At 69.1% G+C, this 54,199-nt stretch carries 60 protein-coding genes and 4 pseudogenes (2 of these 64 only partly in view); 36 read left to right on the top strand and 28 right to left on the bottom strand.

The window, feature by feature from the left end; genetic code table 11:
• The 3 genes in view from AC4BDD_RS00300 to AC4BDD_RS00310 are tightly spaced (each overlapping or abutting the next) and all read left to right on the top strand, a layout consistent with a single transcriptional unit that may run on beyond the window.
• On the top strand, positions 1-151 hold the 3' portion of the coding sequence (locus AC4BDD_RS00300; RefSeq protein WP_490688900.1) for a hypothetical protein. Its footprint begins 20 nt before the window's first position; 151 of the gene's 171 nt are visible here — the last part of the coding sequence; its start codon lies beyond the left edge, outside the window; it ends in the stop codon at positions 149-151.
• Positions 148-804: a Fic family protein gene (locus AC4BDD_RS00305; RefSeq protein WP_490688901.1), complete on the top strand. Its 657-nt coding sequence runs from the start codon at positions 148-150 to the stop codon at positions 802-804. The genes AC4BDD_RS00300 and AC4BDD_RS00305 overlap by 4 nt, the downstream gene beginning before the upstream one ends.
• On the top strand, positions 801-1,196 hold the full coding sequence (locus AC4BDD_RS00310) for a DUF5958 family protein (protein ID WP_490688902.1): 396 nt from the start codon (positions 801-803) through the stop codon (positions 1,194-1,196). The genes AC4BDD_RS00305 and AC4BDD_RS00310 overlap by 4 nt, the downstream gene beginning before the upstream one ends.
• 58 nt (positions 1,197-1,254) lie before the next feature.
• Here the strand turns inward: AC4BDD_RS00310 and AC4BDD_RS00315 are convergent, their stop codons facing one another.
• From AC4BDD_RS00315 to AC4BDD_RS00325, 3 genes are all read right to left on the bottom strand, one after another.
• Positions 1,255-1,995, bottom strand: coding sequence for a DUF4253 domain-containing protein (locus AC4BDD_RS00315; protein ID WP_490688903.1), 741 nt, complete (start codon positions 1,993-1,995; stop codon positions 1,255-1,257).
• Between the two features lie 275 nt (positions 1,996-2,270).
• A complete protein-coding gene (locus AC4BDD_RS00320; protein ID WP_490688904.1) occupies positions 2,271-2,675 on the bottom strand; it encodes a transposase in 405 nt (134 codons plus the stop codon).
• Positions 2,676-2,723: 48 nt separating this feature from the next.
• Positions 2,724-3,473, bottom strand: coding sequence for a helix-turn-helix domain-containing protein (locus AC4BDD_RS00325; RefSeq protein ID WP_490688905.1), 750 nt, complete (start codon positions 3,471-3,473; stop codon positions 2,724-2,726).
• Between the two features lie 184 nt (positions 3,474-3,657).
• Here AC4BDD_RS00325 and AC4BDD_RS00330 point away from each other — a divergent pair, with 184 nt between their 5' ends.
• Positions 3,658-4,908: an amidase gene (locus AC4BDD_RS00330; protein ID WP_490691994.1), complete on the top strand. Its 1,251-nt coding sequence runs from the start codon at positions 3,658-3,660 to the stop codon at positions 4,906-4,908.
• 61 nt (positions 4,909-4,969) lie between these two features.
• Positions 4,970-5,296, top strand: a pseudogene (locus tag AC4BDD_RS00335) (IS982 family transposase); the annotation flags it as partial.
• Between the two features lie 904 nt (positions 5,297-6,200).
• Here AC4BDD_RS00335 and AC4BDD_RS00340 read toward each other — a convergent pair.
• The 8 genes from AC4BDD_RS00340 to AC4BDD_RS00375 all read right to left on the bottom strand — a co-directional run bounded on the left by AC4BDD_RS00340 (position 6,201) and on the right by AC4BDD_RS00375 (position 12,862).
• Positions 6,201-6,734 carry a hypothetical protein gene (locus AC4BDD_RS00340; RefSeq protein WP_490688906.1) on the bottom strand — a complete coding sequence of 178 codons (534 nt, stop codon included), beginning with the start codon at positions 6,732-6,734 and terminating at the stop codon, positions 6,201-6,203.
• Entirely contained in the window at positions 6,731-7,045 is a 315-nt protein-coding gene (locus AC4BDD_RS00345) for a hypothetical protein (protein ID WP_490688907.1), read from the bottom strand. Before AC4BDD_RS00345 ends, AC4BDD_RS00340 begins: the two co-directional genes overlap by 4 nt.
• A 32-nt stretch (positions 7,046-7,077) precedes the next feature.
• On the bottom strand, positions 7,078-7,290 hold the full coding sequence (locus tag AC4BDD_RS00350) for a hypothetical protein (RefSeq protein ID WP_490688908.1): 213 nt from the start codon (positions 7,288-7,290) through the stop codon (positions 7,078-7,080).
• A gap of 100 nt (positions 7,291-7,390) precedes the next feature.
• Positions 7,391-7,585 carry a hypothetical protein gene (locus AC4BDD_RS00355; RefSeq protein ID WP_490688909.1) on the bottom strand — a complete coding sequence of 65 codons (195 nt, stop codon included), beginning with the start codon at positions 7,583-7,585 and terminating at the stop codon, positions 7,391-7,393.
• 189 nt (positions 7,586-7,774) lie between these two features.
• Positions 7,775-8,377: a hypothetical protein gene (locus tag AC4BDD_RS00360; RefSeq protein ID WP_490691995.1), complete on the bottom strand. Its 603-nt coding sequence runs from the start codon at positions 8,375-8,377 to the stop codon at positions 7,775-7,777.
• A 418-nt stretch (positions 8,378-8,795) separates the two neighbouring features.
• Positions 8,796-9,206, bottom strand: coding sequence for a hypothetical protein (locus AC4BDD_RS00365; RefSeq protein ID WP_490688910.1), 411 nt, complete (start codon positions 9,204-9,206; stop codon positions 8,796-8,798).
• Between the two features lie 1,049 nt (positions 9,207-10,255).
• Entirely contained in the window at positions 10,256-11,017 is a 762-nt protein-coding gene (locus AC4BDD_RS00370; protein WP_490688911.1) for an SMI1/KNR4 family protein, read from the bottom strand.
• Between the two features lie 768 nt (positions 11,018-11,785).
• Positions 11,786-12,862 (bottom strand): pentapeptide repeat-containing protein, encoded by a 1,077-nt coding sequence (locus AC4BDD_RS00375; RefSeq protein WP_490688912.1) that lies wholly within the window; start codon positions 12,860-12,862, stop codon positions 11,786-11,788.
• 625 nt (positions 12,863-13,487) lie between these two features.
• On the opposite strand from AC4BDD_RS00375, the gene AC4BDD_RS00380 reads away from it, so the two are divergent.
• The 3 genes from AC4BDD_RS00380 (at position 13,488) to AC4BDD_RS00390 (ending at position 15,442) form a co-directional block, all read left to right on the top strand.
• Complete coding sequence (locus AC4BDD_RS00380; protein WP_490688913.1) at positions 13,488-13,700, top strand: hypothetical protein; 213 nt, start codon at positions 13,488-13,490, stop codon at positions 13,698-13,700.
• 75 nt (positions 13,701-13,775) lie between these two features.
• Positions 13,776-14,372 (top strand): hypothetical protein, encoded by a 597-nt coding sequence (locus tag AC4BDD_RS00385; protein WP_490688914.1) that lies wholly within the window; start codon positions 13,776-13,778, stop codon positions 14,370-14,372.
• A gap of 197 nt (positions 14,373-14,569) precedes the next feature.
• A complete protein-coding gene (locus tag AC4BDD_RS00390) occupies positions 14,570-15,442 on the top strand; it encodes a hypothetical protein (protein ID WP_490688915.1) in 873 nt (290 codons plus the stop codon).
• Between the two features lie 353 nt (positions 15,443-15,795).
• On the opposite strand, the pseudogene AC4BDD_RS00395 reads toward AC4BDD_RS00390, so the two are convergent.
• Together AC4BDD_RS00395 and AC4BDD_RS00400 are read right to left on the bottom strand one after the other, a co-directional pair.
• Positions 15,796-16,008, bottom strand: a pseudogene (locus AC4BDD_RS00395) (MobF family relaxase); the annotation flags it as partial.
• A 98-nt stretch (positions 16,009-16,106) separates the two neighbouring features.
• Positions 16,107-16,991, bottom strand: coding sequence for an alpha/beta fold hydrolase (locus tag AC4BDD_RS00400; protein WP_490688916.1), 885 nt, complete (start codon positions 16,989-16,991; stop codon positions 16,107-16,109).
• A 54-nt stretch (positions 16,992-17,045) separates the two neighbouring features.
• Here AC4BDD_RS00400 and AC4BDD_RS00405 point away from each other — a divergent pair, with 54 nt between their 5' ends.
• Positions 17,046-17,435, top strand: coding sequence for a helix-turn-helix domain-containing protein (locus AC4BDD_RS00405; RefSeq protein ID WP_490688917.1), 390 nt, complete (start codon positions 17,046-17,048; stop codon positions 17,433-17,435).
• A 5-nt stretch (positions 17,436-17,440) separates the two neighbouring features.
• Here AC4BDD_RS00405 and AC4BDD_RS00410 read toward each other — a convergent pair whose 3' ends face one another.
• Both AC4BDD_RS00410 and mobF read right to left on the bottom strand, forming a co-directional pair.
• Positions 17,441-17,851, bottom strand: coding sequence for a hypothetical protein (locus AC4BDD_RS00410; RefSeq protein WP_490688918.1), 411 nt, complete (start codon positions 17,849-17,851; stop codon positions 17,441-17,443).
• 235 nt (positions 17,852-18,086) lie between these two features.
• A pseudogene (gene mobF, locus AC4BDD_RS00415) lies at positions 18,087-19,031 on the bottom strand (MobF family relaxase); the annotation flags it as partial.
• 83 nt (positions 19,032-19,114) lie between these two features.
• Here mobF and AC4BDD_RS00420 point away from each other — a divergent pair.
• From AC4BDD_RS00420 to AC4BDD_RS00440, 5 genes are all read left to right on the top strand, one after another.
• Complete coding sequence (locus tag AC4BDD_RS00420) at positions 19,115-19,312, top strand: hypothetical protein (protein ID WP_490688919.1); 198 nt, start codon at positions 19,115-19,117, stop codon at positions 19,310-19,312.
• Between the two features lie 217 nt (positions 19,313-19,529).
• Positions 19,530-19,676 (top strand): hypothetical protein, encoded by a 147-nt coding sequence (locus AC4BDD_RS00425; protein ID WP_490688920.1) that lies wholly within the window; start codon positions 19,530-19,532, stop codon positions 19,674-19,676.
• A complete protein-coding gene (locus tag AC4BDD_RS00430; protein WP_490688921.1) occupies positions 19,673-19,825 on the top strand; it encodes a hypothetical protein in 153 nt (50 codons plus the stop codon). Before AC4BDD_RS00425 ends, AC4BDD_RS00430 begins: the two co-directional genes overlap by 4 nt.
• Positions 19,826-20,199: 374 nt before the next feature.
• On the top strand, positions 20,200-20,652 hold the full coding sequence (locus AC4BDD_RS00435) for a lamin tail domain-containing protein (RefSeq protein WP_490688922.1): 453 nt from the start codon (positions 20,200-20,202) through the stop codon (positions 20,650-20,652).
• A gap of 231 nt (positions 20,653-20,883) precedes the next feature.
• The gene (locus AC4BDD_RS00440; protein ID WP_490688923.1) at positions 20,884-21,045 is read left to right on the top strand and encodes a hypothetical protein; all 162 of its coding nucleotides are present in this window, start codon (positions 20,884-20,886) and stop codon (positions 21,043-21,045) included.
• Here the strand turns inward: AC4BDD_RS00440 and AC4BDD_RS00445 are convergent.
• Positions 21,042-22,190, bottom strand: a complete 1,149-nt coding sequence (locus tag AC4BDD_RS00445) for a serine hydrolase domain-containing protein (protein WP_490688924.1) — start codon at positions 22,188-22,190, stop codon at positions 21,042-21,044. The genes AC4BDD_RS00440 and AC4BDD_RS00445 overlap by 4 nt on opposite strands.
• 462 nt (positions 22,191-22,652) lie before the next feature.
• Here AC4BDD_RS00445 and AC4BDD_RS00450 point away from each other — a divergent pair, with 462 nt between their 5' ends.
• From AC4BDD_RS00450 to AC4BDD_RS00460, 3 genes are all read left to right on the top strand, one after another.
• Positions 22,653-23,456, top strand: coding sequence for an 8-oxoguanine DNA glycosylase OGG fold protein (locus AC4BDD_RS00450; protein ID WP_490688925.1), 804 nt, complete (start codon positions 22,653-22,655; stop codon positions 23,454-23,456).
• A gap of 1,200 nt (positions 23,457-24,656) precedes the next feature.
• Positions 24,657-25,421: a hypothetical protein gene (locus tag AC4BDD_RS00455; protein ID WP_490688926.1), complete on the top strand. Its 765-nt coding sequence runs from the start codon at positions 24,657-24,659 to the stop codon at positions 25,419-25,421.
• Between the two features lie 273 nt (positions 25,422-25,694).
• Positions 25,695-26,024 carry a putative quinol monooxygenase gene (locus tag AC4BDD_RS00460; protein ID WP_490688927.1) on the top strand — a complete coding sequence of 110 codons (330 nt, stop codon included), beginning with the start codon at positions 25,695-25,697 and terminating at the stop codon, positions 26,022-26,024.
• Here AC4BDD_RS00460 and AC4BDD_RS00465 read toward each other — a convergent pair.
• The 4 genes from AC4BDD_RS00465 to AC4BDD_RS00480 form a co-directional block, all read right to left on the bottom strand.
• Entirely contained in the window at positions 25,976-26,323 is a 348-nt protein-coding gene (locus AC4BDD_RS00465; protein WP_490688928.1) for a hypothetical protein, read from the bottom strand. The two genes, AC4BDD_RS00460 and AC4BDD_RS00465, sit on opposite strands and share 49 nt — an antisense overlap.
• An 83-nt stretch (positions 26,324-26,406) precedes the next feature.
• Positions 26,407-26,529 (bottom strand): hypothetical protein, encoded by a 123-nt coding sequence (locus tag AC4BDD_RS00470; RefSeq protein WP_490688929.1) that lies wholly within the window; start codon positions 26,527-26,529, stop codon positions 26,407-26,409.
• 323 nt (positions 26,530-26,852) lie between these two features.
• A complete protein-coding gene (locus AC4BDD_RS00475; protein ID WP_490688930.1) occupies positions 26,853-27,713 on the bottom strand; it encodes an ABC transporter permease in 861 nt (286 codons plus the stop codon).
• Positions 27,710-28,618: an ABC transporter ATP-binding protein gene (locus AC4BDD_RS00480; RefSeq protein ID WP_490688931.1), complete on the bottom strand. Its 909-nt coding sequence runs from the start codon at positions 28,616-28,618 to the stop codon at positions 27,710-27,712. The genes AC4BDD_RS00475 and AC4BDD_RS00480 overlap by 4 nt, the downstream gene beginning before the upstream one ends.
• Positions 28,619-28,751: 133 nt before the next feature.
• Between AC4BDD_RS00480 and AC4BDD_RS00485 the strand changes: the two genes are divergently transcribed.
• From AC4BDD_RS00485 to AC4BDD_RS00510, 6 genes and pseudogenes are all read left to right on the top strand, one after another.
• Positions 28,752-30,047, top strand: a complete 1,296-nt coding sequence (locus AC4BDD_RS00485) for a sensor histidine kinase (RefSeq protein ID WP_490688932.1) — start codon at positions 28,752-28,754, stop codon at positions 30,045-30,047.
• Positions 30,044-30,700 (top strand): response regulator, encoded by a 657-nt coding sequence (locus tag AC4BDD_RS00490; RefSeq protein WP_490688933.1) that lies wholly within the window; start codon positions 30,044-30,046, stop codon positions 30,698-30,700. Before AC4BDD_RS00485 ends, AC4BDD_RS00490 begins: the two co-directional genes overlap by 4 nt.
• Positions 30,701-31,142: 442 nt before the next feature.
• Positions 31,143-31,874, top strand: coding sequence for an HAD family hydrolase (locus AC4BDD_RS00495; RefSeq protein WP_490688934.1), 732 nt, complete (start codon positions 31,143-31,145; stop codon positions 31,872-31,874).
• Positions 31,871-32,347: a GNAT family N-acetyltransferase gene (locus tag AC4BDD_RS00500; RefSeq protein ID WP_490688935.1), complete on the top strand. Its 477-nt coding sequence runs from the start codon at positions 31,871-31,873 to the stop codon at positions 32,345-32,347. Before AC4BDD_RS00495 ends, AC4BDD_RS00500 begins: the two co-directional genes overlap by 4 nt.
• Before the next feature lie 160 nt (positions 32,348-32,507).
• A pseudogene (locus tag AC4BDD_RS00505) lies at positions 32,508-32,648 on the top strand (transposase family protein); the annotation flags it as partial.
• Between the two features lie 308 nt (positions 32,649-32,956).
• On the top strand, positions 32,957-33,205 hold the full coding sequence (locus tag AC4BDD_RS00510; protein ID WP_490692012.1) for a hypothetical protein: 249 nt from the start codon (positions 32,957-32,959) through the stop codon (positions 33,203-33,205).
• 363 nt (positions 33,206-33,568) lie between these two features.
• Here AC4BDD_RS00510 and AC4BDD_RS00515 read toward each other — a convergent pair whose 3' ends face one another.
• From AC4BDD_RS00515 to AC4BDD_RS00525, 3 genes are all read right to left on the bottom strand, one after another.
• Positions 33,569-34,780, bottom strand: a complete 1,212-nt coding sequence (locus tag AC4BDD_RS00515; protein WP_490688936.1) for an MFS transporter — start codon at positions 34,778-34,780, stop codon at positions 33,569-33,571.
• 96 nt (positions 34,781-34,876) lie between these two features.
• Complete coding sequence (locus AC4BDD_RS00520; protein ID WP_490688937.1) at positions 34,877-35,833, bottom strand: EamA family transporter; 957 nt, start codon at positions 35,831-35,833, stop codon at positions 34,877-34,879.
• 54 nt (positions 35,834-35,887) lie between these two features.
• Positions 35,888-36,526, bottom strand: a complete 639-nt coding sequence (locus AC4BDD_RS00525; protein WP_490688938.1) for a mycothiol-dependent nitroreductase Rv2466c family protein — start codon at positions 36,524-36,526, stop codon at positions 35,888-35,890.
• Between the two features lie 266 nt (positions 36,527-36,792).
• On the opposite strand from AC4BDD_RS00525, the gene AC4BDD_RS00530 reads away from it, so the two are divergent.
• On the top strand, positions 36,793-37,668 hold the full coding sequence (locus AC4BDD_RS00530) for a LysR family transcriptional regulator (protein ID WP_490688939.1): 876 nt from the start codon (positions 36,793-36,795) through the stop codon (positions 37,666-37,668).
• A gap of 234 nt (positions 37,669-37,902) precedes the next feature.
• On the opposite strand, the gene AC4BDD_RS00535 is transcribed toward AC4BDD_RS00530, so the two are convergent.
• Complete coding sequence (locus AC4BDD_RS00535; RefSeq protein WP_490688940.1) at positions 37,903-38,796, bottom strand: LysR family transcriptional regulator; 894 nt, start codon at positions 38,794-38,796, stop codon at positions 37,903-37,905.
• A gap of 147 nt (positions 38,797-38,943) precedes the next feature.
• On the opposite strand from AC4BDD_RS00535, the gene AC4BDD_RS00540 reads away from it, so the two are divergent.
• The 7 genes from AC4BDD_RS00540 (at position 38,944) to AC4BDD_RS00570 (ending at position 45,951) form a co-directional block, all read left to right on the top strand.
• Positions 38,944-39,585 (top strand): hemerythrin domain-containing protein, encoded by a 642-nt coding sequence (locus AC4BDD_RS00540; RefSeq protein ID WP_490688941.1) that lies wholly within the window; start codon positions 38,944-38,946, stop codon positions 39,583-39,585.
• A gap of 70 nt (positions 39,586-39,655) precedes the next feature.
• Entirely contained in the window at positions 39,656-40,657 is a 1,002-nt protein-coding gene (locus tag AC4BDD_RS00545; protein WP_490688942.1) for a GNAT family N-acetyltransferase, read from the top strand.
• A gap of 54 nt (positions 40,658-40,711) precedes the next feature.
• Entirely contained in the window at positions 40,712-41,494 is a 783-nt protein-coding gene (locus AC4BDD_RS00550) for a VOC family protein (RefSeq protein WP_490688943.1), read from the top strand.
• A 119-nt stretch (positions 41,495-41,613) separates the two neighbouring features.
• Complete coding sequence (locus tag AC4BDD_RS00555; RefSeq protein WP_490688944.1) at positions 41,614-42,825, top strand: glycosyltransferase; 1,212 nt, start codon at positions 41,614-41,616, stop codon at positions 42,823-42,825.
• Positions 42,822-43,559, top strand: a complete 738-nt coding sequence (locus tag AC4BDD_RS00560) for an SAM-dependent methyltransferase (protein WP_490688945.1) — start codon at positions 42,822-42,824, stop codon at positions 43,557-43,559. The genes AC4BDD_RS00555 and AC4BDD_RS00560 overlap by 4 nt, the downstream gene beginning before the upstream one ends.
• Before the next feature lie 101 nt (positions 43,560-43,660).
• Positions 43,661-44,530, top strand: a complete 870-nt coding sequence (locus tag AC4BDD_RS00565; RefSeq protein WP_490688946.1) for an alpha/beta fold hydrolase — start codon at positions 43,661-43,663, stop codon at positions 44,528-44,530.
• Positions 44,531-44,724: 194 nt separating this feature from the next.
• Positions 44,725-45,951, top strand: a complete 1,227-nt coding sequence (locus AC4BDD_RS00570; protein WP_490688947.1) for a glycosyltransferase — start codon at positions 44,725-44,727, stop codon at positions 45,949-45,951.
• A 1,158-nt stretch (positions 45,952-47,109) separates the two neighbouring features.
• Here the strand turns inward: AC4BDD_RS00570 and AC4BDD_RS00575 are convergent.
• The gene (locus tag AC4BDD_RS00575) at positions 47,110-48,093 is read right to left on the bottom strand and encodes a phosphotransferase family protein (RefSeq protein WP_490688948.1); all 984 of its coding nucleotides are present in this window, start codon (positions 48,091-48,093) and stop codon (positions 47,110-47,112) included.
• Positions 48,094-48,318: 225 nt separating this feature from the next.
• Complete coding sequence (locus AC4BDD_RS00580) at positions 48,319-48,825, bottom strand: cupin domain-containing protein (RefSeq protein ID WP_490688949.1); 507 nt, start codon at positions 48,823-48,825, stop codon at positions 48,319-48,321.
• A 116-nt stretch (positions 48,826-48,941) separates the two neighbouring features.
• On the opposite strand from AC4BDD_RS00580, the gene AC4BDD_RS00585 reads away from it, so the two are divergent.
• Both AC4BDD_RS00585 and AC4BDD_RS00590 read left to right on the top strand, forming a co-directional pair.
• Positions 48,942-49,928: a LysR family transcriptional regulator gene (locus tag AC4BDD_RS00585; RefSeq protein WP_490688950.1), complete on the top strand. Its 987-nt coding sequence runs from the start codon at positions 48,942-48,944 to the stop codon at positions 49,926-49,928.
• A gap of 169 nt (positions 49,929-50,097) precedes the next feature.
• Complete coding sequence (locus AC4BDD_RS00590) at positions 50,098-50,541, top strand: lamin tail domain-containing protein (protein ID WP_490688951.1); 444 nt, start codon at positions 50,098-50,100, stop codon at positions 50,539-50,541.
• A gap of 20 nt (positions 50,542-50,561) precedes the next feature.
• On the opposite strand, the gene AC4BDD_RS00595 is transcribed toward AC4BDD_RS00590, so the two are convergent.
• Both AC4BDD_RS00595 and AC4BDD_RS00600 read right to left on the bottom strand, forming a co-directional pair.
• Positions 50,562-50,972, bottom strand: a complete 411-nt coding sequence (locus AC4BDD_RS00595) for a PPOX class F420-dependent oxidoreductase (protein ID WP_490688952.1) — start codon at positions 50,970-50,972, stop codon at positions 50,562-50,564.
• A gap of 368 nt (positions 50,973-51,340) precedes the next feature.
• Positions 51,341-51,820 carry a VOC family protein gene (locus AC4BDD_RS00600; RefSeq protein WP_490688953.1) on the bottom strand — a complete coding sequence of 160 codons (480 nt, stop codon included), beginning with the start codon at positions 51,818-51,820 and terminating at the stop codon, positions 51,341-51,343.
• A gap of 265 nt (positions 51,821-52,085) precedes the next feature.
• On the opposite strand from AC4BDD_RS00600, the gene AC4BDD_RS00605 reads away from it, so the two are divergent.
• The 3 genes from AC4BDD_RS00605 to AC4BDD_RS00615 form a co-directional block, all read left to right on the top strand.
• Positions 52,086-52,349: a hypothetical protein gene (locus tag AC4BDD_RS00605; protein WP_490688954.1), complete on the top strand. Its 264-nt coding sequence runs from the start codon at positions 52,086-52,088 to the stop codon at positions 52,347-52,349.
• A gap of 181 nt (positions 52,350-52,530) precedes the next feature.
• Complete coding sequence (locus AC4BDD_RS00610; RefSeq protein ID WP_490688955.1) at positions 52,531-53,451, top strand: NAD-dependent epimerase/dehydratase family protein; 921 nt, start codon at positions 52,531-52,533, stop codon at positions 53,449-53,451.
• A gap of 152 nt (positions 53,452-53,603) precedes the next feature.
• Positions 53,604-54,199: the 5' portion of a class I SAM-dependent DNA methyltransferase gene (locus AC4BDD_RS00615; protein WP_490688956.1), read on the top strand. 178 nt of this gene lie beyond the right edge of the window; 596 of the gene's 774 nt are visible here — the first part of the coding sequence; its start codon is at positions 53,604-53,606; the stop codon falls past the right edge of the window.

The following is a 54,199-nucleotide window of genomic DNA, read 5'->3' on the forward strand; positions in this document are numbered from 1 at the left end:
TCTCGCCTACAACGGCATCGACGAGGGCCAGGCCGAGGAGATCGTCAAGAACGCGGTCGGCGGCCGGTTCGGCAGTTGGATCGCACCTGACGTTCCGGTGGTCGACGGAGTGAGTTCGCGGTTCGCCAGAGGCGTGGGTGGCATCAGATGACTTCCGGGACCGGCCAACCGAAGGACAGCCTTGCCGACTGGCTGCTCATCCGGCCGGAGATCTCCTGGCCGTCCTGGCGCAACGCACGCCTCGTCTCGGAGGCGCCGGCCCGCGACGGCTTCCGGTATTTCTTCATGGCAACGCGAGGCGGACGTGACAGCGAGGGAACCGCACGGGTCCTGAACGCCCTTGAGGTGGCCCTCGCCGACGCTGAGCAGGGCAGGCCGCTGACCTTCGCCCTCATGGCGAAGTGGCAGCGGGCTGTGCTGGGCCACGACCTGGTCGGTTTCCGCACGATGCCGGCCTTCGCGAAGGGCGGACGGGAGCGCTACGGTCTTGCACCCGATACGCAGGCGCTGTTCGAGCGCTGTCTGTCCGATCGCTCTCAACCTGATCTGCCCCTCCCGTCACGTGCTGCCCGGACCTACCTCGACATCCTCTTCTTCCATCCGTTCGAGGACGGCAACGCCCGTGCGGCCATGCTGGCGTTGGCCTACGTCCTGGCCCGCGAAGGCGTCCTCCTCGACCAGGTTCACCCACTGCAGACCACCCGCTGGGCCGACGACGCAGAAGGCGCGGCCGATCTGGCGGTGCTCCTCGGAATCCTGATCACCGCTGCGGAGCGACGTCCGTCCCACGGGAGGCAGTCATGAACGAACGCGACGTCCTGCTCAACAAGCTCGCGCAGGGGCTGCGCCCGATGTCCCAGGGCATCAAATGGTTCGACAGCCTCGGCCAGGAAGAGCAGTCCGAGGTGCTGCTGTTCCTGCGCCACCACTGCGTTCAGGCGCGCGCCGTCGCCGAGGATGCGCCGGAGAGCATCCGCCGTGCTGGGCTACGCCCGACGCATACGCCCGCATTGTTGCTCTCACGAGGCCGGATCGACGAGCAACTGGGAAAGATCGCCGGTCTCGCGCCTCTCGACGAGCGCCGCAAGGCGTTCCGGCTGCTGATCGCGGTGCTCGCGATCGCCGACGGACGGCGCCGCGAGCGCTTCTGCTCCGACGGCTGCAGTCACTGGTGGCACAGACTGTCCGTTGCCTGACAACCCAGCACCGCACTCTGAAGGCCACTTCCCAGTCGAACGTCTTCCGGGTAGCGGATCAGTCCCACCAGAAGTCCCAGTGGTGGGCACCGGTGATCCGCTCAGCGTATGCGGTCAGTGTGTGCGGCCTACTGCCCTGCCAGATGTTGTCCGGGCAGAAGGCGAAGTGCTCGGCCGCGACCAGGAGAGCCTCATGCTCGTCCACGGGAGGCGAGGCGATGCTGAGGTGCAGCGTGGAGAAGCCGACCGCTACGACACGAGCACCGAACCGGTGCTCCCAATCCCGGACGACCACGGAGAACGTCGCGGTGTCATTGTCGTAGTTGCAGGGGCCGGCCCAGCCCGCGACCGTCAGCGCCTCGGCACCGGATGCCGCAGCGACCAGCCCCAGGCGCGTCTGGGGGCGTTCAGCAAGGAACGCCTGCGCGAACTCGGCGGCCAGTTGATCGGGGTTCGTTGTCGTCTCCCGACTGGACGCGAGACCGGGCCAGGTCTGTCCGAAGGGAGCCGTGACGGCGAGGCGCCTGTCTGCGTCGAGCATGTCGTCTTCGTCGACCGCCGTGTAGGTATCCCACCACCGTGTGAGGAGGCCGGCAGAATCGTGGCTCGCCGGGGAGGACATCTGCTCGGGAAAGACCTCTCCGGATCCCCACGGGCGGACTTCGCCGTCGTTCGGATCCAGCGAGTCGAGCAGCAGCGGCCACAGGCCGGAACGTGTGTGTTCGGCGTGCATTCGCGTCCACAGCTCGATCGTGGCCGGTCCCGAGCCACAGGGGTTGTACGTCTCCGTCGCCTTCATCGGACGTGACCATCCGACCGGGCGGGAGGCGACTCTCAGCGGAATCGCCGAGCAATTCGATCAAGTGTCCCACGTTCATGGCGGGCACCCTAACCGGGTGCGCTGACAAGGGTCGCCTGCTCAGCAGCGGCGGGCATCTAGTGCTCTGACCGGGAAGATTCACCGGTCCGCGGAGGGCTCGGCACGGAAACTCGCGTGTCGTCTTCCACTTGGCCGGTTGCCCTAGCGGACAGTTCGTTCACGACCGGCGGTCTCCAGGGCGGTGGGCCATCGGCTCACCAGGCAGGGCGGATCGGTCCCGGCGGTGCCAGGAGTGTCAGGTCGGCGACGAGTTCGCTGAAGCGCGCCTGGCCCAGTACTTCTCGCCACGGTGCGACGGCAGCCCGGGCTGCCTGGTCGGCAGCGCGCGTAGCGGCCCAGCCGGTCTCGGTCAGCACCAGAAGGCGGGCGCGGGCATCGTGCGGGTGTGGATGCCGCTCCACGTACTTACTGGATGTGTGGGTCTGCATGGTGTGGCTGGGATGGTTGGAGTTGGCGATGGTGAACTGCCGCAGCGGTCCGAAGTGGGCCTCGATGGGGTTCGCCCACGAGGCGTGGGTCGGGGTGAAGCACAACTCGACCTTGTTCTTCTTCGCCCAGCGGCGGATGTCGGCGCCCTTGTGAGCGGACAGGTTGTCCATGATCACGTAGATCGGGGCGCCGTCAGGCCGGGGCGGCGCGGATGGACTTCAGCGCGGCCAGCGTGTTGGCGGCGCCCTTCTTGCGCTTGTTGACGCCCATAGCCGGTCGTCGCCCACCGAGTAGCAGCCGTGGAAGTACCGCACGCCGTGGGTGCGGTGGTAGGTGGCGGGCAGCCGGTCGGGGCGTTTGCGCGCGGCCCAGCCCGAGCCTGCGGTGGGGCGGATGCCGAGCGGGCCGAACTCGTCGAAGGCGAAGACCCGGTCCGGAAAGCGGTCGAGGACTTCCTCGATCCGGTCCAGCTTCGCCTCGCGTTCGGGATCCGGGGATTCCTTCCAGGTCTTGGTGCGCTGGAAGGTGACGCCGCGGCGGGCGAGAAGGCCGCGTAACGCCTCGCGGCCGATGAGGATCATCCGGCCGTGGACTTTGCGCAGGTAGGCGACGAGCTTGCGCAGCGACCAGCGGGTGAAGGGCTGGCCGAGCTTGATGGGGCGGGTGGTAGCCGTCTGGATGACGAAGTCCTCGTCGTCAGGGGTGAGCAGGCGGGGACGGCCTCCCGCCCACTGCGGGTCCAGACAGGCCAGGCCGATCTCGTTGAACCGATGAATCACATCGCGCACGGTGTCCTCATCGGCCTGCACCAGCTGGGCGATCACCGGCACACGATTCCCGCCGGCCGAGGCCAGCAGCATCATCGCGCGCCGATAGCGCACCGAACTGGTGCTGCCCCGGCGCACGATCTGCTGCAGCTTCCGCCCTTCCTGGTCGGTCAGTCTGCGCACACGGACGGTCTCGGCCACCGCGCCTCCAGCGGTCGGATCGGACGTCACCCCACATCCAACCGTCACGACCGCCAACCCGGCGAACCTATGCGGTCACAGCACTAGACGAGTTATTCCAGTCATGTTCGATGGTCATAGGCGATGGCAGAGCGGCGGGAGGGCTGCGGCAGCTTGGGTCTCTACAGGGAGGGCAGGTATGGGCATGGGGATCGCTGACGAGCTCTGCGAACGCATCGAGGCCGGAGAGGTAGTCCTTCGTGCCTTTGTTACGGAAGCGGAGACGGATTCTGCCCGGCGAAGGAGAATTCGGGCAGAGGAACGAGTCGTACGAGAGCGATGGGACTCCCCTGGTCGGCGGCCCCCGCTCTTCTGCGTCCCCGTCGCGGTCAAGGACATCATCCGGGTCCAAGGGCTGCCCACCCTGGCCGGTTCCCGGCTGCCCGCTGATGTGTTCGCGGGAGCACAGGCCTCAGTCGTCGACAGGTTGCGGAGCGCCGGAGCGATTGTCGCGGGGAAGACCGTCACGGCGGAGTTCGCCATGAGCGCGCCCGGCCCCACGCGCAATCCGCACGATCCCGAGCACACCCCGGGCGGTTCGAGCAGTGGCTCCGCGGCTGCCGTGGCGGCCGGGATCGTGCCGCTCGCCCTCGGTACCCAGACCGTGGGCTCCGTCGTCCGGCCCGCCGCCTACTGCGGTGTCGTCGGGTTCAAGCCCACCTTCGGGCGGATACCCATCGACGGGGTCGTGCCCAACGTCCCCTCTCTCGACACCCTCGGGGTGCTCGCCGACAGCCTACCGATGGCAGAGGCCGCGGCCGGCGTGCTATGTGACGGGTGGTCAGCCCCTAAAGCCGTCACGGCACCCATCCTCGGCGTGCCCGACGGGCCCTACCTCCAACAGGCCGATGCCGACGGGCTCACCGCATTCGAGAAACAGGTGCGCGTCCTCATCGCCGCCGGGTTCACCGTCCACCGCGTGCCACTGCTCGACAACTTCGACGAGGTCATGCGCGGGCTCCGAGCCGTCAACCGGTACGAGGCCGCCGGCAGCCACGCCGAGTGGTTCCCCCGGTACGGACACCTTTACCAGCCGCAGTCCGTCGCCACCATCCAACAGGGGCTCGCCATTACGCGGGAGGAATACGCGAAGGGGCTCAAGCAGCAGGCCGAGCTCCGGGCGCGGCTCGCCGACAGCACCTATGCCGCCGGCGTCGACCTGTGGATCGCCCCCTCCGCCACCGAACCCGCACCCCACGGCCTCGACAGCACCGGCAGCCCCGTGATGTGCGCGCCCTGGAGCTACGCCGGATGGCCCGCCCTCTCCGTGCCCGCCGGCCGCAACCCTCAAGGGCTGCCGTTCGGACTGCAGTGCGTCAGTCCCGCGCATTCTGATGAGCACCTCATCAAGTGGGCGGAGCCCATCGCCGCCGCACTGACGGGCCGCCTCAGCTGAAGACCCAGGGTGTCTGAACCGCTCCTGGCGAGACACTTCGAGCCGCCGGGGTGTCTGCAGCATGTGGGAAGCTGTTCAAGGTCGTTGCGTGAACGACGAGCTGAGCACTCTGATCATCGCACTGTACGTGACCATCGACGACCAGGTGGTGGTGGAGCGATGCGCGGGCAGGCCAACGCGGTTGACCGATGCCGAGCTGGTCACGCTCGCGGTGCTGCAGGCGCTGCTGGGCTTTCACTCGGAGTCGAGGTGGCTGCGGTACGCGCACGCGCACCTGTCCGCGCCGTTCCCGTACATACCGAAGCAGCCTGGCTGGAACAAGCGACTACGGGCCGCGTTGCCGCTGGTCAAGAAGGCGATACGCACGCTCGCCGTCGATACGGACTTCTCGCGGGAACCGCAGCTGGAGGACGTCCTGGTCGGCGGCGAGCGGCAGGGCTGGCAGCCCGGTCGGCGGCATCGCTCGCTGCATATCCCGCACGAACTCCTCCGTCCAGCCGGACTCATCCCTCCTCGTCGGCGTCGACGAGCGCCTGGAGCGGGATGAGGTCCTCCGTGGGCTGTGCCGGTGCCGGTTCTGAGGTCGTCTGCAAGGCCAGGTGGTCGGGGTCCACTCCGTTCGCGACCGCCATGTCCGCATAGCTGGAGTACAGCTCGACTGTCGGGGAGCTCGGACGGGGCGATGTCATCGCGGTCGATCAGGTCCTGGATCTGCTGGTTGCCGGAGGCGCCGCTCAGCAGCCACCCTGCGCAGATGTGAGGTTTTGCCGGAGTGGATGAGTGGCAGCCGAACGTACGGGTGGAGCCGGGCTGGCTGGGCGCTGAGGATGAAGGCCTGGGTGGGGAACTGCCCGGGCGGGGCGTCGCGGCGCCATGGGCACGGCTCGTCGCCGCCGCACGGGCGCCGCGCCGCGCTCGGGGTGCCGTCGTAGGTCACGGTGGTGAAGCCCCACACGTCATCAGCGGGCCTTTGGTGGAGCACTGTGGCCCGGTTAGGTCGCTCCGCTACGGTTTCCGGGATCGGCGGGGATGCCGGAGGCGGCAGGCGCAGGTCCTCGCCGGCTGTGAGTAAGCCTTTCAGGTGTGTCAGCAGTTCCTCGACGGTGGTGCCCCGCGCCGCCGCGAGTTCGGTCAGCCGGGTGCGGACACGGCGGTCGTGGTCGGTGTCCACGCTGTCCGCGCTGTCCGCGCTGTCCGCGCTGTCCGCGCTGTCCGCGCTGTCCGCGCTGTCCGCAAGACTGTCGTCGGCCGGCTTGGCCGGGTGGAGGTCGTCGCTCATGTCGTGCCTTCTCTCATGGTGCGGGCTGGGCGATGGCGTGGGGCGGCAGACCGTCGCGCAGGATGGTGAGGTTGGGCCCCATGGAGAGATCGCGGCCGAAGGTGCTGACCGCGTCGCGGCCGCGGCCCTGACCGCGTCGGAAGTCGCCGGTCAGCGGGACTCCCCAGTAGAGCGCGGCCTGCCCGTCCTCCAGGGCGGGATCAGCCACCACACCGTCGGCGGTCAGACACCAGGCATGGTCGACCGCCGGGCACTCCACCAGTCCAGGGACCCAGGCGTAGCCCTCCACATACGTCCAGCCCGGCTCCCGGTCGGCCCACTCGTGGGCGGCGGCGAAGCAGTCGCCGGGGCGAGGGTGGCCGCCGTACGGCCAGGGGGCGGGTGGGTAGAGGCGGCCATGCCGCAGCACCAGGTCGGCAAAGCTGGAGAAGGCCCACGGCTCGGGCGGCTCCCGGCAGCCCGGCGGCAGGCGGTCCAGCCGCAGCTGCCGATAGCACTTAAGCCACCGGCGCAAGCCGGCCAACGCCTCAGCGTGGGCGACCGTCACCGTTCAGCGCTCCGCTCAGCGGCGTTGAGGGAGACGGCTTCGGCCGTGCAGACCTCGACCACCGGGCCGGTGAGCCGCCCCGCGCGCCAGGACGGGCGCAGGCCGGCATCCAGCAGGTCAGCGCGCGTGGCCAGGACTCGCAGCGTCCCGGCGATACAGCCCTCCCCGGCGGCGTCCGGGGTGACCACGGTGAGCGTGCCGGAGCGGTCGGCTACGAGGACGGAGCGCTCGCCGAGCGTGGTGAGTGCGCGCAGGTGGTCCGGGCTGATCTCGGCCGGCGCCCAATCCGGCGGGGGCTGTGTCGCGGACATCCGTCCCCTTCCTTGCTGTCCGGCCCGCCGCCTCACTGCCCGGTGATGCGGATGGCGTCCAGGATCTTGTCGGCGATTTCGTCAGCCATCGCGGTGCCGGTAGCGCCTGGCATGAGAGCGGCGAACATCTGCCGCGCGGTCGCCCGAGCCCGCTCGGTCGCCTCGGCACTCCAGGCGTCCAACGCTTCGCCCACGCGCTCGAGGGCCAGCTTCGTGTAGGCGTCGAGCACTTCGTTCTCGATCACCTCGGTGACGCGCTGCCGGAGGGTGCCGGCGCTACCGGGGACATACTCCTCCGTCAGGCCTGGTCCCGGCCGCAACAGCTATGCGGGTCGCCGGCGTGGGTCAGACGTCCTCGATCACCGTCTCCGCCAGGACCGTCTCGCGCTTGAGCCGGTGCAGGACTCCGTCGGCGGCGAGCTCGCGGCACCATTGAAGGTGCCCAAGTGCCTCCTTACTGTCGGCGAAGCCGCTACCGACATCACGCCACAGCCCCTCACCCGCGGGCTCGGCGAGACCTGCTTGGACCGTCCATCGCACCGACCGCACTGAACCACCCCCGTCCTTCCGGCTCCCAAGCAACCAGTCGCGGACGGCGCGGCTGTCGCCGGCGCTGAGAAGGAGTCGGCCCCACCTGCACTCACGTGCCCTCCACAGAACGGAATCGGCCGCGTACCCGTATGAGTGCACCACCACGTACTGAGTACATGCACCAGCAAGCGGCTCATGTCATTGCGTCATTGCGCAGGCATGGTGGTGGATAGGGCGGTGGACCTCCAGGATGACTGCGGTACCGGCCACGGTTTTATCCTCGTGCATGGTGATTTGCTGGCCGGGCTGGACGTGCGTCCAGTGCGAGGGAGTGAGGGGCACGATGCGAACCATGGCGCGCCCGCCGGGCTCCAGGATGGGCAGCTTCTCAACCCAGAGCCCAGCGATGCTGACCGCCCGTCCGCCGGTGCGTGAGAGGTGTCCGATGTCCCACATGGGTCGCAGAACACCGGAGTGGATTGGCGTCGTGCGTCGCGCCTCGGCGGCAGGGCGCAGCGTCAGATCCGCCCGGATCACGCCGTTGCGGATCTCGGAGCATCGCCAATTGCACCAAGCCGCGCTCCGTTCCATCCAGAGCTGCTCAGCCGCTTCGGCAAGCTTCTCCCAGAACGCCAGAGGGAGCGAGCGAGAACCCCCGAACTCCTCCAGCAGACCCAGGGCGATCTCCCACTCGTCGTGGACGAGGTAGTCCCAGACGTCTCGCACCGTGATGTCATTCTCGATGGCGATCTCTTCCGGAACCAGTAGGGAAGCTGCTTCGAGCAGCTCGGTGACGTCCATGCGCTCATTGTCGACGACATGGCTCATCAGGCTGCGCTTCCCTGCTCTCGCGCGATAGCAGTGAGCCGGTTCCCCACCCGGTAGCTGAAGTTGTTCGGCCCGGCCTTGCTTGTCAGCCCCTGTGCATAGAGCGCGGCAGGATGGGGCCGGTCCCAAGGCCGCCGGCACCGGAGAACGGCGGCCTCCCTGGTCTGCCCAGGGATGGTTTCGGGCCAACCGGCGTACAGACATCGTCGGAGGCCAAGAGTGCAGCCCGACAGCCCAGCCCACCATCTATCTCATCCGACCTGTTCACAGCTAACTCACCAATGTTGGTGCCGACACCGCTGTACTCCGCGGTGTACTTTCAGGAGTCGCCGAGAGCACCCGGCAGTCGGCGGCGAGCGAGAACGTGTGACCGGTCAGCCCCCCGCCAGGGCTAGAAGGCTTTGTACAGCACCACGAACATCGGTACCGGGCTGAGGAGACTGGCGACGATGCGCGCCGATTGGTACTTCATCTTCCGTGGCAGCGCCCAGCTCACGGCCAGCAGTGGGCAGGAGAGCAGTGTGCACAGGCCAAGGGTGTACTGGAGGTTGTGGAACTGTTCCATCGGTTTGGTCATGCAGCCTGTTTGGGGGCAGGTGTGGGCGTTGAGCCAGTGGAGCCCGAGGAAACAGAGGGCGAGCAGGCCCAGGGTCAGCGTGGTGATCGTCCCGACCATTGGCGCTGTCCGGGCGGCGGGATCCGGTCGTTCCGGGTCCTGCGGTGGGGGCGGCGGGCACGCCGAGTGGTCAGGCACCCCCTGCGGAGAGCCGGAGAGCGAGGAGTGCTGCTGGGGACCGTTCATACCGGCAGTCAAGCTGGGTGAACGACCGGCCGGAATGGATCTCGTACTCAGGTGTACCCGTGCGGGTACTCACTTCGCGCGCCGGACTCGTCCCGGAGTACTCGCCGAGCGGAACCACGCTGAAGTTCGCGCCGGGGCATGAGGATGCCCGCGGCCAGAGCGAGGATCCGCGGGCAACACGATCATGCCCCCTCGACCATCTCCATCCCTGCCGAATCGCCGCTGCCGCTTCCAGCGGGGCGGTCGATGTCAGCAGGGGGTAAAGGCGAGGGCCGGGCGCTGTCGGCCGCGCACCGCGCCCCCTTTCAGGACACGGTGGGGGCGGGTGCGGGGGCGGCTGTGCGGGTCGATGCCTTCGAGCGGGCGCCGTCACACAGCAGGCTCACGACCGGCCCTGGGGAGTCTCCCGTCGCCCCGGGGCCTGGGGGCCTGATCGTCGCAGTCCAGTTGCCCTTGCGGATGCTGATCGTTCCGCCGCTGAGGTCAGGTCCGGGCCTCCAGCCACGCGCACGCGCGCGGGCGAAGCCGGCCCTCAAAACCCTGTCCACCCTCGCCGCCGACATCCACTCGCCTGCCAGTCTCTCCCCGCACTCGAGCACGATCTGCTCCTGTGGCGCCCGCTTCAGCGTGACACCCTCCGCCGCGAACACAGACGTCAGCTCCGCCACCACCGCGTCCGCGGACAAGGTCCCGCCCGTGGATGCGGGCACCGGCGAGTTGGAGGAGCGCGCCGGAAGCCGCTCGCGGTCCTGGCCAGACTGAGAGCAGGCCGAGGCGGTCACAGCCAACACCAGTACCACCAAGCCTGTAGTCCCCCACCGCTGCCGCACGAAACCGCCCGTCCCCTCTATGCCGTTCACAACCGACCAGTCTCGCACCCCACCAGACCAGCCCTCACAACACGCCCGGGCGACCCGGCCGGGTGCGAGACAAGCCAAGCTCTCTGGGCTGGGCGGCGGAGATCGAACCCAACACCCCGGCTGGCTCCGCTCCTGCCGAGGAATTCTTTTGGCTCCTGGACGCCTACCGCGCCGAACCCGGATGAGGAGCTAGAAGGGCAGATCGTCAACCACAGTCGGCTCGGTTCCCTGCCGCCGGCCCCACTGTCCAGGGACTGCGGCGCATCCCGCCACGAGATGCGCGGGAGTCCGCCCTCGGGCGTGCAACCAGCTGTTGGCCACCAGCCCGTCCTGCCGCAGAAGCAGTCCGGGAGCGGAGTACCAGCGGACCGGGGACTCGTCGTCACCCGTCCACCTGGGGTAGTCCGGGAGGGCGACCCGCTCAAAGAGCCCTGCGACCGAGTCCACGACTTCGGGTGGCAGCTCACACGCGTTGTACAGTTGCTGGTCGCTGAACAGGGACTCGGACAGCACCAGCTCCACACACGCCAGCGAAACCCTGTCCATGAATGGCCGCCATCTGTCCCGCGACTGGACGACAACAGGCGGGTCGGCCGCACCCAGATCATCCAGGCGCACGCCCCAGAAGGCACATCCCTGGTTCTCACTCCGGAAGACCAGCACCCCTCCGAGATCGCCGTGCACGAACAGATCCGACGGCGGCAGCATCGGGTCCTGGTGCTCGAACAACTCGCCACGCCCGCCGAAGAGCAGGTACGCCTCACGCAGAGTCGCGGGGAGCGACAAGCCGAGCCGACCCTCGACCTGCTGCAGATCCGCCTCGTTGACACCGTCGACCGCAGTCAGCGGTGTGTACCAGCCGGCAGCGAAGGCCCGGATGAAATCCCATGCCTCCGCTCGGTCCGATATGCCGCCCCGCATTGCCGCAGCCGCATCGAAGTCGCTCACCATGCGGTGACCGTACTCGCCCCGCCGACGAGTACACCCCCACGCTGAAGTTCCTGAGCGAACTGGAGGACCGCGTGTGCCGCAGCCCTCGATGACCCGGCCACCACTCCCCGCCTCTCCGACCGCATCGAAGACTTGGTCGCACACAGCCGGGCACATGAAGCAGACCGTTACGCCGTGCTGTTCGCCGACGACTGAGCTCCTGCGGACCGTCGCTGGTCCGAGACCGACGAGCCCGCAGCGGACGACGGCACGGGGCCGACTTCGCCAGACCCCCCTCTGTGGGAAGTAGTCGGCGCCGCTGAAGCGCCGGAAATAGCCCTTGTCCTGCAGGTCAGCCCCCTTGTCCATCGGTTCTCCCACGCCTGTCCGAGGCAACATGAGAGGCAACATGAGGGGCAACCTTGGTCGCGGTGGAGGACGTGGCCGCTGCCCTTGAGGTCTTGGCCGGCGCCCTGGCCCAGCTCGATCCGGAGTGCACGGAGATCCTCGCGGTCGTGCCGGTCGCGGCGACCACCGTCGTCGAGCGCTCCGAACGGACCGGAGCCCGGAACCGGCTTGAGCGAGGCCGTCGGCGGCAGACTGCGCCCGGGACAAGTACGGCGCTGCGCCAGGCGCTCGCCGCTCACCGCCTAGCCCGGCACCGTGCTCGCCACCCTGACGTCCTGGCCGCACACCAACGGAACGCGTCCGCTTCCGCAGCGAGAAAGGCATCCGCCTGGGCAGACGAACCCTCAGCACAGAGGCCTGACGGACCCATCGATTGGAGCACTAAGCCGAACGCAGGGGCGGGACGTTCCTCGCGATCGCGGCCGCTTGCAGCACAATGCTCGGCTCGGCGCCGGGATCCTCGAGCATGACGACGCCAGCCGCCTGAACGTCGAAGTCCGTCGGCCAGATGGTGACGTCGCTCGCCAGTGCACCTTCCAACTTCGCCCGCGTGAGGTCGGCACCAGTGAGGTCGGTTCCCCGGAGGTCAGCCAGTCTCAGATCCGCGCCGGTGAATTTGGTGCCATGGCCCCGCGCCTTGCGCAGGTTTGCTTCCCGCAGGTCGGCGTCGGAGAAGTCAGCGTCACTGAGGTCGGCCCTGACCATGCGAGCGCCGCGCAGGTCGGCTTCGATGCAGCGGCTCTGGTGGAGAATCGATGTCCCGAGCTCTACGTGCCGCATATTGGCCGCGATCAGTGATGCCTTGGTCAGGTTGACCTGGTAGATACTCGCGGCTTCCAGGCAGGCGCCGTCGAAGTTGATGTGGTGCAGCCACAGTCCGTCGCAGTCGGCCCGGCGCAGGTCGGTGTAGCTGACGTTGAGCCAGTCGGGCTTGCGTTCCTGGCACAGGACCCCAAGGCTGGTGAGCGCCACCTGGGCATCCGGGGCACGGGTCTCGAGTGGGGGCACGGAGTTGATAGAGGCTTCCGCCACCGGGGAGTCCTGCCCTTGCGGAGGCCATGGCAGGTGAGTCCGGAGAAACGCGGCCTTGATCGAGATGACCGCCTCCCGGTCGTGCCCCGAATGGTCCGCGATCCGCCACAGCGCGTAGAGGCCACCGATCCGTACATCCGTCTTCTCGCTGCCGAGCTGGTCGACCGCCCGGCTGAAGCGGTCGGTGATGTGTCCCTCCCGGGTGGCGTTGAGCCCCTCCTGGTTGACCCTCAACTGTCGCCAGGTGGCGTACGCGCCGAAGAGGACAACAGCGCCACCGATCGCCTGCACGAGCGTTGTGCGCACGTTGTTCACAGCCCCGAGCCGTTCAGCGGCCGAGATCCTGGCCCCGCCGAGATCGCGCTCGACCACCAACCCCGGCAGCACCACGACAACTACGGCCAGCGCGGCGAGCACGGCCAGCACCGCCGCCACCGTGAGAAGAGCGGAACTGACCCGACGCCGCCGAGAGGCGCCCGGTATGCGGCGGCCACGAGTAGGTCCCCCCGTATCCATGCACACATGATCGCGTACCTATCGGTCAGAGCACTAGGCGCCGAACTTCCTCCCGGGGTTTTGCTGTTCCGAGGCCTCCCTCCCGCTCCAGTGTGTGAAGGAAGTCCCGACATCGACAGGAGGACCCGGCGGACCTCGCCCCAGCAGTCCTCCGTGCGCCGGGCCCAGTCCCGTTCGGTCTCCGCCCCGCTCGCATCGAAGTCGCCACACCAGAGCAAGGCGGTAGGCCATGCCGGGCGGTGCGGCGGCGTACGGCTTCGGCGTAGGACTGGGAGGCGAAGCCGCGGACCACCAGGACCGGGATGCCGTACTCGGCATGCCAGGAGGTGAACGTCTGCCGGTGGGAAACGTTGAACTGGGAGTTGCCAATTCATCTATTGACCGTTGAACTTGAATGGGATTTCTTCCTTCCATCTCCACCGGTCAAGTCGACGCGCCGCAAGCGTCACAGCGTCACGGCTTTTGGCTGGCCAGCTTCCTCTTTACGTCTCGCGAGCAGCCGTTTTCTCGAGATGCGCTTGTGATGGGATCACAGATGTCAAAGGAAGGCCTGGCCTCCGGCGGGCAGCGCCGCAGCTTCTCCGGATGCTCCATCCCCGGCGTCCCGTCACGTACCGGGCCCAAGGGAGCCAGCGCCTGCATGATCAGCGAGGCGGACCAGGACTACCAAGGCGGCAAGAACAGCGCCTTCTACCGCGCCGAACGCATGCTGGAAGGCGACCCCTACCGAATCCTGATCGGCAACTGACGCCTGCGGATGCGGGCGCTGCAGGTTCGCCCACAGTGCCCGCATCCGCGGCCCGACCCCGATAGGCTCGAACTTGTGACCACACCGTCATCGTCTGCCATGTCCGTCAGCGACAGGATCTTCGGCATCACGGACGCCGCCGACGTCCCCGCGGACACCGCCCACTGGTCGGCCGGCCTGGCAGCCCCCATGGACTGGGGAGCATGGGTGCGCACCGGCATCCACACCGGCCCGGTCAGGATCCGAGCCGAAGTCGCCGACACCGCGCCCCCCATCGAGGAGACCTCGTGGGAGGAGATCGTGGAGATCAGCGTCCGGTCGGTCGAAGGAGACCTGCGCATGACCTCCGGCTACGAGATCGTCCCCGACACCCTCCCGGTGCTCAATCCCCAGGGGCCGGGCTGGTACCGCATCCGGGTCCACGCCCGCGGCCGCTCCCTCAACCCCGACGGAGTCGGCGAAGAGCCGGCCGAGGAATACCTCATCACCGCCTGGCCCCAACCCCCATCGGATCCCGAGGTCATCCGCGGCAGCGCCATGATCGAACAAACCCAGCGCGCCCACGACAAGGACACACCCACCCAGCCCTACGCCCACCCGGAACAACAGCCAACCCGCAAGCCCATGACGGCAGAACGAGCCCGTCTCCTGCGCCGCCTCAAACGCGACTGACCCCGACCGCAGCAGGACGCACGCGGGGCCGGCTCCGGGCAACGCGAGCACGGGATCAAGCAGTGCCCGGAGGACTGAGCGACTACACGAAAGGGCCCTGCCTTGAGGGCCCTTTTCGGCCGGGCGCCGAGCAGGCCCTTGCACCTACATCTCGGATCGAGTAAGAGGGCACCGGCACTGCGGCCGAGCAGGCGGAGATGGTGTCGACCTGGCTGCCGGTGACCAGGCTGGTCGCGCTCGCCGTGTGGCGGGCCGCCCGAGATGCCGGATGCCGCGTCGACGACGTCGAGCTGCACCGGGCCCTGTGGTGGCTCGACGGCCAGTACACACCCGCCCTGTTCAGCGAGCCGCTCCCGCCCTGGACCCACCTGTCCGGCAGCTGGCTGAGGCTGGAAGCGCGTCTGCCGGACCTGGGGCAGCGGGCGCATCAGATCGTCCTCCAGCAGCTGGCCGCGCACGAGAGGGATCTGCTCGCCGAAACCGAGACCCGGGCCCCCGTCCTGCTCGGCGACCGCGTCCGTGCCATCAGGTCCGAGCCCTACCGTGACAGCCACGGCCCCCGGTGGCAGCTTGCCATCGACCACGCCACCAAAGTGATCCAGGAGGCCCACGGTCTGCTGACCGCCAGCCTGTGGCAGCCCAGCCCCCTCGTTCAGCAGGTCGCCGGGCCGCTCCATCCCACACTCGTGTCCTCCCCCGACACTCCGCCCGCGCCTTCCCAAGCCAGTCGGCCCGCCCGGATTCAGCGCCTGGTCCGGCTGACGCACATCGACACCACGATCGGCATCGTCCTGGACCACCACCGTGGCCCAGGCGACGGCGACCTCCAGGGCAGTCCGGTGGCGCCCTTCGGCCAGGCCGTCGCCGCCACCAGCGTGGCCCTGCGGGAGATCCACCGCACCACGCTCGACCTGGAGGAGCTGTGGACCCGGCGGACCGAGGACATGGGCACCTGGGAACGCGAGCACCTGCCGCGAGCGGTACGCGCACACGTGGTTGCTCTCGAAGACCTCGTCGCCGCACTCTCCCGGTTCGCCTTCCACGTCCGCCACCCCGACGAGCCCCACTGAAGATCATCCAGCAGACCGGCAGTCGCCGGTGGCGCGGCCTTGGCCTTCGGCGCTGGCCGGCGGACCTCCGCCTTCGGCGCGCACGCGGTCACCATCGCCTCGCCGGTGCCAGCTGACCCGCACGGGCCGACTCCCTGCTCGCGGTCGAGGTCATGGCGCAGCTGCCGAGCAACGAGGCCCGGCGGGAGGTGATGGCGCTCGTGGAGGTCGCGTGGATCGATCCGGGGCCTGGCCCGATGTGCGTGATCCCGGCTCGGTGGCGGCCTGGCAGGCCAGCGCGTAGGCGGCCCGCTCCCCCAGCGGGTCTGTGCGACCGCATCCTCCAGCCACGCCAGGGTCTTGTCCCGGGCGATGTCCTGGCACAGCTCCAGCACCAAGCGGGTCTCGTCATCCCCGAGCGCCCACGCGACGTGTGCCGTCGGCGGGGGCCGGAACGTCAGGTCCAAGCCCAGCCAGGGTGTCCGTTCCTGGCCGTGTCGGTCCTGGAGGACTGGTTGTGCTCGATGGGCCTGCCCAGCACGGTCTCCCGCCGGGCCTGCGCCGGGCTCTTGCCCTCCGCCAGACACTCCATCTCGGCTGCTACGTGCGCGATCGGACGAGTCTTACACCGTTCGATCAGACGGCGACGACCCTCGGTAGACAGCGGCGCGGTTGGCATGAGTTCTCACCTGTCCATACCCTTGCCGTGGCACGTGACGGATTGGGCGAGCCAGTCGCCGAGAGCGCGAGACACACGCGACGGCGTTTCGACAGGGGCAAGGTGCCCAACCTCGTCCAGCATGATCACGGGTGGACTTCCGGGGAGCAGGTCTTGCAACTGAGCTGCCTGGACGACAGGAATCCAGGGGTCCTGCTCACCCCAGCCGATCGTCACCGCGCAGCTCACCTGCTGCAGGCGTTCCGCGACCGGCCGAGTGTGTTCAGGCCGGAGCGCAGCAATCTGACGATAGAAGGCCGGCTGACCCGACACCCCCAACCACGGCTGACTCAGAGTGTCTACCCAACCGGTTGTCAACTGGTGGCGTGCCGCACCGGCGATGTACTCCTTGACCAGGACCGTGTGGAGCGTGGCTGGGAGTTCCGCGAACACGTCGGCATGGTCGGCGACCAGTCGGAAGAATGGCGATCCCCACGGATCGAGTGTCACGACGTCCCAGAGGAACAGACCCGCGTACTCACTGTCGTGAAGCAGGTGAGACCCGAGTGCCACGGCTCCTCCGATGTCGTGTGCGACGACGTATGGCCTGTTCAGGCGCCAGTACGTGAGCAGCTGAGCGAACCGTGACATCTGGGAGGCAAGATCGATCGGTACTGCCGGATCCTTCGGCGATCTGCCGTAGCCGGGCATGTCCCACAAGAACACCCGATACCTGTTGCTTAGGTACCGTGCAGCCTCCGCCCATACCCGTGACGACCACGGCGTGCCATGGCAGAACACCACATCTCCCAGCGGAGCCCCCTGCTCGGGAGCCAGTACGTATGTTGCGACGCTTGCCCCGTCGACGGTGATGTGGACAGGATCCGGCAGCGGCGATTCCCTCGTATTCATGCCATGAAGCTAGAACCTCAGGTCGACCTGAGGTCAAGCAGGGATAATGGCCCTATGAAGATCGGAGAGGTCGCTCACCGTCTTGGAGTGGCGGTGCATGTACTGAGGCACTGGGACGATGCAGGCGTCGTCGTGCCCGACCGCACACCGTCAGGCCAGCGCGACTACAGCGAGGAGCACCTTCACCGCTTGCGGGTCCTGCGGGCATGCCAGGGCGTCGGCATGAGCCTGCCGGAGATCCGGCAGGTTCTGCACCGAGGTGAACCCGAGAGAACGGGCGCGATCGAGCGGCAACTCCACCGGATCCGGACTCAGCGAGCACAACTCGAGGATGCCGAACGATTCCTCGTGCACGTGATCAACTGCGAGCACGACCTACTCACCAGGTGCGATTCGTGCACGAGATACGCCGCAAGCGTCCCCCTGCGGGAGAGCGAGACGTGACGCCGTCAAGAGCCCGGACGGTCCGCGCGGCGCACCGCGTGAACCCGGGCGGTCAGCGCCCCGGCTGCGAGGCGGGCCCGTTCGTACGGAGAGGCGGTCCGCTTGCGGGTCAGCGGGCGCAGCACGGCTTGGTCCTCGGTGTCGCGCGGGTACAGGACGCGCAGCTCGGCGGTCATCATCCGTCGGCCGGCCGCGCGGGTGTAGTGCTCGACGACCGTCTGCACGATCTGTTCGTCCAGGCCCACCTGGTGGGGGCGGCCGCGCAGGACGTAGGAGAGATGGCGGCGGGCTTCGGCGAGCAGATGGTGGCGCTTGAACGCGCCGCGCATCACGTACACCACGGCGACGACGTCGACGGCCGCCAGCGCTATGTCGACCACCGGCCGCACCCGCGCCCACACCGCTGCGGCCGCCACCCGCGCCCGCCACGCCAGCCGGTAGACGGTGCAGGCGCCGAACGCCCGGATTGCTGAGGCCCGCCATCGCTCGCGCAGCTCGGTCAGCGACCGCAGCTCCGTGCGCTTGGGCGGGCGTGTCTGGTCGGCGGCCTGGCAGGCCAGCGCGTAGGCGGCCCGCTCCCCCGGCGGGGTGACCCTGCTTCTCCTCGTACTTGGCCGTCAGGACGGGCAGCGCGTCCTCGATCTGCTGGCGGCGGGTCGACTGCCAGCCGATGAGCCGCTGGTCGATCCCGGCGATGTCCATGACGGGCCGGCGGCCGGGCGTCACCTCACGCGGCTCCCACGCCCAGCCGAGCCGGGCGGACACCTCCTCCATGAAGTACAGGGTGTAGAGGGTGTCGGCCGCGACGATGTGGGCCAGCAACGAGTCCGCCGACAGGTTGCCCCACGTCCCCTTGTCGTCCAGCCGCCGGGCGCGGATCGACACCACCGCGTGGTCGTGCAGCAGCGGCTTTCCGGCTCGCGATTCGTAGTGCCGGAAGACTGCAGCGATCAGCCCGTCCTTGACTCGGGCGCGGCGCTTGCCGCCGCCTTTCCAGCGGCTCTCCGCGACCGCATCCTCCAGCCACGCCAGCGTCTTGTCCCGGGCGATGTCCTGGCACAGCTCGAGCACCAGGCGGTGCTCGTCGTCCCCGAGCGCCCACGCGATATGGGTCGTCGGCGGGGCCGGAACACCAGGGCCATGGCCAGCCAGGGCGTCCGCTCCTTGGCCTTGTCGCTCTTGGGCGACTGGTTGTGCTCGATGGGCCTGCCAAGCACGGTCGCCCGCCGGGCGCGGACCGGGCTCTTGCCCTGCGCCAAGAGCTCGCGCTCGATCCGGTCGGCGTCCGGGTCCCGGCTCTCCCCCAGGAGCAGTTCGGCCTGCCGCTCGGTCACCACGTCCCCGGCCGTGAGGCCGACCGCGGCCAGTCCCCGACCCTTCCACACACCGGGCGGGACACCGGCTTCGTCCTGGGCGGCGCACAGCGGCGTACCCGGGGGGCGGTGGCCGTCGCCGACCATCACGCCACGGAAGAGGTAGCGTCACCCGTTCCCCAGGCGAACTGGCGACATGCTGATCATCGACCCATGGAACCCCGGCGTTGACCTGCGAAAAAGCGCGATCCGGGGTCCTTCCCGCCGGGCGGGAGGCTATCACCAAGTCTTTACCGGAGCGCCCGCCAGGCGGGCCGCCCGGTCAGCCCGAGACGGTAAGCCGCCGATGTGTGCACAGTCCGCCGCATGACGAATGAACTGATCTGCGCAGACCTCTGCCCGCTGTGCTCGTGCCCGCTCCGGCCAGAGTTCCGCAGCACCCGTCCCTCGGGTCAGCAGGACCACCCGGCCCGCACCTGGTTCTACCGGTACCGCTGCGATCGCTGCGAGGCCGTCCGGCCGCAGCAGTTCTGGGATGTGGTGCGCGCCCTCTACGAGAGCTGACCGTGCCGTGCGATTACTGCGACCCGACCCCGCGCGCCCCACCTACCACTAAAACGCACACCAACCGACTCCACTGTCATCGACCGCACACCAACGCACCACTCCCCCGACAACCCGCCACCACTGAGCACCACGTCACTGACGCCCTTCAACACGAACAGCAATCACCGCCCCCGGCCACCGGTCGGGGGCTTCGTGCTTCCTGGAGGAGTTCACCGTGCCCGCCTACGAAGCCCTTCCCCGCTTCACCGCCGACCTCCACCGCCTCACCCCCGCCCAGCGCCGCCGCTTCCGCCAGGCCGTCGACGCCTTCGTCGACGACCTGCGCGCCGGACGGGGGCGCTTCCGCGCAGCCTCCGCGTGAAGGGCGTCCGCGGCGCGTCCGGCGTCTTCGAGCTGACCTGGGACGGCAACGGTCGGGCGACCTGGCAGTACGGGCCTGAGATAGTCCAGGGCATGCAGCACGTCATCTGGCGTCGCATCGGCACCCACGACGTCCTCACCGGTCCCTGACGCTGTGCCCGGACCGCATCGAGAGCGGAGGGGATGGGCGGTCACCCGCTGGCAGGCTCGGCGCCTGCGCCGAAATGAACCCGCGTCTGTTTGGAGGCTGAACAGCCGGGCACCGCTCAGCCTCCCTTTGGTGCTTGGACCGCTGGGCCGCGCGACCTCAGCTGATCTGACGTCTCGCGGCCGAGCCCCGTGTCCCCGCGGCGGGCAGTTGCCTGGTCAGCGGTTCTTCTCGAAGTTCAGTCGCACTCCCCGTTCGGGGCTTTCGAACTCAATGTCCCAGACCCATAACGCGCCCGACCCGCGGCGATCCGCTCCATAGGGTGATCGGCACGCCGGGGCCATGGGGGGTACCCGGCACATCATCGAGGACATCCATGCTTCGTATCCGTACCGCCGCCTGCGCTGCCGCCATCGCCGCTACCGCCGGCCTGGTGCTCATACCCGCGCAGGCCGAGGCCGCCGGCTCCATCCACCTGTACAAGATCTACTACGACAGCCCCGGCAGCGACACCGGCAGCAACACCTCGCTGAACGCCGAGTACGTGCAAATCAAGAACAGCAAGAGCTACGCGGTCCAGCTCAAGGGCTACACCCTGCGCGACAACACCGGCTACACCTACACCTTCCCCTCCTACCGCATCGGCGCCGGCAAGACGGTGAAGGTCCACACCGGAAAGGGCACCACCAGCGCCGGGCACCTGTACTGGGGCCGCTCCTGGTACGTGTGGAACAACACCAGCGACAAAGCCACCCTCCGCAACAGCAACCGCACCTGGCTCGACTCCTGCTCCTACAACAGCTCCGCCTACGACTACAAAACCTGCTGAACCCGCGGGGACACCGCGCCTCACCGGCCGCAGAAGACTGCAGGGCCCTGCGAAAGCCGGGCCCTGCGGCTCAACCGTCTCCAACACCAAGTCGAGGTGGGACAAGCTCACTACGGCCTGCACCACTTGGGCAGTCGACGGGAATCCCGCTCCTGGTGCGCCACCGCCGCCCGGGCCGCCGCCGAATCCTGTGACGACCATCTGCGCTCTTGAGTCCTGGCCCTCGAGGCCATGGCGCCCCTCAACTGCGGCGCCCGGAAAGCGGCGGCCCAACTCACCGACCAGGCCCGCCCCGCCGCCGGGCACCGGCTCACCAGCGCCGCCTGCACCCATCACAACGGCGACAGTAAACAGGCATGCCGCCGTACGATCGCCGCCAGGCCGGAGTACTAAGAACGCGTCCGGCATAGCTCCTGACCCACGAGTGTGGCCATGGCCTGCTGAGTGTCCTGGCCGCCGTCACGGGTGACGTACACCACGGCGGTCCGGGTCCCGTCTCGGGTGGCGCCGCCCCAGGTGACATAGCCGAGGAGCTCGCCCCGGTGGCCGAAGTAGCTGCCGCCACAGGGCAACGGGATCTCGGCCAGGCCGAGTCCATACCTCACGCCCAGCTCGGGCGCGGGCATGGTGGTCGTCATCTCGTCGAGCTGCGCCGGAGCCAGCAGACGGCCGCCGAGCAGCGCGGCGTAGAACCGGTTCAGGTCGTGCGCGGTGCTGATGATCGAGCCGGAGCCGACGGCCATACTCGAATTGAGCTCCGTGACGTCGATGCCGGTGTCGGTGCCGAACGCGGCGTAGCCCTGGGCGTGCGGGCCCAGGATGGACGGGAAGACGCCGGGAGTACTGGTGTCTCTCAGGTTCAGGGGGCGGATGATCCGGTCCTTCACCTCCCGTGCCCAACTCCGGCCGGTGACCTCGTGGATGATCATGGCGGTGAGAATGTAGTTGGTGTTGGAGTACGACCAGCCAGCGCCCGGGGAGAACTTGGGAGGGTGCCGCATCGCTAGACCCACCAGCTCCTCGAGGGTGTACGTGCGGAACCGCTCGGCCCGGTAGCCGTCCGCGCTGTTCAACGCGGATATCTCCGGCCCGACATCAGCGATGCCGCTGGTGTGCTGCAGCAGCTGCCGCACGGTGATCTGGCCGCCGTCGTTGCCGTTGCCCCGGACCACTCCCGGCAGCCACTGCTCAACGGTGTCCTCCAGGGACATTCGCCCCTCGCCGACGAGTTGCAGCACAACCGTGGCGGTGAAGGTCTTGGTGGCACTGCCAATCCGGAACCTGCCGTCCCGCGGCATCGGCCTGCTTGTGTTCATCGCGGCCGTCCCGGCGTACGCGCTGTCGCGTGCGTCCGGTGACGTCACCTCGGCGTGCACACCGACTGCCCCAGTGTCGTGGATCGCCTCCACCTGCCGTTGGAGCGGATCGGCCGGCCACGGCTTCGCCGCCGCCGTGGGTGCGGTCGATGCAGCGAGGATGACTGTAGCCAGGCTGGTCAGGACGAGCATGCCTCGCCGACGCCTTCTTAACCCATGCATGACAGCCCCTTCTCTGTTCAGGTTGCACGTTTTCAGGGACCGCTCAGGCTGTGGCTCGCGACTGTGTCGCCCCCGGAGCCGGCGGTCGGCAACCATCCCACCAGCAGAGGGGGGATCACCCCATCCGGCTTTCCCCCTGACGTACCGGTGGGCTGTCCTCAGGGCGGTGCCGGGGGCTACCCCCTTAAGGATGCTGAGGATCCCCCCGGCCGGCCCCCGAACAGCAAGATCACGATCTACAGCTGGAGTACTAACCGTCACTCGGCGTGGCCGAACCGCAGAAGCTGAGCCAGAACCGCTTCTCGTGAACAAAGCCAGTACGCGGCGACCCCACCGACCGCCACCATGAACGCGCCGTGTGGGAGTTGCGGAACGTTCTGGCGACCTGAGCACGCACAGAGTGGCTTCGTCCTGCCGCCGGGCCGGTGCAGGATGGCGGAGGACTCTTGGGAGGGGGCGGGGGTGAGACGCCAGGATCTTGCTAATGCGCTGGACGCCGAGCTGATGGAGCGGCTGCTGCCGACTACCGCGGTGCGCGCGATGGGCCGGTGGCTGGCCGGGCCGGGGGCTCGGTATTCAGCCGGCGCCGGCGTTCATGCCGTGGAGTATGTGCCTGCGCACTGGTCGGGCATCGAGCCGTGGCCTGAGCAGCTCTTCGAGCGGTCGCATGCCGAGGCTGCGACAGTCAGCCGCGCCGAGGTAGTGGCGGTTGCGCGAGGGGTAGTGGAAAGTGAGCAGTGGTCAGAAGCTCTCGTCGCCTCGTATGTGTGGGGGCAGGGCAGAACCGGCTACGGCCCGCACCGCCTCAAGGCGATCCTGGCCCAGCCGAACCTCGCTGACGCGCTGGCCTTTGCCGGCGCGGCCCTCCAAGAGGAGGGCGCGGTTGCGGCGTATCGCGTGCTGAACGGAGCGGTGAGAGGGCTGGGACCGGCATTCTTCACCAAGCTCCTCTACTTCCTCGACCTGGCGATGGACGCTCCTGCTACTCCTCGCACGCTCGTCTTGGACCAAAGGGTTGCGCGCGTCGTGCGGGCCCACGCCACGCGGGTCGGGCAGGAGATCGGACTGGCATCAGCGTCGGACGTGGCGGCCTGGACATGGTCGGACGGCCGCTGGACACCACATCGCTACGGGGTCTACCTGCACTGGATCCACGCCGCTACCGGGCAGCTTGTCTCCTCCGGGATCGGGTGGCCCAAGTCAAGCCCGGATCTGCTGGAACTCGCCTTGTTCGACGGCGCATGGGACCCGGCAACGGACACCTGAGGTAATGCCGACTTCCGCTGTGTGCTGGCATGGCCCTCCCTGCGAGCCGGGATCGTCTGACCGCCGCGGTGATCAACGCCCGCCGCTTCATGAAGAGGCACGCGACCTCCGGCCTGGTGCGGAGCCGCCCGGCTGCGAGGTGAGCGGGAGCGTGCCGAGGGACCAGGCCCCGTTCAGCGTCTTGGAGACAGTGCTGGCTGCCGGCGACGTGGAGGCCGTCACGCCATATGAGGATCCCGGGGCCTTGGGGGCGCGCGGCCGCTGGCCCGGCGTGTTCGCCTCGTCCCGCGTCCCCAGTCGGCTGTCGACAGCGTCCGGGGCGCACCGCCCGGGTGCCCCCAGCCCTCGGTCACCTTCACGATTACCCGAGCGGGCTCTACTCCCCACGCGGGACATCGTCGGTCCGCGCACCCGATGCGCGATGGACTCCACCGTGCGCACTCATCTCGGCCAGCCCCGGCGCGGGCGCACGGTGTGTCACGGCCTCGGCCGACCGACGGGGAACTGCCGGGAGCGGCGCCGGACCGGTGGCGGCTTCGGCAACGCGTACGGCGCCGCGCGCAGCCGGACCGCGTCGGTGAGCTGCTTCAGGCGCCTGCGTTGCTCCGGCGAGAGGCGGAGCGGGACCGGTTCGACCATCGGGGCCTCCGCGCTTCGTGGGTTGATTTCCCCTGCACCCTCGCCCCTCACCGTCGCCTCCAGGACGTGCGCCTCGGTCCCGTCCCAGCAGGTGCTCCGGCAACTTCCCTCTGCGTTCCGCGTAGCGGAGCGCGCGTACGGGTCCGGCGTACCGAGGCGTACCGGGCGCCCCAACTCTCAGCGGCGGTCGCGGCCCGCTCCCCTGCCCGGGTCAGGCCTATCCGGTGGCTGGAAGGACTGGCCGCGGCCCGCCGGCGGTGGCGGATGCTCGCGCAAGGGCCCGGTGCCTCCAGGCCCGGCGGCCGTTAGACCGGCACGGAGACGCATTCCCTGACTCGAGCCAGTGCCCTGCTGCATCGGGCACACCGCAGGCTCGGCGCCGAATACGACCGCCTGACAGCGGACGGATGCTGGCTGCTACCCGGAGCGGACAAAGACGCTGCCCCTCCTCGGACTCGATCATCGCCGACGAGAATGTCATCAGCGACGTCGTGGTGCTGCCTCGCTCCTGGCGACGCCTTGTTCGATCAATGGCTTCAACGACTGGAAGAACACAGGCTGATGCGCTCTACCTTCCCCCTGGCGACACTCTGCACGGCGGCCGTCCTCACCCTCGCAGCCTGCGGCAGCCACGAGGGCGACCCCGAGGACAAGCCGAAGCACCACACCGGGAAGCCCGCCACGGCGACGACGCAGAGCAGCGAAAGCACCGGCCTGACGGAGCTGTCCGGGCCCGAGATCATCAACAAGGCCATCGAAGCGATGAAGTCCCCCGCCTCGATGCGGGTGAAGATGGACAGCGGGAGTGGCGACAATCGGTATCGGCACGACGTCTCCTCCAACCGCAGTGGCGAGTGCGTCGGCAGGATGGGCACGGGAGACCAGGCGCAGACGCAGGTGATCAGGATCGGTCCCACCGTCTACGTCAAGTATGGTGCCGGCTGGTGGAAGACCCACGACCTGGGCGGCAAGGTCGTCGAAGACAAGCTCGCCGACCACTGGGCCAAGACCGACGCCACCAGCGCGACCGCCAAGGACCTCACTACGGCGTGTGATTCGGAACAGCTCATAGCCAACCTGGCGACCGCCTTCGAACACGCCAGGAAGGGCAAGGTCACCACGGTCAACGGCCAGCTGGCGATGACGCTCACCGCGCGGGACGACACATCGACCTACACGGCGTATGTCGCGGCCGAAGGCAAGCCGTACATCCTCAAGCTCGCTATCAAAAGCAAGAAGACCAGCACCATGTTCTTCAGCGACTTCGGCGAGCCCGTCAGGGCCACCGCCCCCACCGGCGACATCCTCGACCTCGACGCGGCCTGACCACCCCGGACGCACGCCCCGGATGCTGGGCAGACAACGGTGTTTCGCACGCCCCTGTGACGGGCTCAGCCATCTTGGTGGACCGGGCGCCGCCGGAACACCGAGTGGAGCTGACCCGCGCTCGGCTGCCCCCCGGACGCCTGAGTTGCGTGCATCCTTCTCAACGAGGCCCCGTCTGCCTGGGCGAATGTGGTTGACCTGGGCTTGCCTGTGAACCATGGTCGACCCAGCCTGTGCGTCCACCGCATTTCCTCCCCACCGCAGGAGCAGTACGTGATCTTCATCGTCGTCAAGTTCACCGTCCGGCCCGAGTACCAGGACACCTGGCTGTCGCGGGTGGAGGACTTCACGCAGGCCACCCGTCAGGAGCCGGGCAACCTCTTCTTCGAGTGGTCGGTCAGCGTGGACAACCCGCGTCAGTTCGTCCTGGTCGAGGGCTTCGCCGACCGCGAGGCCGGTGACGCGCACGTCAACTCCGAGCATTTCCGGGCCGGCCTGGAAGCGATGGCCGACGCCATCGAGACCACCCCGGAAATCGTCAGCCACGAGGTGCCTCAGGACGGCTGGAGCCTCATGGGCGAGCTGTCGCCGCGCGAACGCTGACCGGCGCTCCGGCGGGCGGCCCACCGGGGTCCCGCCAGTGCCGCGGCTAGAAGCAGGCTGCTCGGTGAGTTCGTGCACGGCGTCGTTGATGATGGGGGTCGCGCCGGGGTGTTCAGGACGTAGTCGCGTACGCCCGCGTCCTGTCCGGTCTGGCGGGCGACGATGTCGGCGAGGGCCGGGTCGTGGGGCGGGTTCAGCAGCTCGTTGGTGAGGTTGATGCCGAGGACGGCGGTGCGGTAGCAGGGCAGCGGCGGGTCCTGCCATCGGGTGCCGAAGGAGTCGATGAACACGTCGGGCACGAGGGCCTTCCGTCTCGAAGGGGTGGAGACGCCGGAGCGCCGCCCGGCCGGGACGGGTGGGCGGCGCTCGGTGGCGTCAGGTGCTACTTGGTGGTCTCGGTGATGGCCAGGAACTGGTCGGTGGCCAGGTCCATCACGACCTGGGCCTCCCGGGCCATGGGTGCGCCCGACGAACGCGACCGCATCCGCGCAGCGATGGACCGCATCCTGGCCGGCCACCCCGAGCACTCGCACTGGTCTGCGCCCTTCACCAGTCCACGGTGGAAACCGTCTGCTGCGCCAGCAGCTGACCGAGCGCGCTTTCGTGGTACGGGGGCGTTGCCCGCCCAGCCCCAGATCCCCTCCGCGAGCGTAGATCGCGGCAGTCCCGAGCCCTCAGCAGGCCTAAGGCAACCCGCCTGGAGAGCTCCACATCTCTGGCCTCTGGCCTGGCGTAGTGGAGGCGCCGACACTGCAGAATGCCTGAAACTGCTTGTGAGCGGAGGCGACAGTCCAGGCTGATCAGCCGCTCTCTGCAATCTCTAACCACTCACTGGTCTCGCCGGTGGACGCTGGTGACGGCGATCGCACATGCGACGCCCGCCCACACTGTGTAGACGGTCCAGGCTCCGCCGGTGCTCCACGGGAAGGCAATTGGGGAGTGGTTGACATCGACGAGCCGGAGCCACGCACGGTAGGGCAGGGTGTGCCCGGCGACCGCCGACCAGTGGCGGCCGTCGGTCAGGAACAGCGGCAGCACGAGGATGACCACCACCGAGGTGATCATGGTGGAGGCGGTGTGTCGGATGACGGTGCCGAGCGCGAAGCCGGCGAGCGCGCATACCGGCGCGAGGAGGGCGGAGGCCAGGACGACACGGAAGGCTCCCGGGTCGCCGATGGAAACGCCCGCATCCCGGCGATCGAGAATGGTCTGCGTCAGAGCGAACGAGACCCCGGCGACGACCGCGCCGAAGACGGTCGTGACCACCGTGACGACGACCGCCTTGGCCGCTATCACCGAACGGCGGGCCGGGACGGCCGCAAATGTCGTCCGATTGGTGCCCGTGCTGTACTCCCCGAGGATCACCAGGGCGCCGATGGCACCGAGGGCGAGGGCCATGAGCAGGGCCGCGTTCGAGGTGAACGCATGCTGCAGCGCCATCCCGTCGCCGACGAAGGCTGCACGGTCCTTCGACACCTTCAGCGTCCAGTGGCTGTATGTGTCATAGGCGGTGCCCGCGTTGAAGCCGATGACGGCCAGGGCGGTGGCCCCGTACGCGATCCAGGTCGAACGCAGCGAACGGTGTTTGATCCACTCTGCGGCGACCAGGTCACGGAACCGGGCGCGGGGTTCGCGGGCGGATCGTTCGCCGCCGGAAACATCCGTTGTCGTAATGGTGGTCGCGGTCATCGAGGCTCTCCTCCGGAGAACTGGACACGGTCGGCGGTGAGCTCCATGAATGCCTCTTCCAGCGAGGCAGAACGGGTACTGAGCTCGTGCAGCGGCAAACCGTGACGTCGGGCGATCTCACCGATGCGCACCGCGGTCAGACCGGTCACGGTGAGCTGCTCGCCCTCCACGTGCACGGCCGCGCCCTCGGCCGTCAGCAGGTCTCTCAGAGCGGGCGCGGCGGGCGTGGCCACGGTGACGCTCCGCCGGTCGCTGCGGGCTGAGAACTCCGCGAGGCTCTCCGCCGCGAGTAGTTCGCCCCGGCCGATCACGATCAGCTGGTCGGCGGTGTGCTCCATCTCCGACATCAGATGGCTGGAGACGAACACGGTACGGCCCTCGGTGGCGAGCCGCCTGAACAGCTCACGCACCCACTTCACTCCCTCGGGGTCCAGGCCGTTGAGCGGCTCGTCGAAGAGCAGCACCGGTGGGTCGCCGAGCAGGGCGGACGCGATGCCGAGCCGTTGTTTCATGCCCAGCGAGAATCCGCCGATGCGGCGCCCCGCGACCTCGGCGAGACCGACCTCCCGCAGCACCTCGTCCACCCGGCGTCGGGGGATGCTGTTGCTGCGCGCCAGCGCCCACAGATGCGCCGCCGCGCTGCGCCCGCCGTGTACGTCGTGCGCGTCGAGGAGGGAGCCGACATGCCGCAGGCCGCGAGGGCGATCGCGGAAGGGCCAGCCCTCGATGGTGACCGTGCCGCTGGTGGGCTTGTGCAGGCCGAGGATCACCCGGAGCGTGGTGCTCTTGCCGGAGCCGTTCGGTCCGAGGAATCCGGTCACCTGACCGGGGCGCACGGTGAAGGTCAGATTCTCGACAGCTGTTGTGCCGCCGTATCGCTTCGTGAGTTCGTTGACTTGGATCACGGCGTCCACGGTGCCGTTCGACGCCCCCGCTCGTCGTCGGACCGGTGCTGACAATCGCCGGGCGCAGGTGTCGACCCTGGTTGTACGACCACAGGCCGACGCCCTGTGGCATGGACGCGCTTACGATCTCGGCATGCCCGCCTCACCGTCACCGCCGTTGCCGCTGCTCAAACGCATACCGCCGGGCCTGTGGACGGCGCTGGTGTGGGTCGTGGCAGCAGTGCAGCCCATTGTCGAGTACGTCCTGATGCCGCCGCGGCATGAGTACTCCCTCAGCTATCCCCGGGACGGCCTTGACTCGCTCACGGCTCAGGCGCTGCTCGCCCTTGCCTTCCTGGTGGTCCTGACCGGCAGCGCGCTGCTGCGCCGTCAGACGGCGGTGGCGTACGGTCTGGTGATCGTCGGCACGATCATCTCGTCGGTGGCCTGGCGGCAGGACGAAGTTCTGCCCCTGCAGTTTCTGGGGGTGGATGTCGCCCTCTGCTACGTCGCGGCCACCCGGCCCCGGCGCACCGCGATCACCGCGACCGCCGGAACGCTGGGCGTGCTCGCCGGGTACCTCGTCCTGCGGTGGGCCACGGGAGGGGAATCCGGCACCGCCTCCGAACCGTTCGTCGCCCTGACGGTCATCATCGCCTGGCTCATCGGCAACTCGGTGCACCAGGCCCGTGCCCACACCGCGGAGCTGCACGCTCGGGTCGCCGCCCAGGCGATCACCGCCGAACGGCTGCGCATCGCCCGCGAGATGCACGACACGGTCGCCCACAGCATCGGCATCATCGCCCTGCAAGCCGGAGCCGCAGCCCGAGTGGTGGAGACACAGCCGGCCAGGGCCCGCGAGGCGATGATCACCGTGGAACAGGTAGGGCGTGAGACGCTGGCGGGACTGCGGCGGATGCTGGGCGCACTGCGGCAGGCCGACCAGGAGCAGGAACCCGCCACCCGGAATCAGGAACCAACCGGCCACGGCCCGGGGCATGCACAGGCTCCTCTGCGGCCGACCGTCGGTCTGGCGGATCTGGAACGGCTCGCCGCGACGACCACGGCCGCCGGCGTCCGCGTGAAGGTGGGGTGGCAGGGCAAACGCCGCCCGCTCCCCGCGGACATAGGCCTCGCGGCGTTCCGCATCGTCCAGGAGGCGGTGACCAACGTCGTACGACACGCGGCTGTTGATCACTGTCAGGTGAATGTCGAATACCGCGAGGACGAACTCGTCGTCGAGATCGTCGACCGAGGAAAGGGCAGCGGCACGAACACGATGAACACGCACACCGGATTCGGCCTGGTCGGCATGCGGGAGCGGATCGCCTTACTGGACGGCCGCTTCACCGCCGGGCCGCTTCCGGGGGGCGGCTTCCGAGTAGCCGCCCGGCTACCGGTGCCGACAGCGGCAGGCGCCGAGCCCGCAGCGAAGGCTGGAACCAGATGACCATCCGGGTAGTACTCGCCGACGATCAGCCCCTGATCCGCGCCGCCCTGCAGATGGTCATCACCGACACCGCGGACGTCCAGGTCGTGGGCGAGGCCGGAGACGGCAGCGAAGCGGTCCGGCTGACCGGGGAACTCACCCCCGACGTGGTGGTGATGGACATCCGGATGCCCGGTATGGACGGCATCGAAGCCACCCGCATGATCACCACGGGCATCAGCACCGCACGCGTTGTTGTCCTGACGACCTTCGACGACGACTACGTCTACGGAGCGCTGCGCGCCAGCGCGTCCGGGTTCCTGGTCAAGGACATGGCCCTGGACGACATCCTGGCCGCAGTCCGTATCGTGGCTGCCGGGGACGCCCTCATCGCACCGAGCGTCACCCGCAGACTGATCAAGGAGTTCGCCGACCGCCCTACAGCAACGCCGCCATGGCGGACGGAACTCGAGCGCATCACCGACCGGGAACGTGAGGTGCTCACCCTGGTCGGCAAGGGCCTGTCCAACGCCGAGATCGCCGACCAGCTCTCCATCAGCGTCGCCACAGCCAAGACCTATCTGACCCGGCTGCTCGCCAAGCTCGACGCACGTGACCGGGTACAACTCGTGATCCTCGCTTACGAAGCGGGTCTAGTGGCGCCGTCCTACTGAGCGGGCCCCTGGAGAGGCCAAAGTTCACCAGGCAGAACTCGACAGAGAAGGAGTCGCTGACCGCCTCACGCAGCACGTCCAGAGACAACAACTGCGAGGCGGGCCACTTCGCGCGCACCTGCTCACCAGGCCTCGATCCAGACTGGCGACGGGAAAAGGCGCTCGCCACCACGGTGTCGGCGGTGCGGGGACTGAGGGGCGTGTTGAGGACGCGCGGCAGATGGACATGGGGGTGTTCGACGTCGACCTCGCGGCCGCGGTCCCGGAGTGGCTCGGGCAAGGAGTTCCCTAAGGTCGCTGGCTCTTTCCCGGACTAACGACCCCGGGGGAAATTGAGGTCCGGACATGCTGGCCTGCCGCGATATAGAGCTCGCTACATGTAGCCAGTGTTGAGGAAGTGGCCCTGGCATCGAACGCGACAACATAGGCAGGATCGTGAGTCATGCGTGCAGTTGTGTTCGATATGGATGGGACGCTTTTGGATAGCGTCCCCGCGGTGTCCCGTGCGTACGCCGACGCGATTCGCTCGCTCGGCGGCCCGCCGGTCTCGCCGGATGAAGTGGTCGCCGGCTGGCATGTCGGCCGCACAGAGCTGGTTCTCGCACACTTCCTCGGCCGCACCTGTGGCCCCGCCGAGGTCGAGCGGTTCCACGCTTACCTGGATCCGGCCGTCGCCGAGCTGCGGCCGTTCCCCGGCATACCGGCCCTGCTCGACGAAGTCGCCGATGCGGGCATGCGGCTGGGCGTATTCACGGCGGCTACCCGGCGAGTGGCTTCGAGCATGCTCGCTGCCGCCGGAATCGACGCGCGATTTGGCGTGGTCATCGCAGGCGACGAAGTCGGCAGGCCCAAGCCGGCGCCGGACGGGTTGTTGCTGGCACTGCGGCAGCTCGGGGTTCCGGCCGAGGCAGCTGCCTATGTGGGTGACGCTGAAGTGGACCTCGACTGTGCCAACGCCGCGGGAACGCTGGGAGTGCACGCCAAGTGGGGTGCACGCGCCGGTGTCCGTGCCGGGGCTCACCCGGTCGCGGCGCGTCCGTATGACGTGCTCAGCCTACTGGTGGCGCTACGCAGGCGTACGGGCGACGGTACGGCCCGCCAGGGCGGCTCCGGGACCGTGTCCCGCAGATCGGCAGATCAGCTGAGGCTCGCGAGTGAGGATAGGCAGTCATGATCACCATTGGTTCGTTGCGCGAGGAGGACCGCGCCGCCTGGGAAGCGCTGGCGCGTGGTTACAAGGCGTTCTACCGCACCAGGGTGCCGGACGAGGGCTACGAGCAGACTTGGCAGCGGCTATGGGGCGGCACCGAGTTCCACGGCATCGGCGCTTGGTCGCAAGGGCAGCTGGTCGGCATCGCGCACTACCTGTTCCACCCGACGTTCTGGATGGAAGACAGCTGCTACCTCCAGGACCTCTTCGTCGACGAGGCTGCACGCGGCCGAGGCGTGGCGCGGATGCTGATCGAGAAGGTGGCCGATGCATCGCGGGAGCAGGGGGCGTCCCGCTTCTACTGGACCACTCAGGAGGACAACATCGCCGCCCGCGCACTGTACGACAAGGTGGCGAGCTTCAAGGGGTTCATTCGCTACGACTACCCCATTGGCCTGCGACCTGGGGGAAGTGCTGGCGGGGCCGGTCAGCAGTGACGTGAGAACGGCCGCGTGGGTCAGGTGAGTTGTGAAGCTGACCTGGGCCCGCACGGCCTGCTCCCATCCTGCTCTGTCCGGTGTCTCCCGCGCACACTTGGGCGAGTTGTTCGCCGAACTCGCCGACCCGTGAGAGGCGGCCCGACAGTCCACGCTGCGCGTGGCGCGGGGTGGTGAACGCAAGCGGGCGGCCGGGGCAGCACGCAAGCCGAAGCTGGTTCTTTACGACAGGCTGCTTCTCACGCTGGTACACCTGCGCCATCAACTACCGCACGCGGCCCTGGCCGAACTCTTCGATATCGACCGCTCAACCGCCTCGGCGGCGATCCGGCAGGTCCGCCCGCTGCTCGCGGCACGCGGCTTCGCGGTGCCCGACCGGCCCGGGGTACGACTGCGAACGCTGGCCGACGTCTTCGCCTACGCCGGGGCCGAGGCCGTCGAACTGCGGCTCGACGGAGCTGAGACGCAGGTCAGGCGCCCACAGACGGGCCGCCCCGGACGCCGTGCCTTCGTCTCTGGCAAGCGGAAGCGGAACACGATCAAGACCACCACGTTCAGCGACGGACAGGGCCGGATGCTGCTGTCCCCGGGGGCGTACGGCCCGGCCGGATGCACGACCAGACCGACTGGAGCCCGCCCCGGTTCCGCCGTACCCAGCACACCGCCACCCGCCTCGATCAGTGGCGGACCTGGTACGAACAGGACCATCTGTCCCTGCAGGACATCGCGGACCGGGAAGGAACGAGCCTTGCCACCGTGCGTCTGGCGCTGCTCAAGAACGGTGTTCCTCTCCGCCCCGCCAAGTCCTACCTGGGCCGCCCGAGAAGAAAGGACCGTGCCAATCAACGACAGAGCTGATCACGGTCACCGGCGGGTAGGAGAGTGCGCGGCATTGGACGGACGCGCCGTCCTGGAGGGGCCGTAGCGGGCCTCGCCGGGCATGTCGACCGCCCCCGCGTCGCCGTGGCCTTGCACGGACGCCGCAGTCCGGCGGTGCAGCAAGGCATGGATTGCCGCCTCGTCAAAGACGGAGGCCGCGCCGGGGATGTGCCGGGCCGGCAGCGCGTGGGGGTCGTCATGGGGCTGTGCGTGGTCTTCCGTGAGTGCCGGTCCACGGAGGGACCACGGCGGATGAGTGGGGGCGTGCGCGACGTCTGCTCCCCGGGCCCTCCCTCAGTGCGGGGGCAGAACCCGGGGTCACCCTTCGGCGGTCGGGAGGGGTCAGCTCGTGGGTGTGGTCCGGCGGCCGGTGAGGGCGTGGAGGATCACGGCGAGAGCCACCAGGACGATGCCGAACCAGATGACGCTGGAGACGCCCACGTGGTCGGCGAACAGGCCGCCGATGAGGGCGCCCAGGGCGATGCAGGTGTTGTAGGCCATGGTGTTGAGCGACATCGCGGCCTCGAAGGTCTCGGGAGCCGTCGCCAGCGTCATGTTGATCTGGCTGAGCTGGACGACACCGAAGGCGAGGCCCCAAAGGATCATGGCGGCGATCACGCCGATGTCGTTCGTGCCGATGGTCAGCAGCATGACGAGTGCGGCGACCAGGATCAGGCCGCCCACGATGAAGCTGCCCCGCAGGCTCTTGTTGACGGTCTGGCCGCCGATGAAGTTGCCGATCGCGCCGCCGATGCCGAAGACGATGAGGAGGACGGTGAGGAAGCTGGCGGTGGCGGAGGCGCTTTGCTCCAGGTAGGGGCGGACGAAGGTGTAGGCGCCGAAGTGGCCGAGGACGAAGAGGACGACCATGACCAGGACCACTCGCAACGGTCCGTTCTTGGCGGGCAGTCCGAAGACCTCGCGGACCGAGACCGCGTTGGCCGACGGCAGCGCCGGGACCGTGAAGGCGACGGCGAGGAATACCAGGGCGCTGAGGCCGGCCCAGATGAGGAACGTGGCGCGCCAGTCGCTGGCGTTCTCCACCAGGGTGCCGAGCGGGATGCCGACGACGGTGGCGATTGAGATGCCGGACATCACGACGGCGGCGGCCCGGTTGGCGTGCTTCTCGGGGACGATGCGCATGGCCATGCTGACGCCGATGGCCCAGAAGACGCCGCTGGCGAAGCCCATAATCAGGCGGGTGCCCAGGATCAGCGGGTAGTTCGGGGCGATCGAGGTGATCAGGTTGCCGACTGCCAGGACGGCCAGCAGCGTGGTCAGGAGCCGGCGCCGGTTGACGCGCCGGGTCCATGCCACGATGAACGGCACGCCGAGACCGGCCGCGACACCCTGCGCCGTGACCATGAGACCGGCCGCGCCTACGGAGACGTGGAGGCTCTCGCTGAGCGGAGTGAGCAGGCCGATCGGCATCAGTTCGGTGGTGAGGAAGACGAACAGACTGGCGGTGATGGCACCCACACCCAGCCATCCCCGGGCCGGGGACACCTGCTTCTGTGCAGCGACGGGATTGCTTGCCTCTTCTTGAATGGTCATGTCATCTCTCCGGGATGTGGTCAGGCGTGGTACCCGCATGCCTCATGGCTTCTGGGTTGAAAGGGGAGGTCATGGCGTGGGGAGGTGCGCCCGCCGTTATCCGCTGCGTTCCTGTTCCAGAGCGGGGTGGTCGGGAAGGTGCGAGTCGGTGGTACGGGGCGGAGCCGAGGGGGTCTCCTCGGGCTTCGGTTCGGGTGGGCGCGGCTGGCCGAGCACGACCGCGAGGAAGATGACGGCCATGCCGACGATCTGGAGGGCGGACAGCGTCTGGTCCTTGACGAGGTAGCCCAGCAGGGTCGCCACGACCGGGCTGCCCAGCGCGAGGAAGGAGACCGCCACGGCAGGCAGGCGCTCGATGCCGCGGAACCAGACGATGTAGCTCAGGATCGCGCCGAAGATGATGAGGTAGGCGAACCCGATGACGTTGGAGCCGGTGAGGCCGTCGTCGGGCAGGTCTTCCAGCGACAGCCAGAAGGACAGCAGGACCAAGCCGCCCGCGGTGAGTTGCCACCCGGTGAACGTGAGCAGGCTGACGCCCTCCGGCCGGCCCCACCGTTTGGTCAGGGTGATGCCCGAGGCCATGCACAGGGCTCCGCCGACTGCGGCGAGCACTCCGATGGTGTCGAGCGACGCCGCTCCCTTGAAGACGAGCAGCACCACGCCCCCGGTGCCCATCACGCAGGCCAGGGCGTGGACGGCTCTGGTCCTGTCACCGAGGAAGAGGGCGGCGAGGATCACGACGAACATGGGCTGTGCCGACATGATCATGGCGGCGATGCCGCCCGGAAGCCGGTAGGCCGCGACGAAGAGCAGGAAGTTGAAGGCGCCGATGTTCAGCACGCCCAGCACCAGCGCGCGCCACCACCAGACGCCGACAGGAAGCTTCCGGCCGAGGGCCAGCAGGAACAGGCCGCCGGGCAGGGCCCGCATGGTGGTCGCCAGGAGCGGCCGGTCCGGTGGCAGCAACTCGGTGGTGATCAGGTAGGTGCTGCCCCAGACGGCCGGAGCCAGGCCCGTCAGGGCCGCCGCAAGTCCATTCTGTGTGCTCTTCATCTTGCCTCAAATCCCTGGGGAATTGCTGTGGTTCCCGACGTCCGTCCGGCCGGCTCAGTCGAAGATCGGGTCGCGGTCGCGACCACGCTTCAACTCGAAGAAGCCGTCGGTGCTCGCCACGGCGAGCACGCCGTCCCAGAGCGTTCCGGCGGCCTCGCCACGGGGAGCGGGGGTGAGCACGGGCCCGAAGAACGCCAGCGCCTTCCCGTCGGGGCCGGGCACGTGGATCACGGGGGTGCCGACCTCGGAACCGACCGGGTCCATCCCCTCGTGGTGCTCGGCCCGCAGCGGCTCGTCCCAGGAGGTGTCCTCCGCGGCCTCTATCAGGTCGGCGGGCAGGCCCGCCTCCTCCAGGGCTGCGCGGATCATGTCGTGGCCGAGCCCGGCCTTCTCGTGGTGGATCAGGCGGCCCATGGCGTTGTAGAGGGGGCGCAGCACCTCGTTGCCGTACCGCTGCTGTGCCGCGACGCACACGCGCACGCAGGCCCAGCCGTCGATCATGCCCTGGCGGTACTTCTCCGGGACCTCGCGGCCCTCGTTGAGGACCGACAGGCTCATGATGTGGAAGCGGGTCTCCAGCGGCCGGACCTGTTCCACCTCCAGCATCCAGCGTGAGGTGATCCATGCCCAGGGGCAGCGGGGGTCCACCCAGATGTCGGCGATGGTCGTCTCGGTGCGCGGTGGCGTGATCATGGCAGTCGCTCGTCCTTTCGGTGTTACGGGCGCAAGGGCGCGCCAGGGCATGCCTCGGCGGTGTGCGCCCAGGTGCGGGAGGCAGGGGAGGGGGCGGCGGAAGCGCGGCTCTCGGTCATGCCGGAGGGCCCTCGAATCGAGGGCCGCCCGGTGGAGTTGGCCCGAGGACGTTCCTGCCGTGTGCGTTGTGACCAGTGTCGGACCGGGGGTATCGATGAGTCCAACACATGCTTGTCACGTGATGTATCTCGTATCACGATGGATCTATGGAGCTCCAGCAGATGCGGTACGTGATCGCCGTGGCCGAGACGAACAGCTTCACGAGGGCTGCCCAGCGCTGCCTGGTGGTCCAGTCCGCGCTCAGCCACCAGATCGCGCGCCTGGAGAAGGAACTGGGCGCGCGGCTCTTCGAACGCACCAGCCGCCGGGTCCGGTTGACCCCGGCGGGCGCTGCCTTCCTGCCCGCGGCCCGCCAGTGCCTGGACGCGGCGGAGCGGGCCGCCGCCGAAGTCGCGGCGGTCGTCGGGGAGGTTCGCGGACGCCTCGCGGTGGGGCTGATCCCCACCGTCGCCGCCGTGGACATTCCCAACGTCCTCAAGGACTTCCACCGGCGTCATCCGAAGGCCCGGATCAGCCTCAGTGTGGGAGCGAGTGACGAACTCGTCGAGCGGGTCAGGCAGGGCGAGATCGAGGTGGCCTTCCTCGGCATCCCGGTCACGGCCCGCCCCCGGGGCGTCATGGCCCGGGAGCTGGCCCGGGAGCGGCTGGTCGCCGTGGTCTCCCCGGACCACCCGCTCGCCGGCGAGACCTCGGTCGGCCTGCGCCGGCTGTCCTCGGAAGTGTTCGTGGACCTTCCGGCGAAGACCGCCGGCCGGGCCCAGTCCGACCTGGCCTTCACCGCTGCCGGCCTCACCCGCCATGTCGCCTTCGAGGTGACCAACGCGGACTACCTGGCCCGTCTGGTCGGCGCGGGCCTCGGCGTGGCCCTGCTCCCGCCCGCGTACGTCGCGGGCCTGGCCGGGTTTGCCACGATCGAGGTCACGGACGCACCGGCCCGCGCCGAGTACGTGATCTGGGGCCGGGAGAGCCGTACCCCGGCTGCCGCGGCCTTCCTGGAGCTGCTGGGCATCGAGGAGGAGTAAACACGCGCGGACGAGCCAGGGGCGGCGCGTTCCGTCAAGCCGGAGCCGAGCAGTGCGCGCGCCGTCCTGGAGGGGCCCTAGCGGGCGCCTCGGCGCTCGTGTCGACCGCATCCGCGTCGCCGTGGCCTGCCACGGACGCCGCAGTCCGGCTCGCCCTCGGTAAAGAGGTCGCGGGCCTGGTGAACGATCCGCCAAGCTGCGGCGCCTACGACGTGGTGGAGCCGGCAGGCTGCGTCAGAAGTGGAATACACCCAGGTCGCGCACCGTGTCGGCCAGGGCGCGGATGAGGTCGTTCTCGGCTTCGGTCCGCCAGACCAGAGCGAAGGTCAAGGTGGCCATCTCGGGGACCGGGAGGAATCGGATGTTCGACATACCCCAGTACCTGGTGACATGGCCGGGGAAGGTGTGGATGATGTCGCCCATGCCGACATGGCTGATCAACTGATCGGCGTTGTCCGACGCCGCGGCCGTGATGCGCTCGATCGAACGGCCGCGTGGGGTGGAGAAGGGCAGGTAGCTGTCCTCCCAGTAATCCGGCAGGCCGAGGGCGGTAGCGTGCGGGAACTCGGCGAGCAGCTCCACGGGTACGGAGTCCCGTGCCGCGAGCCGGTGGTCGGCGGCCACGGCAAGGACCCGCGGGTCGGTGCACAGGGCGGGCCCGACGGTGAAGTCCGGCTCTTCCACGGGCAGCCAGGCGACCATGACGTCCATGGCGCCGCTGCGGAGCTGGCCGAACGGATCGGTGAAGGTTGCCTGGCGGATCTGGAGGCCCCATTGCGGGTGGCGCGCGCGGAACGCCTTCCAGTAGGGGTGCAGATCGGCGATGTTGAAGGGCATCAGGCTGACGCGGAGCTGTGCGGTGATGCCGCGCGCCGCCAGCTGGGCGCGCTCCAGGGATTCGTGCAGGCCCGCGTAGACCGGTTGCAGGTCGTCGCGGAACTGCCGGCCGACCTCGGTCAGGCTGACCGAGCGGCTGGTGCGGGCGAACAGTTCGGCGCCGATGCGCCGCTCCTGCTTCTTGATGGCCTGGCTGACGCGGCCCTGGGAGACGTGCAGCCGCTGTGCGGCCCGGCCGAAATGCAGCTCTTCCGCCAGTACGAGGAAGATCTCGATGTCCCGCAGCTCCACCGGCCCACGCCCCCATGTCGATCGATAACCCAGCGGTAATCGAACCGCGCGAAAGTGTGGCTTGATCATATGCACGGATCGCAAGATCGTTTGAGGCATGCATGCACGCATGAAGAACCGTGAAGAACGCCGCATCCGTCCGGCCCGATGAGCGACGCCCTCGACCTGACCGTGATGTACGCGATGCATGGCGCCCTGCGCCGGGAACTGGTGCAGCTCGACCGGGTCACCACCGCCGCGGACCGTGACCCTGTGCGCGTACTCGCCACCGCCGCCGGATGGACACTGCTCAAGCAGGCCCTCCGCGCGCACCACGCGGCCGGGGACGACGCGCTGTGGCCGTCGCTGCGGCTGAATCTGGCCGGCCGTCCGAAGGACCTGGGCCGGTTGGAGGTGATGGAAGCAGAGCACGCCGCCATCGCCGCGGTGGTCCAGGCCATCGACGAGTTACTGACCGAACCCGGAGCGGACCCGTTGCGGCTGGGCCAGCTCACCGACGCGCTGACCCTCGGCCTGGCCGGACACCTCCGGCATGAGGAGGACACGGCCTTCCCGCTGATCCGGCGGACGCTGACCGCCGAACAGTGGGCCCATTTCAGCCAGGTCCACGCCCGGCACATCGGCAAGAACGCGCCAGTTCTGCTGCCGTGGCTCCTGGACGGGGCCGACGAGCCGACCGCGACGAGGCTCCTCGCCCAGCTGCCCGCGCACGCGTACGCCGCCTGCACCGCCCGGTGGATCCCGGCCTACGCCGCTCTCGACCGCTGGAGTCCAGGCACCACGGCCTGACGCGCCTTCACCGCCCGCCCCCTGGTCCATCGCCCGACCGCCTTCGCCTTCGACCACGAAAGCCATCACAGTGTCCCCATCTGTACACGTCACTCCGCTCCAGCGCGTCTCGGACACCGAGGCCGCCACGTGGCACCAGGTCGTCGCCGCTTCGACGGCCCACGACCTGCCGGGAGTACCTGTCCCCGACCCCGGACAGATCCAGGCCCAGCTCACCCAGACCTCCCTCGGCAGCAGTCGGCTGACCTGGCTCGCCACCTCGGCGGACGGGGCCCCCGTCGGAGTTGCCTGCCTGCGGCTGTTCACCGAACCGGGCCAGCAGCACCTGGCCGAACTGGAACTCCACGTCGATCCCGCCCACCGGCGCCTGGGAACCGGATCCCTCCTGCTGTCGGCGGTCGTGGCGGCCTGCCGCGCAGAGAGCCGACGCAGCCTCGTCGCGACAGCCGCGGCCGACGGCCCGGGCGAGGCGTTCAGCGAGCGCCACGGCTTCCGCCAAGCGCTCACCTTGGATCACCTCATGCTGCGCCTGGACGAGCTGGACGTGGCCGAATTGTCGCGGGTCGCCGACGCTGAGCACCACGGCTACGGTCTGACCGATTGGACCGGGACGGTTCCCGACGGGCTCGCCGACGCGTTCGCCGCGGCCAAGAACGCGATGAACGACATGCCCGTCGGAGACCTGGACTACGGCAGCGTGGCGTGGGACGCCGACCGCGTGCGCGCCATGGCCAAGGTGGTCGCCGACCGCGGCGACACCCTGCTGACGACCGCCGCCGTCCACGACGACGGCACCATGGCCGGCTACACCGAGATCGTGCTCCCTGGGGGCTCCGGGCCGCGTGCCCAGCAGTACGACACGGCGGTCGTGCCCGCGCACCGCGGCCACGGCCTCGGTTTGTGGGTCAAGGCCGCCATGGCGCGACGGCTGCGCGCCGAGCACCCCGGCGTCGTCGAGATCGAGACGGACAACGCCGACGACAACGTCCACATGCTGGCCGTCAACCATCGCCTGGGCTTCCGCTCCTACCGGCGCACCCGCGAGTTCCAGCTCGACGTGCCCACGAGCTGAGAGCGACCGACACCCCGGCTCGTCCACCCATCGCACACCGGCCAAGGAGCTGCCGTGAACGTTTCCACCTCCACCCTGTCCCTGACCGTCGCCGACGTCGACGCCTCCCGTGACTTCCTGTGCACCCACCTCGGCTACGAAGTGGCCATGGCCGACGACGGCTTCGCCTCCCTGACCCGTGAGGACACCGCCGTCGACATCGTCCTGCTCCGCAAGGGCACCGAGGTCCTGCCCAACGAGCAGCGGGACCGGGAGGCGGGCGGCCTGATCCTCGCTCTCACGGTCACCGACCTCGACGCCGAGGAGGCACGGCTGCGTGCGGCCGGAGCCCCCATCACCATGCCGCTGCGCGAGGAGCCGTGGGGCGAGCGCCTGTTCCAGATGACCGACCCCAACGGGGTCGTCGTCCAGCTCGTCGAGTGGGCCGTCCCCGACCGCCCCGCCAATCCGGCCGAGGCCACCGCCCCGCACGTAATCACCCCCACTGCGGAGAGCGTCATCGTGTCACCGAACGCCACCATGACCGGCCTGGCGGCGCCCAGCCGCGGCAGCGCCGAACTCAGCACCTGGACGGTCACGATGGAAGCCGGGGCCACGGGTCCCGAGCACTCCATCAGCCGTGAGCAGGTCTGGACGGTCACCGCGGGCGCCCTGGAAGTAACCTGCGACGGCCACACCCACAAGGTCCTGGCCGGGCAGAGCCTGATCCTCCCGCCCGGCCTCGTCCGTCGGATCCACGCCCCGGAACGGGCCGAGGCCCACGTCGCGATGCGCTCCGACGGGGTCGCTTCCGTTCCCGGCACCGAGGGCACCCGCGAACTGCCCTGGGCACGATGACCGCGACTGCCGCGAACGAACCGGACCCCTGCTCCCTGGGAAGTTTCGGCAACGACCGGAACCCTCCCGCGCAAAATCACCGGCTGAGGCCGGCATCCACGAGGAATGAGAAACACGACATGCGTGTGCTGTTGATGGCGTACGGATCGCGCGGAGACATCGCGCCGCTGGCCGGACTGGCGGCGACGTTGCGGGAACTCGGCGCCCAGGTGCGCGTGTGCGCACCTCCGGACGAGGAGTTCGCGGAACTGCTGGCCAGTGTCGGCGCGGAACATGTGCCGTTCGGGCGGGACGTGCGCGCGCTGCGGACGGGAGCGCCGCCCTCGGACGCGGCCGCGTTCGCGGCCGAGCTGGTCGCCGGGCACTTCGAGACGGTCGGCAAGGCGGCCAAGGACTGCGACGTGCTGGTGGCGAGCGGTCTGATGCCGGCCGGCGCCCGCTCGGTCGCCGAGAAGCTGGGCATCCGCTACGTGTACGTCGGCTTCCACCCGTTCGAGATGCCCTCCGCGCACTACCTGCCGTCCGGGCGGCCGGGCCCGCCGCCCCCGCCCGGCATGACCGACAACCAGGCCCTGTGGGACCTGGACGCCCAGAAGGTCAACGCCCTTTACCTCCAGCCCCTCAACGCCCACCGCGCGGCGATCGGCCTCGCGCCTGTGGACAACGTCCGCGACCACGTCTTCGGCGACCGTCCGTGGCTGGCGGCAGACCCGGTCCTCGGGCCGTGGGAGAAGCTCACGAACCTCGACGTCCTGCAGACCGGCGCGTGGATCCTGCCCGACGAACGCCCCCTGCCCGCAGATCTGGAGACGTTCCTGGACGCCGGCACGCCGCCGGTGTACGTCGGCTTCGGCAGCATGCCCATGAGCACGGCCAGCGACATCGCCCGGATCACCGTCGAGGCTGCCCGCGCGCAGGGCCGCCGCGTGCTCGTCTCCCGCGGCTGGGCCGACCTGGCCCTGGTCGACGATGCGGAAGACTGTTTCGCCGTCGGCGACGTCAACCACCAGGCGCTGTTCCGCCGGGTCGCGGCAGTCGTGCACCACGGCGGCGCGGGCACCACGACGACCGCCGCCCGGGCCGGTGCACCCCAGGTGGTGGTACCCCAGTTCGTGGACCAGCCGCACTGGGCCGCCCGCGTGGCCGAACTCGGCATCGGCGCGGCACACGACGGCCCGACCCCGACCCTCGAATCCCTGACGGCCGCCCTCAGCACGGCCCTGACCCCCGAGACGGCAGCACGAGCGCAGGCCGTCGCCGGCACCATCCGCACCGACGGTACGGCGGTGGCCGCGAAGCTGCTCCTCGACTCGAGCACGCCGCGCCGATGAACCGCGAACAGATTTCCGAGATCGCCCACGCCGACCACCCGATCAAGTCTCCGCTCGACGACGACTCGGTCAGCCGACTGCTCGAACACGGCCTGCCACGAGGCGACGAGCGAGTCCTCGACCTCGGATGCGGCACAGCGGAATGGCTCCTGCGCGCCCTGGCGACCCGCCCGCACCTGCACGCCGAGGGCGTCGACGTCTCCGAAGTCGCCCTGGCACAGGCTCGCCAGGCAGCGCGCGCACTCGGAGTCGACGAGCGCCTGGTCCTCCACCAGCGGGAGGCAGCGGACTTCGTCTCTTCAGAGCCGTTCGACCTGGTGCTCAGCGTCGGCGCCACGCATGCCTTCGGCGGTCTGCTGCCGACCCTTGCGGCAGCCCGCGAGCACCTGGCACCCGCAGGCCGCGTCCTGATCGGTGAATCCTTCTGGGAACGCCCTCCTTCCCCGGAGGCCATCGAGGCGTTCGGCGACCTCGCCGACCTGGCGAGCACGGTGGACCTCGTCGTCGCCGACGGCTGGACCCCTGTCCACGGCCACGTCAGCACCCGCCGGGAGCGCGACGACTACGAGTGGGCCTGTTGGGGCTCGCTCGCCTCCTGGGCTCTGGACCACCCTGCCGATCCGGCCGCCGCGCAGGTGCTGGAAACGGCCAACACCCGGCGTTCGCAGTGGCTGCACGGGTACCGGGACAGCTTCGGCTTCGTCTGCCTGGTGCTGCGCCGGACCTCGCAGTGATCGCGTAGGCCGCCGGCAACCCCGCGCACCCTAGATGTCCCCCGCACCCAGGGGTCCCGCCATAGCCGCCGCACCGCGGCGGCCGGAAAGTGAAGAAACAGATGCAACCCACCTTCGTACTCGTGCACGGAGCCTTCGCGAACTCCTTCTCCTTCGCGCCCCTTCAAGCCGAACTCGGCCTCCTCGGACACCGCTCGGTCGCCGTCGACCTGCCCGGCCACGGGTTCCAGGCGACCTTCACCCACGCCTATCAGGCACCGCAGGACCCCGCGGGTCTCGCGAGCGCCCCCGGCTCGATCAAGGGCGTCACCCTCGCCGACAACGTCGCACACCTGATTGGGGTCCTCGAACGGGCCAAGCAGAACGGCCCCGTGATCCTCGTCGCCCACAGCCGCGGCGGTGCCACGGTCACGGCCGCCGCCAACGCGCGCCCGGACCTGATCGACCGCCTCGTCTACGTCTCGGCCTGGGCCCCGGTCCACCTCGACGTGGGCGGTTACTACGCCGAGCCGGAAATGGCCACGGTCAACCCCGCCGCCTTCGCCGCGGCACTGGCCGGAAACCCCGCCGAACTCGGCCTGCTCCGCGTCAACTTCCGCACCGCCGCCCCAGACGCGCTCGCGGCACTCAAGGCGGCCCTCTTCGCCGACGGCACCGACGAGCAGTTCCTCACCTTCCTCAACACCTTCCAGCCCGACGAGAACCTGGACGCCGGCGGCTCCGCCGACCGGGCACAGGCCACGACCTGGGGCCGCATCCCCAAGACCTACATCCGCCTGGCCGACGACACGAGCCTGCCGCTCGCCATACAGGACCGCCTGATCCGTGAGGGCAACGAGCTGACGCCCGACAACCCGTACGACGTCCACACTCTGGCGGGCAGCCATCTGAAGTGGCTGGTCGACCCCGCGCCGGCGGCCCGCGTCCTGGGCGAACTCGCCACGCTCCCCGCCCCGCCCGCCCAGGCGTGATCGAAATAGGGTGAGCGGTCGGTGGTGGTGGGGCGAGGAACGAGAGCGTCCATGTGGGCGCACCCCTCCCCCCGGCACCGAGATCGGACGCCGCTACCGGGTGACGGCCTCCACCGAGGCCGTCACCCGGGCTCCACGCCGGCCCAGGATGGCCGGCCTGACCAAGAAGCCACGGAAAGAGAAGACCAACGAAAATGCGTGTGCTGCTGTCAACGTATGGGTCCCGTGGGGACGTCGAACCGCTGGTGGGGCTCGCAGTGCGGTTGCGGGAACTCGGCGCGGAGGTGCGGGTGTGCGCGCCGCCGGACGAAGACTTCGCGGAGCGGCTGGCCGGGGTCGGCGTGTCCACGGTGGGCGTCGGGCAGTCAGCACGCACGCTGATGACTGCGGCGCCGCCCCCGTCGAGGGCCAACCTGCCCCAACGCGCTGCGGAATTGATCGCCAGCCAGCTGCAGGTGATACCCGCAGCGGCCGAGGGGTGTGACCTGATAGTGGCTACGGGGGCGATGCCGGCCATCGCCGGGGCGCGGTCGGTGGCCGAGAAGCTGGGCATCGGCTGCGTGTCCGTAATCTTCCAGCAGCTGACCCTGCCCTCGCCGCACCGCCCGCCGCTGGCGTACCCGGGCCGGCCGTTCCCACCGGAGGTGACCGACAACCGGGCACTGTGGGACCTGGACGCCCAGAGCATCAACGCACTGTTCGGCGAGGCGCTCAACACCAGCCGGGCGTCGATCGGCCTGCCCCCGGTGGACAATGTCCGCGACTACGCCTTCGGCGACCGGCCGTGGCTGGCGACGGACCCGGCGCTGGACCCGTGGCAGGAGACACCCGACCTCGACGTCGTACAGACCGGCGCCTGGGTGCTGCCCGACGACCGGCCACTCCCGGCGGAACTGGTGGCCTTCCTGGAGGCGGGCTCGCCGCCCGTGTACGTGGGCTTCGGCAGCATGGCCGTACGCGGAGGTGAGGACGCCGCCCAGGCGGCCATCGAGGCGGTCCGCGCGCAGGGCCGCCGGGTCCTCGTCGGGCGCGGCTGGGCGGATCTGGGCCTCATCGACGACCGAGACGACTGCTGCGCCGTCAGCGAGGTCAACCACCAGCAGCTGTTCGGACGAGTGGCCGCCGTCGTACACCATGGCGGTGCGGGTACGACGACGACGGCCGCTCGGGCCGGCGCACCCCAGGTCGTCGTGCCCCAATTGGCGGATCAGCCGTACTGGGCCGGCCGGGTGGCCGAGCTGGGCATCGGCGTAGCCCACGACGGCCCGGTGCCGACTACCGAGTCCCTGTCAGCCGCGCTCAAGACAGCCCTGGACACAGAGACCGGCAGCCGGGCGAAGACCGTGGCGGGCACGATCCGCACCGACGGGGCGATGGTGGCCGCGAAACTGCTGATCGACGCTGAGCTGTTTCCATCCTGAAGTCGCAGGCCGCGGGGCTAGTGTGGGTTGAGGATGGGGCACTCTGGCTGATCGGGCCGTGATCGCGAACGGTGATCGACTGTCACATCCGGATCTCGCTGCTGGCCAGGACGGGACCCGCACCGTCCGTGGCCTTCACCGTCTCTGACGGTGCGTCACCCGAGTGGGTGTGCTCATCCTGGCCTGTAGGTGACTGTGGCCGCCCGGGTGCCCTCCCCACGATGAGGACCTGCCCGGCCGGTCGGCCGGGCAGGGAACAGGACATACTTCCGCCATGGACATGGCCGGGTCTGCGGATGCTGCTCGTGGTTCTGTTCGCCGGGACGACACTGAGGACTGCCGGCGCTCGAACTGCGCCCCGAGCGGGCTACGCTCCTCGATGGTGAGCCAGCGGCCCAGGCCCACTGCGCCGAGGACAGCGGGGACGCCTGTCTGATCGCGGAGCGGCTGTACTCATACGACGGGACTCGTGAGGAGGTGCTGGAGTACTACGGCCGGGAAGCGCCGCCGGCGGGATGGCGCCCCGTGGACCGCCTCGACACGGGGCCGGACCGCCGGATCGTGGTCTTCTGCTTCGAATCCAACGATCGTCCGAGCATCACGCTCGCCTTCGAGTCCCCGGCAGCCGGGCGAGGGTGAGGAGGACATCGCCGCGGACCTCCGCCCCGGCCTTCGCCGGCGCGGCGTGTGCGCGGGGCCGGGACGCTTCTCCAGGCATATCAATGCTGGGAGAACACGAGCAGCGCTCCCTGCCCTGAGCGCGGCCTTTATCCACAGGGCGGGTCCCGCACCGTAGGGCTCCCGGCCGTGACACAGCAGGCGCCCGGCCAGCAGACAGCAAGGAGTCCGTCATGCCCAAGACCCCACCACCGCCACTGAGCCGCCCGCCCCGATGCACCCGGACGACGTCTCCGACGCGTTCGCTTACACCCGTGCCGTGCAGGCCCGCGATGTCGACACCGTCTGCGTGGTCGTGAAGGAAGTCGGACCGGAGCTGCGCCCGCTGCTTCTGAACACGACCAGGCCGAGGAGTTGCACGCAGACTCCTTCGCCCTGGAGGCCCTCGGTCGGATACTCCTGGAGGTCCTGCGCGTTTCGAACAACTGGCTGCCATGACTGGCCCGCGCATGCTCTTTGCCGCAGGCAACCGATCCGGCTTCAGGCGTAGCGTGCGAAAAGCGCCTGGAGGTATCCCTCCAGCCGCCTGGTCAGCACGGTGGGGGTCAGATTGGCACGGCCCACCTCGCGCCATGGAACGGCGACCTTCTCCGCGTCCGGAGCGAAGGCCAAGGCGTCCAGCAGACGCCAGTAGAGATGAGAAGCGTGATCTTCGGTCAGCGTCCCTCCCGCCGCAACGTAGAGGTCGGCGAACTGCATGCCCGTGGAAACCCCATGCAGCAGGGCGAGGGCTGTCGAGCAATGGGCCACGTCCAGGTCGGCCGGTCCCCACGAGGTCTCTACCCAGTCGACGACGCCGCTGATCCGGAACCCGTCGCCCTTGCCGGTGAAGAGGACATTGCCGGGATGGAAGTCCCGGTGCAGGAAGCAGGCCCGGTAGTCCGGGGGCTCGCGGCGGATCACGTCCACGGCCCGTTGCCACAGCTCAGGCCGCTCGGTGTCTTCGGGCGGGCTCACCTGCTCGGGAGAGGTCCACGCCTGATAGGTGCGAGGCCGTGCCTCTGCGGTCACTGGCAGCCGGTGGATGCGCAGCAACTGGTGGGCCAGCAGTTCGGCACGCCGGTCGGCGCCCTCATCGCCCAGGCGCACGGTCCCAGGCAGCAGGGACATCAGCAAGGACGGATGGTCGCAGTACTGTGCTGTCGGGTCCACGGCCACCAGCCTGGCCGCGGGCACATCCGTGCTGCCGAGCAGGCGCAGAACGGCTGCCTCGCGGGTCAGCAGGCCCTCCGCGTGGCCAACGTAGAAGGGCTTGACGAAAGACCGCAGGACCAGCGACCGTCGACCGCTCGGCCCGCAGATGTCCAGACGACGCATTTCCGACGTCCAGCCGCCGCGCAACCGCACGACGTCCTCGATGCGTTCTGCCTCGGTGAGCCCCTTCTCCACCCAAGCACGCGTCGCACCCCAGCCCTGGTCCTCAAGATTGTTACCCGTGTGCTCGGTTCCCTCGCCCGCAACCATGGGGGCAGGCTACTCACTTATCCGACAGATGCTTTGGCCGCCCCACCCACAACTCTTGGCACTTACCGCGCAGTTGTGCCGAAATGACTCCCACGCTGAGACACAGAGCCAGCTGGGCGGGTGTACTGACGAGCCCGTGCACACGGCGACGACGTCGACGGCCGCCGGCGCTATGTCGACCATCGGCCGCACCCGCGCCCACACCGCCGCGACCGCACGGGGGCGTCAGCCGGTCCGTGCTGACTGCCAGGCCGAGACGTCGAGGAAATGCACGTCATAGCGGTCCTGCTCGGCATTGAGGCTGTCAAAGGAGTCCAGGCCGTGCTGAATACGTCCCAGAGCGCGGAAGTAGCCGAATCGGTCGATGCCTGGTGTCAGCACCGCGAGCAGGTCGGCGGTGGAACCGGGAGCGGCGCCGAAGGCGTGCGGCATTCTGGGCGGGACGACGACCAGCGAACCTGGCCCCACGGATGTCATCTCATCGTCGAGGAAGAACTCCACCGTGCCGTGGAGTACGTAGAACAGCTCTGACGACAGAGCGTGATAGTGCGGCCTGGCACCGTCGGCGCCCTCGCCGAGGGTCAGGCGGTTCGCGCCCAGTGCGCCGCCGGTTGCGCTGGCGTCGGCCAGCAACCGGAAGCCTCCGCCATGCGGCAAAGGTATGTGCTCGGCTTCCTCAGACCGCACGATCAGTGCATCTACGGTGTCGCCGACATCCCGAATCATCTTCATTGGCTCCTGTCTCCCGAATCTCTGAGGCCGGGTTCCATTCCAGCCGGGGAAGAAGCTGCGAACCAGAAGCAGTTATCGCCCACAGAAATCACCGATCGTGATCAATCGGAGGACACATGGAAGTGCGGCAGCTGCAGTACTTCGTGGCCGTCGCCGAGGAGGGCGGCTTCGGCCGTGCCGCCGGACGGCTCAGCATCGTCCAATCGGCGGTGAGCCAGCAGATCCGCCGCCTGGAACGCGAACTCGGGGTGTCCCTGTTTGAACGCTCCACCCGCCGTGTGCAACTGTCCGGTGCCGGCGAGCGGCTGTTGCCTGAGGCGCGCGCCGTCCTCGCGGCCGTCGACCGCACCCGGCAGGTGGCCGCCGACATCGTGTCCGGGGACGGCGGCCTTCTGCGGCTCGGCACCGTACAGGGTCCCGGAGACCGGATCTACCGCCTGTTGGACGAGCTGGCGGCCTCAGCCCCTCAGCTCCACGTCCGACTGCGCCGCCTGCCCCTCCCCGAGCGGCTGGCCGCGGTACGTTCCGGCGAGCTGGATGCCGCCCTTGTACGGGCCCTTCATGCCACGCCGGACCTGGAACTCCTGCCTGTGTGGAGTGATCCGCTGTACGTGGCCCTGCCCGACGACCATGAACTGGCAACCGAGCCGGCCCTGCACCTGGAACAGCTGGCGAACCTACCGCTGCGGCTCGCGCCGCGGGAGAACAATCCACCATTCCACGATCTGATCACCGATGCTCTTCGTGCGGCCGGGGGCGAACCACTCCTGGGACCGCCGTTCACCGGCTTCCAGGAGACGCTCACCGCGATCGGGACGAGTCCACCTTCCTGGACAGTCTTCTACGAAGTGGCGGGCCTGCCGCCGGTCCCACGGGTGGCCCTGCGTCCGCTGGCCGGCCCTGTCCTCACCACATCGCTGGCCGTACCGCCGGGACCGCCCGCTCCTCCACTGCGTCATCTGCTCCACGCCCTCGCTCACATCGACACCGGCCGCCCCAGACACGCCGCAGGTTCACTCGGGCCTCGCTCCGGCGCCGCCAGCGCCACCACCACGGCCAGCACATGGGGACTCAAGCCGAGCCGCTCTGAGGCCACTCCGTAGTACCGCGTGGCCGTTTTCGGGGAGCCTCATCACAGCACCGCGCGGTGCTCGTCATCCCCGAGCGCCCACGCGATGTGTGCCGTCGGCGGGGGCCGGAACGTCAGGTACAGGCCGCCGCGGAAGTAGTACCGCCGCCCGCGCTGCCGCCATCGCCGCTACCGCCGGCCTGGTGCTCATACCCGCGCAGGCCGAGGCCGCCGGCTCCATCCACCTGTACAAGATCTACTACGACAGCCCCGGCAGCGACACCGGCAGCAACACCTCGCTGAACGCCGAGTACGTGCAGACCAAGAACAGCAAGAGCTACGCGGTCCAGCTCAAGGGCCACACCCTGCGCGACAACACCGGCTACACCTACACCTTCCCCTCCTACCGCATCGGCGCCGGCAAGACGGTGAAGGTCCACACCGGAAAGGGCACCACCAGCGCCGGACACCTGTACTGGGACCGCTCCTGGTACGTGTGGAACAACACCAGCGACAAAGCCACCCTCCGCAACAGCAACCGTCTGACGCGAAGATCGCGCAACGCCAATATGACCGGTCCCCACCTGGCTAGGACTTGTCCGGGCGATCACGCTCAGTCATCGACCGCTTACCGTCCGCGGGACTGAGCCGACGCATCGGCCCCACGTCACCCGACGCTGCGGGCGTCGGTCCCCCGCGCCTCCAGGTTCCAGGTGATGACCCTCCGGGGGCGGACGCGGATGATGTCACGGCTGAAGTAGTCGGGAGCCACGGGCGGCACGTCGACGGTCAGCACCTCGGCCCGCCCCCTGATCTCGACCCCGCGCCCCCACCCGCCCGCGACCGGGTCATCGGCCGGAGCCAGGTCATCGACCAGCACGGAGACATCGGGGCGGGCCTGCGCGTTGCGGTACTTCTGGCTGCGGGCCATGTCGGGCCCGCCGATGTCGATGGTGCCGTCGTCGTTCAGTCGGAAGCCCACCGGGCGGACCTGCGGACGGCCATCAGGGCCGATGGTGGCCAGTCGGGCCAGTGGCTGGGCGGCGAGGTACTCGCGCTCCCTCTCAGTGAAGATCATGCAGCCGACCCTAGAAGCTCAAGTGCGGTTGAAGTCAAGGCCGACCGTGGACGTGCAGCAGCCGCCCACGGCCCTGGACGTCCAGGACCCGGCCAGGGTGGCCAGCGCCTCGGCGAGGTCGAGGCAGAGAGCGGCGCTCAGGCGAGTTGAGGGGGGAGCTGCTCGCGTACAGCGCGCACGACGGGTGCGACAGTATCGATTCGCGGCGAAACCCCGGTCGGCGAGTAGGACTGGTTCGGGCCCGAGTGTGGTGCCCCGTGCGCATGGCGGCCTCGTCTTCCAGAGGCGGCCCATCGACGGCGTCGGGCCCTATCCTTCGCCGGCCGCCAGGCTTTGCCGGTCATTCGTGGACTGTCGCCGCTGCGTGGTCAGGCGGTCGCCAGGCGGCGCTGGAGCTCCTGTGCCGAGACGTCTTCCATGTGGGTGAGGAAGATCCACAGGTGGCCTGAGGGGTCTTTGAGGACGAGCGTGCGGTCGCCGTGGAACATGTCGGTCGGTGGCTGCAGGATCTCGGCACCGGCGGCCTGTGCGCGCTCGGCCAGGGCGTCGACGTCTGGGACGTAGACGTGCAAGGCGACGCTCGTGCCGCCGAGTGCGGCGGGTGCGGTGAAGGGGGCTGCTTCCGGGGCGTCCGTGCCCGGGTCGCCCAGCATCAGGACCGAGTGGCCGATGCTGATCTCCGCGTGCAGGATGCCGCCGCCCGGGGCGTCGATCCGGAAGTCCTCGCGGGCGCCGAAAGCCCGCTGGTAGAAGTCGATCGCCGCGGCGGCGTCGTCGACCATGATGTGCGGGATCACGGCGTAGCGGTAGCGGTCGGGGGTGACGGTGTCGGCGGTGCGTCCGGTCATGGCCGGCCTCCTTGAGGGTTGCCGTCGGCTGGTTCCGGCGGCGATGGAGAGACCGTAAGAGCTCAAGTTTGGTTGAAGTCAAGGACGGTATTGGCCGGGGCCGGGCGCGGGCTGACGTACGGGTAGGCGCCGCCCTCAAGACGAAGCCGGGCGGTCACCTGTGTTCGTAGGCGCTGGTCGGCGCGCCATCCGCCACCGTGAGACGGAAATGTCCTGGGTACGGCTACTCAGGCGCAGGCAGTCGCTGGGGGCGAGGATGACCGTCATGAAGTTGAAGAACACCGTCGCGGTGCTCGCGCTGCTCCCCCTCAACGCGGTGATCGTCGGCTATGTCATCGCGGACATCGGGTTGGGCCAGTGGGCGGCCTCCTACGACAACGAGACGTACGAGCCACGAGTATCGGATCTGGCGTGGACGTTGATCGTCGTCGGGGTGATCGGGGCGTTGCTTGTGTGGAGGCGCCTGTACGGTGCGGCCGTCTTCCAGGCAGTCTGGCTCCTGATGCTTACTGCGCTGGTCATGGGCTAGCTCGCGCGCTGAAGCCTGGATCGCCCGACCTGGTGGGGCGCAAGAACGTCGGCTCCGGCGAGAGGGCCGGCCAGCGTCCCTCGCCCTCTCCCATCTGTGTCTTCGCTCCCATGTCACAGGCGGCCGGGCTGTCTCGTCTCAGGTCTCGAAAGACAGGTTCGGGATAGGGAAGGTGATGGTCATGCGGGTGTTCGTGGCAGGTGGGAGCGGGGTCCTGGGGCGGCGGCTGGTGCTGCAGCTGGTGGCTCGGGGCCACCAGGTGACGGCCACGACGACGACTCCGGCCAAGTTGGATCTGCTGACGCAGCTGGGTGCCGAAGCGGTCGTGATGGACGGGCTGGACGCGGTGTCGGTCGGTGAGGCGGTGGCCGGGGCCCGGCCGGAGGTGATCGTGCATCAGATGACGGGCCTGTCCGAGGCGCACGCCGGCAAGCCCAATCCGAGGAAGGCGGCCCGCTTCTTCGCCACCACCAACCGGCTCCGCACCGAGGGGATCGACCATCTGCTGGCCGCTGCCGAGGCGACCGGCGTTCTTCACGTCGTCGCGCAGAGCCACGCCAGCTTCAATGGCATCCGCGAGGGTGGATGGGTGAAGACCGAGGACGACCCGCTGGAGGTGGTGGAGGGGACGAAGGCGGTCAGCCACCTTGAGGACGCGGTCGTCCGGGCCGGCGGCGCGGTCCTGCGCTACGGCGGATTCTACGGGCCGGGCGCCAACGACGATCAGGTCGCGATGGTGCGCAAGCGGATGTTCCCGCTCGTCGGGGGCGGCACCGGCTACACCTCGTGGGTGCATGTCGACGACGCGGCGAGCGCCACCGTCCTGGCCGTGGAGCAGAAGGCCACAGGTGTGTTCAACATCGTCGATGACGACCCGGCACCGGTCAGCCAGTGGCTCCCCTACCTCGCGGAATGCGCCGGGGCCAAACCGCCGCGGCGGCTCCCCGCGTGGCTGGCCCGGCTGCTGGCCGGCGAGATGGTGGTCGGCATGATGACCCAGGGGCGTGGCTTCTCCAACGCCAAGGCCAGGCGGGAGCTGGGTTGGGAGCCGCAGTTCCCGTCGTGGCGTCAAGGGTTCCGCGAAGAGCTGGAGCCGGCGTGACCGGCCGCGATCGTCGAGGCAGGGCTCGCTGTCGTCCGGCCAGCTGAGCGAGCGGCCTGTTGGGGGCCAGGCGCGGTGGCCGGGGAGCCGCGCCTGTACTCGCCCGATGCCCGGCAGGATCTCGTCGCGTACGTGCGGACTAGGCTGCGGCGATGAAACGCGTAGCCGATATGCCCGAGACTCTCGCCCAGCCCGCAGATGCGGCCCGGGCCAATGACTACGACGGTTTCGCCGAGGCGTACGCGGCGGAGAACGAGAACAATCTCGTGAACGCGTACTACGAGCGGCCCGCGATGCTAGCCCTCGCCGGAGACGTGGCCGGCCGCCGGATCCTGGACGCCGGCTGCGGCTCGGGCCCTCTGGCCGCCGCACTACGCGACCGCGGTGCCGACGTCACCGGCATCGACGCCAGCGCCGGGATGCTGGCGTTGGCCAGGCGGCGGCTCGGTGCCGACGCGGCCCTGCACATGGCCGACCTGAGCGACCCCCTGCCGTTCGCCGACGGTGCGTTCGACGACGTGGTCGCGTCGCTGGTGCTGCACTACCTGGAGGACTGGGGGCCGACACTGGCCGGGATACGGCGAGTGCTCAGGCCCGGCGGCCGGCTGATCGCCTCGGTGGACCACCCTTTCGTGGCCTACACGATCCAGGATCCGCGGCCCGACTACTCCGCGACCACCAGCTATACCTTCGAGTGGACGTTCAACGGGCGGGCCTTCCCGATGAGGTTCTGGCGCAAGCCGTTGCA

The organism is Streptomyces sp. JLBT605, from assembly GCF_058215555.1.

Bases quoted from the DNA above. Each gene is read 5' to 3' on its own strand.
- AC4BDD_RS00305 (WP_490688901.1), top strand. From the start codon at position 148: ATGACTTCCGGGACCGGCCAACCGAAGGACAGCCTTGCCGACTGGCTG.
- AC4BDD_RS00310 (WP_490688902.1), top strand. From the start codon at position 801: ATGAACGAACGCGACGTCCTGCTCAACAAGCTCGCGCAGGGGCTGCGC.
- AC4BDD_RS00315 (WP_490688903.1), bottom strand. From the start codon at position 1,995: ATGAAGGCGACGGAGACGTACAACCCCTGTGGCTCGGGACCGGCCACG.
- AC4BDD_RS00320 (WP_490688904.1), bottom strand. From the start codon at position 2,675: ATGGACAACCTGTCCGCTCACAAGGGCGCCGACATCCGCCGCTGGGCG.
- AC4BDD_RS00330 (WP_490691994.1), top strand. From the start codon at position 3,658: ATGGGGATCGCTGACGAGCTCTGCGAACGCATCGAGGCCGGAGAGGTA.
- AC4BDD_RS00345 (WP_490688907.1), bottom strand. From the start codon at position 7,045: ATGTCCGCGACACAGCCCCCGCCGGATTGGGCGCCGGCCGAGATCAGC.
- AC4BDD_RS00360 (WP_490691995.1), bottom strand. From the start codon at position 8,377: ATGGACGTCACCGAGCTGCTCGAAGCAGCTTCCCTACTGGTTCCGGAA.
- AC4BDD_RS00365 (WP_490688910.1), bottom strand. From the start codon at position 9,206: ATGAACGGTCCCCAGCAGCACTCCTCGCTCTCCGGCTCTCCGCAGGGG.
- AC4BDD_RS00370 (WP_490688911.1), bottom strand. From the start codon at position 11,017: ATGGTGAGCGACTTCGATGCGGCTGCGGCAATGCGGGGCGGCATATCG.
- AC4BDD_RS00380 (WP_490688913.1), top strand. From the start codon at position 13,488: ATGTCAAAGGAAGGCCTGGCCTCCGGCGGGCAGCGCCGCAGCTTCTCC.
- AC4BDD_RS00390 (WP_490688915.1), top strand. From the start codon at position 14,570: ATGGTGTCGACCTGGCTGCCGGTGACCAGGCTGGTCGCGCTCGCCGTG.
- AC4BDD_RS00400 (WP_490688916.1), bottom strand. From the start codon at position 16,991: ATGAATACGAGGGAATCGCCGCTGCCGGATCCTGTCCACATCACCGTC.
- AC4BDD_RS00405 (WP_490688917.1), top strand. From the start codon at position 17,046: ATGAAGATCGGAGAGGTCGCTCACCGTCTTGGAGTGGCGGTGCATGTA.
- AC4BDD_RS00420 (WP_490688919.1), top strand. From the start codon at position 19,115: ATGACGAATGAACTGATCTGCGCAGACCTCTGCCCGCTGTGCTCGTGC.
- AC4BDD_RS00435 (WP_490688922.1), top strand. From the start codon at position 20,200: ATGCTTCGTATCCGTACCGCCGCCTGCGCTGCCGCCATCGCCGCTACC.
- AC4BDD_RS00440 (WP_490688923.1), top strand. From the start codon at position 20,884: ATGGCGCCCCTCAACTGCGGCGCCCGGAAAGCGGCGGCCCAACTCACC.
- AC4BDD_RS00445 (WP_490688924.1), bottom strand. From the start codon at position 22,190: ATGCATGGGTTAAGAAGGCGTCGGCGAGGCATGCTCGTCCTGACCAGC.
- AC4BDD_RS00455 (WP_490688926.1), top strand. From the start codon at position 24,657: ATGCGCTCTACCTTCCCCCTGGCGACACTCTGCACGGCGGCCGTCCTC.
- AC4BDD_RS00470 (WP_490688929.1), bottom strand. From the start codon at position 26,529: ATGCGGTCCATCGCTGCGCGGATGCGGTCGCGTTCGTCGGGCGCACCC.
- AC4BDD_RS00475 (WP_490688930.1), bottom strand. From the start codon at position 27,713: ATGACCGCGACCACCATTACGACAACGGATGTTTCCGGCGGCGAACGA.
- AC4BDD_RS00485 (WP_490688932.1), top strand. From the start codon at position 28,752: ATGCCCGCCTCACCGTCACCGCCGTTGCCGCTGCTCAAACGCATACCG.
- AC4BDD_RS00490 (WP_490688933.1), top strand. From the start codon at position 30,044: ATGACCATCCGGGTAGTACTCGCCGACGATCAGCCCCTGATCCGCGCC.
- AC4BDD_RS00495 (WP_490688934.1), top strand. From the start codon at position 31,143: ATGCGTGCAGTTGTGTTCGATATGGATGGGACGCTTTTGGATAGCGTC.
- AC4BDD_RS00500 (WP_490688935.1), top strand. From the start codon at position 31,871: ATGATCACCATTGGTTCGTTGCGCGAGGAGGACCGCGCCGCCTGGGAA.
- AC4BDD_RS00510 (WP_490692012.1), top strand. From the start codon at position 32,957: ATGCACGACCAGACCGACTGGAGCCCGCCCCGGTTCCGCCGTACCCAG.
- AC4BDD_RS00515 (WP_490688936.1), bottom strand. From the start codon at position 34,780: ATGACCATTCAAGAAGAGGCAAGCAATCCCGTCGCTGCACAGAAGCAG.
- AC4BDD_RS00520 (WP_490688937.1), bottom strand. From the start codon at position 35,833: ATGAAGAGCACACAGAATGGACTTGCGGCGGCCCTGACGGGCCTGGCT.
- AC4BDD_RS00525 (WP_490688938.1), bottom strand. From the start codon at position 36,526: ATGATCACGCCACCGCGCACCGAGACGACCATCGCCGACATCTGGGTG.
- AC4BDD_RS00530 (WP_490688939.1), top strand. From the start codon at position 36,793: ATGGAGCTCCAGCAGATGCGGTACGTGATCGCCGTGGCCGAGACGAAC.
- AC4BDD_RS00540 (WP_490688941.1), top strand. From the start codon at position 38,944: ATGAGCGACGCCCTCGACCTGACCGTGATGTACGCGATGCATGGCGCC.
- AC4BDD_RS00555 (WP_490688944.1), top strand. From the start codon at position 41,614: ATGCGTGTGCTGTTGATGGCGTACGGATCGCGCGGAGACATCGCGCCG.
- AC4BDD_RS00560 (WP_490688945.1), top strand. From the start codon at position 42,822: ATGAACCGCGAACAGATTTCCGAGATCGCCCACGCCGACCACCCGATC.
- AC4BDD_RS00565 (WP_490688946.1), top strand. From the start codon at position 43,661: ATGCAACCCACCTTCGTACTCGTGCACGGAGCCTTCGCGAACTCCTTC.
- AC4BDD_RS00570 (WP_490688947.1), top strand. From the start codon at position 44,725: ATGCGTGTGCTGCTGTCAACGTATGGGTCCCGTGGGGACGTCGAACCG.
- AC4BDD_RS00575 (WP_490688948.1), bottom strand. From the start codon at position 48,093: ATGGTTGCGGGCGAGGGAACCGAGCACACGGGTAACAATCTTGAGGAC.
- AC4BDD_RS00580 (WP_490688949.1), bottom strand. From the start codon at position 48,825: ATGAAGATGATTCGGGATGTCGGCGACACCGTAGATGCACTGATCGTG.
- AC4BDD_RS00585 (WP_490688950.1), top strand. From the start codon at position 48,942: ATGGAAGTGCGGCAGCTGCAGTACTTCGTGGCCGTCGCCGAGGAGGGC.
- AC4BDD_RS00595 (WP_490688952.1), bottom strand. From the start codon at position 50,972: ATGATCTTCACTGAGAGGGAGCGCGAGTACCTCGCCGCCCAGCCACTG.
- AC4BDD_RS00600 (WP_490688953.1), bottom strand. From the start codon at position 51,820: ATGACCGGACGCACCGCCGACACCGTCACCCCCGACCGCTACCGCTAC.
- AC4BDD_RS00605 (WP_490688954.1), top strand. From the start codon at position 52,086: ATGAAGTTGAAGAACACCGTCGCGGTGCTCGCGCTGCTCCCCCTCAAC.
- AC4BDD_RS00610 (WP_490688955.1), top strand. From the start codon at position 52,531: ATGCGGGTGTTCGTGGCAGGTGGGAGCGGGGTCCTGGGGCGGCGGCTG.